The organism is Neobacillus canaveralius (assembly GCF_047237705.1).
Classification (GTDB): Bacteria; Bacillota; Bacilli; order Bacillales; family Cytobacillaceae; genus Neobacillus; species Neobacillus niacini_K.
In genome coordinates this window covers 3,598,979-3,656,649 of record NZ_JBDFLL010000001.1, presented here as the reverse complement: position 1 = coordinate 3,656,649, position 57,671 = coordinate 3,598,979, and the positions used below count along the sequence as shown (strand labels likewise).

58 protein-coding genes, 2 pseudogenes and 3 riboswitches (2 of these 63 running past the window's edge) are annotated in these 57,671 nt (G+C 39.0%); of the genes and pseudogenes, 48 read left to right on the top strand and 12 right to left on the bottom strand.

Features of this window, described 5'->3' with window-relative positions; all coding sequences use genetic code 11:
* The 9 genes and pseudogenes from ABC255_RS18370 to ABC255_RS18330 form a co-directional block, all read left to right on the top strand.
* On the top strand, positions 1-734 hold the 3' portion of the coding sequence (locus ABC255_RS18370; RefSeq protein WP_412995731.1) for a hypothetical protein. The gene continues 73 nt to the left of window position 1, outside the view; 734 of the gene's 807 nt are visible here — the last part of the coding sequence; its start codon lies beyond the left edge, outside the window; the stop codon is at positions 732-734.
* A 491-nt stretch (positions 735-1,225) separates the two neighbouring features.
* Positions 1,226-1,459, top strand: coding sequence for a gas vesicle protein GvpJ (gene gvpJ, locus ABC255_RS18365; protein ID WP_335531220.1), 234 nt, complete (start codon positions 1,226-1,228; stop codon positions 1,457-1,459).
* 90 nt (positions 1,460-1,549) lie between these two features.
* Positions 1,550-2,449 (top strand): gas vesicle protein GvpN, encoded by a 900-nt coding sequence (gene gvpN / locus ABC255_RS18360; protein WP_412995729.1) that lies wholly within the window; start codon positions 1,550-1,552, stop codon positions 2,447-2,449.
* Positions 2,450-3,208, top strand: a complete 759-nt coding sequence (locus ABC255_RS18355; protein WP_412995727.1) for a GvpL/GvpF family gas vesicle protein — start codon at positions 2,450-2,452, stop codon at positions 3,206-3,208.
* Positions 3,205-3,438: a gas vesicle protein GvpG gene (locus tag ABC255_RS18350; protein ID WP_412995725.1), complete on the top strand. Its 234-nt coding sequence runs from the start codon at positions 3,205-3,207 to the stop codon at positions 3,436-3,438. Before ABC255_RS18355 ends, ABC255_RS18350 begins: the two co-directional genes overlap by 4 nt.
* A 27-nt stretch (positions 3,439-3,465) precedes the next feature.
* Entirely contained in the window at positions 3,466-4,284 is an 819-nt protein-coding gene (locus tag ABC255_RS18345) for a GvpL/GvpF family gas vesicle protein (protein ID WP_412995724.1), read from the top strand.
* Position 4,285: 1 nt separating this feature from the next.
* On the top strand, positions 4,286-4,516 hold the full coding sequence (locus ABC255_RS18340) for a gas vesicle protein (protein ID WP_412995722.1): 231 nt from the start codon (positions 4,286-4,288) through the stop codon (positions 4,514-4,516).
* Positions 4,497-4,760, top strand: coding sequence for a gas vesicle protein K (locus tag ABC255_RS18335; RefSeq protein ID WP_335531205.1), 264 nt, complete (start codon positions 4,497-4,499; stop codon positions 4,758-4,760). Before ABC255_RS18340 ends, ABC255_RS18335 begins: the two co-directional genes overlap by 20 nt.
* A gap of 19 nt (positions 4,761-4,779) precedes the next feature.
* Positions 4,780-5,061, top strand: a pseudogene (locus ABC255_RS18330) (gas vesicle protein); the annotation flags it as partial.
* A 169-nt stretch (positions 5,062-5,230) separates the two neighbouring features.
* On the opposite strand, the gene ABC255_RS18325 reads toward ABC255_RS18330, so the two are convergent.
* Positions 5,231-5,641 carry a VWA-like domain-containing protein gene (locus tag ABC255_RS18325; protein ID WP_412995720.1) on the bottom strand — a complete coding sequence of 137 codons (411 nt, stop codon included), beginning with the start codon at positions 5,639-5,641 and terminating at the stop codon, positions 5,231-5,233.
* 173 nt (positions 5,642-5,814) lie between these two features.
* Here ABC255_RS18325 and ABC255_RS18320 point away from each other — a divergent pair, with 173 nt between their 5' ends.
* From ABC255_RS18320 to ABC255_RS18290, 7 genes and pseudogenes are all read left to right on the top strand, one after another.
* A complete protein-coding gene (locus ABC255_RS18320) occupies positions 5,815-7,290 on the top strand; it encodes a helix-turn-helix domain-containing protein (protein ID WP_412995718.1) in 1,476 nt (491 codons plus the stop codon).
* Between the two features lie 199 nt (positions 7,291-7,489).
* On the top strand, positions 7,490-9,163 hold the full coding sequence (hutU, locus tag ABC255_RS18315; RefSeq protein ID WP_412995716.1) for a urocanate hydratase: 1,674 nt from the start codon (positions 7,490-7,492) through the stop codon (positions 9,161-9,163).
* 12 nt (positions 9,164-9,175) lie between these two features.
* A pseudogene (gene hutI / locus ABC255_RS18310) lies at positions 9,176-10,473 on the top strand (imidazolonepropionase).
* Positions 10,445-11,452, top strand: a complete 1,008-nt coding sequence (locus ABC255_RS18305; RefSeq protein WP_412995714.1) for an agmatinase family protein — start codon at positions 10,445-10,447, stop codon at positions 11,450-11,452. Before hutI ends, ABC255_RS18305 begins: the two are co-directional and overlap by 29 nt.
* 151 nt (positions 11,453-11,603) lie before the next feature.
* On the top strand, positions 11,604-12,386 hold the full coding sequence (locus ABC255_RS18300; protein ID WP_412995713.1) for an alpha/beta fold hydrolase: 783 nt from the start codon (positions 11,604-11,606) through the stop codon (positions 12,384-12,386).
* A gap of 151 nt (positions 12,387-12,537) precedes the next feature.
* Entirely contained in the window at positions 12,538-13,032 is a 495-nt protein-coding gene (locus ABC255_RS18295; RefSeq protein WP_412995711.1) for a metallophosphoesterase family protein, read from the top strand.
* Between the two features lie 24 nt (positions 13,033-13,056).
* On the top strand, positions 13,057-13,299 hold the full coding sequence (locus ABC255_RS18290) for a glutaredoxin family protein (RefSeq protein WP_412995709.1): 243 nt from the start codon (positions 13,057-13,059) through the stop codon (positions 13,297-13,299).
* Positions 13,300-13,325: 26 nt separating this feature from the next.
* Here the strand turns inward: ABC255_RS18290 and ABC255_RS18285 are convergent, their stop codons facing one another.
* Both ABC255_RS18285 and ABC255_RS18280 read right to left on the bottom strand, forming a co-directional pair.
* The gene (locus ABC255_RS18285; protein WP_412995707.1) at positions 13,326-14,645 is read right to left on the bottom strand and encodes a YheC/YheD family protein; all 1,320 of its coding nucleotides are present in this window, start codon (positions 14,643-14,645) and stop codon (positions 13,326-13,328) included.
* A gap of 130 nt (positions 14,646-14,775) precedes the next feature.
* The gene (locus ABC255_RS18280; protein ID WP_412995705.1) at positions 14,776-14,904 is read right to left on the bottom strand and encodes a bacitracin ABC transporter ATP-binding protein; all 129 of its coding nucleotides are present in this window, start codon (positions 14,902-14,904) and stop codon (positions 14,776-14,778) included.
* Between the two features lie 82 nt (positions 14,905-14,986).
* A riboswitch (cyclic di-AMP (ydaO/yuaA leader) is annotated at positions 14,987-15,128 on the top strand.
* 134 nt (positions 15,129-15,262) lie between these two features.
* Here ABC255_RS18280 and ABC255_RS18275 point away from each other — a divergent pair.
* Positions 15,263-17,089, top strand: coding sequence for an APC family permease (locus ABC255_RS18275; protein ID WP_412995703.1), 1,827 nt, complete (start codon positions 15,263-15,265; stop codon positions 17,087-17,089).
* Positions 17,090-17,119: 30 nt separating this feature from the next.
* Here ABC255_RS18275 and ABC255_RS18270 read toward each other — a convergent pair whose 3' ends face one another.
* Positions 17,120-17,557, bottom strand: a complete 438-nt coding sequence (locus ABC255_RS18270) for a hypothetical protein (protein WP_412995701.1) — start codon at positions 17,555-17,557, stop codon at positions 17,120-17,122.
* Between the two features lie 185 nt (positions 17,558-17,742).
* Between ABC255_RS18270 and ABC255_RS18265 the strand changes: the two genes are divergently transcribed.
* Positions 17,743-18,549 carry a histidinol-phosphatase gene (locus ABC255_RS18265; RefSeq protein ID WP_412998584.1) on the top strand — a complete coding sequence of 269 codons (807 nt, stop codon included), beginning with the start codon at positions 17,743-17,745 and terminating at the stop codon, positions 18,547-18,549.
* A gap of 138 nt (positions 18,550-18,687) precedes the next feature.
* On the opposite strand, the gene ABC255_RS18260 is transcribed toward ABC255_RS18265, so the two are convergent.
* Positions 18,688-19,902 carry an MFS transporter gene (locus tag ABC255_RS18260; RefSeq protein WP_412995699.1) on the bottom strand — a complete coding sequence of 405 codons (1,215 nt, stop codon included), beginning with the start codon at positions 19,900-19,902 and terminating at the stop codon, positions 18,688-18,690.
* Between the two features lie 196 nt (positions 19,903-20,098).
* Here ABC255_RS18260 and ABC255_RS18255 point away from each other — a divergent pair, with 196 nt between their 5' ends.
* From ABC255_RS18255 to ABC255_RS18160, 20 genes are all read left to right on the top strand, one after another.
* Positions 20,099-21,469: an MATE family efflux transporter gene (locus tag ABC255_RS18255; protein WP_412995697.1), complete on the top strand. Its 1,371-nt coding sequence runs from the start codon at positions 20,099-20,101 to the stop codon at positions 21,467-21,469.
* Positions 21,470-22,030: 561 nt separating this feature from the next.
* A complete protein-coding gene (locus ABC255_RS18250; protein ID WP_412995695.1) occupies positions 22,031-22,585 on the top strand; it encodes a competence protein ComK in 555 nt (184 codons plus the stop codon).
* Positions 22,586-22,783: 198 nt separating this feature from the next.
* Positions 22,784-24,322: a spore germination protein gene (locus ABC255_RS18245; protein WP_412995693.1), complete on the top strand. Its 1,539-nt coding sequence runs from the start codon at positions 22,784-22,786 to the stop codon at positions 24,320-24,322.
* On the top strand, positions 24,319-25,431 hold the full coding sequence (locus tag ABC255_RS18240; RefSeq protein ID WP_412995691.1) for a GerAB/ArcD/ProY family transporter: 1,113 nt from the start codon (positions 24,319-24,321) through the stop codon (positions 25,429-25,431). The genes ABC255_RS18245 and ABC255_RS18240 overlap by 4 nt, the downstream gene beginning before the upstream one ends.
* Complete coding sequence (locus ABC255_RS18235) at positions 25,428-26,690, top strand: Ger(x)C family spore germination protein (RefSeq protein ID WP_412995689.1); 1,263 nt, start codon at positions 25,428-25,430, stop codon at positions 26,688-26,690. The genes ABC255_RS18240 and ABC255_RS18235 overlap by 4 nt, the downstream gene beginning before the upstream one ends.
* Before the next feature lie 400 nt (positions 26,691-27,090).
* The gene (gene nirB, locus ABC255_RS18230) at positions 27,091-29,499 is read left to right on the top strand and encodes a nitrite reductase large subunit NirB (protein ID WP_412995687.1); all 2,409 of its coding nucleotides are present in this window, start codon (positions 27,091-27,093) and stop codon (positions 29,497-29,499) included.
* A 20-nt stretch (positions 29,500-29,519) separates the two neighbouring features.
* A complete protein-coding gene (nirD, locus tag ABC255_RS18225; RefSeq protein WP_412998583.1) occupies positions 29,520-29,843 on the top strand; it encodes a nitrite reductase small subunit NirD in 324 nt (107 codons plus the stop codon).
* A gap of 600 nt (positions 29,844-30,443) precedes the next feature.
* Positions 30,444-31,289, top strand: a complete 846-nt coding sequence (locus ABC255_RS18220; protein ID WP_412995685.1) for a formate/nitrite transporter family protein — start codon at positions 30,444-30,446, stop codon at positions 31,287-31,289.
* Between the two features lie 15 nt (positions 31,290-31,304).
* Complete coding sequence (gene cobA / locus ABC255_RS18215) at positions 31,305-32,078, top strand: uroporphyrinogen-III C-methyltransferase (RefSeq protein WP_412995683.1); 774 nt, start codon at positions 31,305-31,307, stop codon at positions 32,076-32,078.
* On the top strand, positions 32,062-32,853 hold the full coding sequence (locus ABC255_RS18210) for an anthranilate phosphoribosyltransferase (RefSeq protein WP_412995681.1): 792 nt from the start codon (positions 32,062-32,064) through the stop codon (positions 32,851-32,853). Before cobA (ABC255_RS18215) ends, ABC255_RS18210 begins: the two co-directional genes overlap by 17 nt.
* Entirely contained in the window at positions 32,838-33,107 is a 270-nt protein-coding gene (locus ABC255_RS18205) for a transferase (protein WP_412995679.1), read from the top strand. The genes ABC255_RS18210 and ABC255_RS18205 overlap by 16 nt, the downstream gene beginning before the upstream one ends.
* Before the next feature lie 146 nt (positions 33,108-33,253).
* Positions 33,254-33,355: riboswitch (SAM riboswitch) on the top strand.
* Positions 33,356-33,424: 69 nt separating this feature from the next.
* Positions 33,425-34,141, top strand: coding sequence for a phosphoadenylyl-sulfate reductase (locus tag ABC255_RS18200; protein ID WP_412995677.1), 717 nt, complete (start codon positions 33,425-33,427; stop codon positions 34,139-34,141).
* Positions 34,142-34,156: 15 nt separating this feature from the next.
* Positions 34,157-35,215, top strand: coding sequence for a sulfate permease (gene cysP, locus ABC255_RS18195; protein ID WP_412995675.1), 1,059 nt, complete (start codon positions 34,157-34,159; stop codon positions 35,213-35,215).
* Between the two features lie 100 nt (positions 35,216-35,315).
* On the top strand, positions 35,316-36,488 hold the full coding sequence (gene sat, locus ABC255_RS18190; protein ID WP_412995673.1) for a sulfate adenylyltransferase: 1,173 nt from the start codon (positions 35,316-35,318) through the stop codon (positions 36,486-36,488).
* Positions 36,489-36,500: 12 nt separating this feature from the next.
* Entirely contained in the window at positions 36,501-37,100 is a 600-nt protein-coding gene (gene cysC, locus ABC255_RS18185; protein WP_307195855.1) for an adenylyl-sulfate kinase, read from the top strand.
* A gap of 30 nt (positions 37,101-37,130) precedes the next feature.
* Positions 37,131-37,907 carry a uroporphyrinogen-III C-methyltransferase gene (gene cobA / locus ABC255_RS18180; RefSeq protein WP_412995671.1) on the top strand — a complete coding sequence of 259 codons (777 nt, stop codon included), beginning with the start codon at positions 37,131-37,133 and terminating at the stop codon, positions 37,905-37,907.
* 21 nt (positions 37,908-37,928) lie between these two features.
* Entirely contained in the window at positions 37,929-38,654 is a 726-nt protein-coding gene (locus tag ABC255_RS18175; protein WP_412995669.1) for a sirohydrochlorin chelatase, read from the top strand.
* Between the two features lie 142 nt (positions 38,655-38,796).
* Positions 38,797-40,602 (top strand): assimilatory sulfite reductase (NADPH) flavoprotein subunit, encoded by a 1,806-nt coding sequence (locus ABC255_RS18170; protein WP_412995667.1) that lies wholly within the window; start codon positions 38,797-38,799, stop codon positions 40,600-40,602.
* A 29-nt stretch (positions 40,603-40,631) separates the two neighbouring features.
* On the top strand, positions 40,632-42,350 hold the full coding sequence (gene cysI, locus ABC255_RS18165; protein ID WP_412995665.1) for an assimilatory sulfite reductase (NADPH) hemoprotein subunit: 1,719 nt from the start codon (positions 40,632-40,634) through the stop codon (positions 42,348-42,350).
* Positions 42,351-42,548: 198 nt separating this feature from the next.
* A complete protein-coding gene (locus ABC255_RS18160) occupies positions 42,549-42,824 on the top strand; it encodes a Spo0E family sporulation regulatory protein-aspartic acid phosphatase (protein ID WP_412995663.1) in 276 nt (91 codons plus the stop codon).
* A gap of 74 nt (positions 42,825-42,898) precedes the next feature.
* Here the strand turns inward: ABC255_RS18160 and ABC255_RS18155 are convergent, their stop codons facing one another.
* A complete protein-coding gene (locus ABC255_RS18155) occupies positions 42,899-43,084 on the bottom strand; it encodes a hypothetical protein (RefSeq protein ID WP_335534282.1) in 186 nt (61 codons plus the stop codon).
* Between the two features lie 344 nt (positions 43,085-43,428).
* On the opposite strand from ABC255_RS18155, the gene ABC255_RS18150 reads away from it, so the two are divergent.
* From ABC255_RS18150 to ABC255_RS18135, 4 genes are all read left to right on the top strand, one after another.
* Entirely contained in the window at positions 43,429-44,271 is an 843-nt protein-coding gene (locus ABC255_RS18150; RefSeq protein ID WP_412995661.1) for an ABC transporter ATP-binding protein, read from the top strand.
* The gene (locus ABC255_RS18145; RefSeq protein WP_412995659.1) at positions 44,204-44,965 is read left to right on the top strand and encodes an ABC transporter permease; all 762 of its coding nucleotides are present in this window, start codon (positions 44,204-44,206) and stop codon (positions 44,963-44,965) included. Before ABC255_RS18150 ends, ABC255_RS18145 begins: the two co-directional genes overlap by 68 nt.
* 25 nt (positions 44,966-44,990) lie before the next feature.
* Positions 44,991-46,004, top strand: a complete 1,014-nt coding sequence (locus ABC255_RS18140; RefSeq protein ID WP_412995657.1) for an aliphatic sulfonate ABC transporter substrate-binding protein — start codon at positions 44,991-44,993, stop codon at positions 46,002-46,004.
* A gap of 89 nt (positions 46,005-46,093) precedes the next feature.
* Complete coding sequence (locus tag ABC255_RS18135) at positions 46,094-46,519, top strand: OsmC family protein (protein ID WP_412995655.1); 426 nt, start codon at positions 46,094-46,096, stop codon at positions 46,517-46,519.
* A 10-nt stretch (positions 46,520-46,529) separates the two neighbouring features.
* Here ABC255_RS18135 and ABC255_RS18130 read toward each other — a convergent pair whose 3' ends face one another.
* Positions 46,530-47,060 (bottom strand): DnaJ domain-containing protein, encoded by a 531-nt coding sequence (locus ABC255_RS18130; RefSeq protein WP_412995653.1) that lies wholly within the window; start codon positions 47,058-47,060, stop codon positions 46,530-46,532.
* 107 nt (positions 47,061-47,167) lie between these two features.
* Positions 47,168-47,668, bottom strand: coding sequence for a preQ(1) synthase (gene queF, locus ABC255_RS18125; protein ID WP_412995651.1), 501 nt, complete (start codon positions 47,666-47,668; stop codon positions 47,168-47,170).
* Positions 47,669-47,780: 112 nt separating this feature from the next.
* Positions 47,781-47,827, bottom strand: a riboswitch (PreQ1 riboswitch).
* Positions 47,828-48,065: 238 nt separating this feature from the next.
* Here queF and queC point away from each other — a divergent pair.
* The 3 genes from queC to queE are packed head-to-tail and all read left to right on the top strand — an operon-like array spanning position 48,066 to position 49,930.
* The gene (gene queC / locus ABC255_RS18120; RefSeq protein ID WP_412995649.1) at positions 48,066-48,722 is read left to right on the top strand and encodes a 7-cyano-7-deazaguanine synthase QueC; all 657 of its coding nucleotides are present in this window, start codon (positions 48,066-48,068) and stop codon (positions 48,720-48,722) included.
* A gap of 3 nt (positions 48,723-48,725) precedes the next feature.
* On the top strand, positions 48,726-49,205 hold the full coding sequence (gene queD, locus ABC255_RS18115) for a 6-carboxytetrahydropterin synthase QueD (RefSeq protein ID WP_412995647.1): 480 nt from the start codon (positions 48,726-48,728) through the stop codon (positions 49,203-49,205).
* Positions 49,202-49,930: a 7-carboxy-7-deazaguanine synthase QueE gene (gene queE / locus ABC255_RS18110; RefSeq protein ID WP_412995645.1), complete on the top strand. Its 729-nt coding sequence runs from the start codon at positions 49,202-49,204 to the stop codon at positions 49,928-49,930. Before queD ends, queE begins: the two co-directional genes overlap by 4 nt.
* Before the next feature lie 21 nt (positions 49,931-49,951).
* Here the strand turns inward: queE and ABC255_RS18105 are convergent, their stop codons facing one another.
* Entirely contained in the window at positions 49,952-51,037 is a 1,086-nt protein-coding gene (locus ABC255_RS18105; protein WP_412995643.1) for an AbrB family transcriptional regulator, read from the bottom strand.
* A gap of 216 nt (positions 51,038-51,253) precedes the next feature.
* On the opposite strand from ABC255_RS18105, the gene ABC255_RS18100 reads away from it, so the two are divergent.
* Positions 51,254-51,454, top strand: a complete 201-nt coding sequence (locus tag ABC255_RS18100) for a Fur-regulated basic protein FbpA (RefSeq protein WP_412995641.1) — start codon at positions 51,254-51,256, stop codon at positions 51,452-51,454.
* A gap of 64 nt (positions 51,455-51,518) precedes the next feature.
* Here ABC255_RS18100 and ABC255_RS18095 read toward each other — a convergent pair whose 3' ends face one another.
* A complete protein-coding gene (locus ABC255_RS18095) occupies positions 51,519-52,529 on the bottom strand; it encodes a DUF3231 family protein (protein ID WP_412995639.1) in 1,011 nt (336 codons plus the stop codon).
* Between the two features lie 198 nt (positions 52,530-52,727).
* Between ABC255_RS18095 and ABC255_RS18090 the strand changes: the two genes are divergently transcribed.
* A complete protein-coding gene (locus ABC255_RS18090; protein ID WP_412995637.1) occupies positions 52,728-54,710 on the top strand; it encodes a carbohydrate-binding domain-containing protein in 1,983 nt (660 codons plus the stop codon).
* A 190-nt stretch (positions 54,711-54,900) separates the two neighbouring features.
* A complete protein-coding gene (locus ABC255_RS18085; RefSeq protein ID WP_412998582.1) occupies positions 54,901-56,985 on the top strand; it encodes a transglycosylase domain-containing protein in 2,085 nt (694 codons plus the stop codon).
* 218 nt (positions 56,986-57,203) lie between these two features.
* On the opposite strand, the gene ABC255_RS18080 is transcribed toward ABC255_RS18085, so the two are convergent.
* Both ABC255_RS18080 and ABC255_RS18075 read right to left on the bottom strand, forming a co-directional pair.
* Positions 57,204-57,479: a hypothetical protein gene (locus ABC255_RS18080; RefSeq protein ID WP_412995635.1), complete on the bottom strand. Its 276-nt coding sequence runs from the start codon at positions 57,477-57,479 to the stop codon at positions 57,204-57,206.
* Positions 57,480-57,658: 179 nt separating this feature from the next.
* Positions 57,659-57,671: the final stretch of a DUF4956 domain-containing protein gene (locus ABC255_RS18075; RefSeq protein ID WP_412995633.1), read on the bottom strand. It continues 671 nt past the right edge of the window; 13 of the gene's 684 nt are visible here — the last part of the coding sequence; its start codon lies off the right edge, out of view; it ends in the stop codon at positions 57,659-57,661.

The following is a 57,671-nucleotide window of genomic DNA, read 5'->3' as shown; positions in this document are numbered from 1 at the left end:
GGTTTCGTGATGATGATCATTATAAGGAGAAATTGAAGGAGTGGGGGCTTTCTTCTGCGAAGGAGGCAAAGCGGGATTTTTTGTTTAAGGAACGGAACTACCAGCGTGTCGTGACGATTAAGGGGTATGAAACATATGGAAAGTCTGACGAGTTTAACACACTTGTGATTGAGTTCCAAGATGGAAATTTGTCGTGCATTCACCCTGCTTTTCTAAAGGAAATGCAGGCTTCAAGTTTTGGCAAGGAGAGTATGCTGCAGGTAGAGGAGAAGGATTACAGTACAGCAGAACAGGGTACAGAGACTCAGGGGCAGGAAGAAAAACCAGAGCCAAAACTCGAAGAAAAACCTGAACCGAAAAAGCCTAAAGCTGCCAAACCCAAAAAAGAAAAAGAACCTAAAATTGAGCTCCCAGCAGATAAAGTTCACTTTACGGCAAGTGTTAAACAGTTCGCTCTTACATACAATCCGTTTAACGAAGAAAATGATGAAGTGGTGGTCCTGGAAAATGTGGTGATCGTCGAAGAGCCACCAATTGAACTTGGACTAGCATGGTGCAGTCACAGTAAAACACTAAAGAAGTTCGAACTGCAACCTGGGGATCTACTTGAATTCGACGGAAAAGTGGCAAAGAAAAAGCTAGCTAAGGGTAAAGATGTTGAAGAAGAATTTATTGTTGACGCTGCAGTCCAATACAAAGTCAACAATCCATCAAAAATCGTGAAAAATGGATAATTCAAAACAGAATACTTTTACTAGGAAGAGATCTTCATTATCGAAGACTCTTTTTTTTAGGCTGTGTTTAAGATAAAATGGATTATTGCACTGTTGATTTGCGCGGAAGGCACGTAGACTCCTGCAGGAGTACGGAACAGGTGAGACCCCGCAGGCGCAAGCACCGAGGAGGCTCACCGCAACGCCTGCGGAAAGCGAAGTGCCTCGGGACAGGCAGAGACGGCCTGTCCCTGCGATGATTATTCCAAGAAGCATTCCTTAGTGGAGCGCAAATCAACAAACAAATTTAACACAGCCTTAACTTAACTAAAAAAAGTGTCTGGATAAGAGCACTTGTCCATTCAAAACAGCCAGACGTACATATCTTATAGTAATCGTTATTAAACGAAGATGACTGTTGGTAAAAAGAGTAAGTAACACCTAATTTAGAAATAAAGAATAATTTATAACACTCCCTCTTTAGCTGCAGTCAAATGGAAGGAGGGGATAGAATGGCTGCTATTCAAAAAAGTGTAGACTCTTCAAGCTTAGCGGAAGTAATTGACCGTATTTTGGATAAGGGCGTGGTTATTGATTTATGGGCTCGTGTTTCTTTAGTAGGAATCGAGCTTTTGACAATTGACGCCCGTATCGTCATTGCCAGTGTAGATACATGGTTACGATATGCAAAAGCGGTTGGTCTGCTTAAAGATCATGATCATCATCCTTTTGCGGAAGAGTCATAATAATGGTTTGAATAAGAATGGAAGGAGCGGAGGCTTGACTGTGCCTTGGCTCCTTTTTTTACAAAATTTTAATCGTAAGGAGGAAAAATGTTGAATTCATCTGATAAAGGAAGTGGAACAGGGGAATTTGTTAAAACTCCTTTCTTCGAAGACATCATTTCAAGAAGCCATCAGTACTTGCAAGCTGGATTTCCTGTCCATTTTGTTGGACCTACAGGTGTAGGAAAAACAAGCTTAGCGATATATATTGCGAAGCAACTAAAAAGAAAGGTAACAATTTTACGTGGTCACCATGAATTGTCGAACAAAGACCTTTTGGGTCAATATTATGGTGCTCGCAAAAAAGAAATAATCGATAACTATATTCACTCTGTATTTAAAAAAGAGCAAGAAGTCAAACCCATTTGGGTCCAAGGACAACTAATTGAAGCAGTAAAAAATGGACATGTGGTAATTTACGATGAATTTTCACGTTCCCGCCCGGAAACGAATAATATATTTTTATCTTTATTAGAGGAAAAAATCCTGCCTGTATACGGCAACGGAAAGGAAACTTTTATTAAATGTCATCCTGATTTTTCTATTATCTTTACAAGCAATCCAGATGAGTATGTCGGAACCTTTCATACTCAGGATGCCCTCTTGGACCGACTCATTACCATTCATTTAGATTCTTGTGACAGGGAAACAGAAATTGAAATTCTTAAACAAAAAACAGGATTAAACGATCGCGAAGCACAAGAGGTTACCAGATTAGTTTCAAATTTAAGGTCTTATGGGAAGGGATTTTGCCCTAGTCTGCGAGCGACATTAATGATTGCGGCGATTTCAAAAAAAACAAACATCCCCATTATTCCTGGGAATATAAGCTATCAAGCACTATGTATCGATGTGTTAAGCAGACCCATGAAACAAATACTTCCTGAGCTCTCCTTTGTAGAAGTGAGGGAATTGATTCAAAAGGAAATCCTGAGAAAGGATGAAAAATAAATGAGTACACATGATGGCGTGTACCTTTTTTGTGCGATACAGGAAAAGGAGCCCAAGAAATTTGGCAGTGTCCAATTAAATGGCAAGAAGAACGGGGTATATACCATCCACTTCGGAAATGTCGCTATGGTCGTATCAAAGGTAACAGGTGATGTTTTGCCAACTCGTCAAAACTTGATGGCACATCAACAAAAAATCACAGAGGTGATGAAACAATATAGCGTTATTCCTATGAGCTTTGGAAATGTTTTTAATTCCAAAAATGATGTTCTCTTAGTAATGGAGCATTTAAATGAGGAATTTGAGAAACTGTTCTTACAATTAGATAACAAAATGGAAGTTGGCTTGAAGGTAATTCCAAAGAAAGAATGGATAAACGAAGAAATGAACAAGAATCCACTCCTAAATCAGTGGAAAGATGCAAAAAAAGACTTGGCAAACCCTGCTTCTTTTTATGACCAGATTCAGGTGGGTGAACAAGCCCAAAATTTTATTTTACGTCTCGAAGAACAGGCAGCAGAGGAAATTTATGAACCTTTGCTGGCAATAGCAGAAGCGGGAAAGTTGAATAAAACAATCCCCGGAAAAACACTTCTGAACGCTGCCTTTCTAATTGATACCAATCATGAAGAATTATTTGATAAGAAGGTTAATGAACTTTTTGAAATATGGAAGGATAAATTGGAGTTTAAGTATTCCGGACCATGGCCAGCCTACAATTTTGTGAATATCGTGTTAAGGATTGAAGGGAACTTATGATATTTAAATTATTTTCACTGCCGATTCGTTCGCTCATTAAACTGGGTGAGAAAATACAGGAAGAAGTAGATCAAGAACTGTACGATCTCACATTAATACAGCAACAATTGATTGAGCTGCATATGATGTACGATATGGAGGAAATTGATGAAGAAGCCTATATAGAACGCGAGGAAGAATTACTTAACAGATACAAAATCGCCAAAGAAAGAGAAAAGAACGGGATGTAAAATTAGCGTTAAAAGGAGGAGGTATGCATGACTCATACTACGGTGGAAACCGATTTTATTTATTTGTATGGTGTCATTCTTTCGGAGGAACTAAACAGAACAGAGGTTCCGTCAATCATCGGGATGGACAAAAAAAATGCAACAGTGTTAAAGTTTAAGGAACTAGCTGCCATTATTACCCCAGTTAATCCTCAACAATTTTCCCAGCAGCAAATCGAGCTTCAATTAAAAGATCCTGATTGGTTAAAGGAAAAAGCATTTCATCATCATGAATGCATTTCGGCTATTCATACCCAGTTTACAATCCTCCCAATGTCATTTTGTACTATATTTCAAAACGAAGAGAATTTGTGCAGCTTACTTCAGGAGCAATACGATGTGATTTTGCAGCAGCTAATTAGATTCAAAGATAAACAAGAATGGAATCTAAAAATTTATTGCAATTCTGAGCAGGCGTTTTCTTATGTCGTTCAACATAATCCGAGTGTTCTTGAGTTAAGAGAAAACATTGCAAGTATGCCAAAAGGAAAACAATTTATTATGAAAAAGAAGCTCGACCAGCTGATAACAAATGAATTAGAAAAAGAACAATCTCAATGGTGGCACCAAATTGAACAAAAATTACAGCCATTCTTCTCAGTTTCAAGGCTGCGAAAAAATTGGGGAAGAGAAATCACAGAGCGAAATGATGACATGATTGTAAATTGCGATTTCCTTATTGATAAACTGAAAACGGAGCAGTTCTTAACTGAAGTCCAGGAACTCGAACATACCTTTTCGAGATTAGGCTGCTCATTTCAAATAAGTGGACCATGGCCGCCTTACCATTTTTCGAAGGAGACTTAACATGGAACAGTATCATCTTTTTCAAAATAAAGAAATGACGCTGTTAGATCTACTAGACGGAATCATTGATACAGGAGTCGTGGTGAGCGGCGAGATCTTAATTTCGATTGCCAACATCGATTTAATTGTAGTGGATTTAAAACTGTTGATTTCGTCGATAGAAAGTGCCTATGGACCATATGAGCGAAAAATAATTGGGGAGGCATTAGGCGATGGAAAGGTTACCACTTGATTCTAATCAGGTAGAACAGGGTTTAGCAAAACTAGTGCTAACCATTATTGAGCTTCTCCGCCAGCTGATGGAAAGACAGGCGATGCGGAGAGTCGAAAGCGATTCCTTAACAGATGAGCAAATAGAAGAATTAGGCTTAACATTAATGAGGCTTGAAGAAAAAATGGAAGAATTAAAGCAGATTTTTGGTTTAGAACATGAAGATCTCAATATCGAATTGGGTCCTCTAGGAAAACTGCTTTAAGCATATTAGGAGGGATCATATGCCCATTCATCACCCGCCGCAATCATCGAATTTACTCGACGTACTTGAAAAGATTTTGGATAAAGGAGTTGTCATCGCTGGTGATATTAAAATATCATTAGCCGATGTTGATTTATTAACGATAAAAATAAGACTGCTCGTGGCCTCAGTAGATAAGGCTAGAGAAATAGGAATGGACTGGTGGGAAAAGGATCCATACTATTCCTCAAAAGGAATAATTGCCGAAAAAGAGCATTCCAATTTAATTGAAAGAATTAATCGATTAGAGCAGGTTATTGAAAAAAATGCACTGCCTCTTCCGATGGAAAGTGAGGCTTTTCCCATCCTAAGTGATGAAAGTTCATCTTCCTCTTTTCAAACGGAGGAAAGCTCATCAAATCACCACCTCCCTGATAAGCCAAAAAAGAAGGAAAAGTGAAAGAGGAGATTGGCTCCTCTTTTGCTATTTTCTATACCACTTTCATTACCTTTCCAAATGGTGCTTTAGGAACAAATTCAGTCGGAACAAGCCAATATACCTCATAAGGGACCTGCATGTCCTCCGGTAAAAAGCCAGTTAAGTCGGTGATGTAGAATACAGTTTCTATCTTTTCTTCTTCCGCCCATTCCAATGCAAGGGTATAGGAAGCTTTACCATGTGTGTAATATTTGATTTCCGTTCCCCCCGTAATTGGATCCGCACTACGGATTTTAAAATCGGCTTGAACAAGTGTTGTTTCCGGAGTTAATTCTTTAAAAAAAGTTACAATATTTGCAATGAGGTCAATTTTCGTTTCATTTGTTGAGGTATCCACGACTAAAGCTAGTTTTTTACCTTGGCGGTCCTGTATGATTTTAAGTAAATTTTTGTGCCATTTCATTTCTTGATTTTCCCCTCTCTTCAATAGTCACAAAAATTATTATGCTCATAATGAACCTATGAATTCGATTTAAATTATTGCAATTCATGTATAAGAATATTACTTGTAGATTGCTACTTAGGATGTATACTTTTATTATATTAGTAGCACTATTTTTAGATGGGGTGAGTATCATGGAAGGAAAATGGCTGATTGCCGATCGTGATTTAAATGAACGAGAAGGATTAAAATGGCTGTTAAAATCATCTTCTATCCCTGTAACAAGCATTCTATTATCCTCAAATTTTCAGGAATTTATCGTTACTTTTGAAAAAGAAACCCCGGATATCATCCTTTTAGAACTGGATATGATTAGCAGAGAGAATTGGCCAAGCTTCCGAGAGTTAATGCAGATTTATGAACCGATCGTGATAGTAACCAGTGCAGAGGCCACCTTTGAAAAAGCTCGTTTAGCGATTGAACTTCAGGCATTAGAATTGATGATTAAACCTTTTTCTGCTACCAAGGTAAAATCCACGTTTCAAAAAGCAGCAAAAGCACTTGATAAAAGACATGTTACGAAGGATGCACCTCATGTTTATAATGATTTATCATATGAGGCACTATTTATTTCCGAGCCAGCTGTTTTAGAGGATCATAAAATTGCAGTATTTAAAATTGAAAATAACGATAATGTTGGAATGTTATATTCCTTTTTGTCAGACTATCCATTTAGGGAACTTCATGGTATTTTCCCTTTAAGCGATCGGGTTGTTCTTTTGTTTAAAGAAACATGCCAAAATAGTAAACAGCAATGCCAAAAAGCGATGAGAAGGTGGGAAGATGAATTCTCCGACCCGCTTGCAGTTGTAGTCAGGAATGAAAAATCACCACACATCAGTCTCAATGAAAAATTTCTAGAAACACAAAAAATGCTGGAGCTTACCTATTATCATGGATATCGGCAAATTATTGAGTTTGAGAATACAGCAGACTTGGTACATATCGATCCCTTTTTGACTCCTCCGGAACAGAGGGCTTGGGTGGACATGCTCGTAAATAATGACATAGAAGGTATAAAAACATGGTTATATGATGAATTTGTCCAATTAGGGGATCACTATCCAGATCCGGGATTGGTAAGAATTAGGCTTACGAGTATTCTCGCACAAATAAGACGATTCATGAAAACCTACGATTTAGATGAACAGCATAGCTATGAAAAAGAGTACCGATATATTTTCCATTCAATTTTGTATGATAGTGTTCTCTATCAGTCTGTACAAAATCTAATTCTGTTTATTCAAAAGATATTTTTGGGTGCCGATTCCAGCCGACAAATGGTTAAACAGAATCCGATTGAGCGTGGTATTTCCTTTATTGAGTCCAATTTTTCAAACCATGAATTAAAGCTTGAGGATGTGGCTAAATACGTCGATAGGAATCCATCCTATTTCAGTCATTTGCTACTTTCAAAAACAGGCCGAAGCTTTACGCAAATTCTATCAGGTATCAGAATAAAAGAAGCAAAAAGGTACCTGCTTGAGACCAGTAAGCCTGTAAAGGAAATTTCCTACTTAACCGGATATCATAATCCGAACTACTTTAGCAGAACTTTTAAGGAAATGGTCGGAGTTTCCCCGAGAGAATTTCGATTGAATAAGGGATAAGTAGATGAGATTCAGAGACAACTGAATCTTATTTTTTTCTAAAAAATTTCCTATTTCCTAAAAATAGTGAAGTTTTAGGCTAAAAATAAACGAGTTATATCTATAGATAGTGCTGTTTTTCTAGTGAATGCTTTGTATTTTTCTGAAGATTTTATTTTTATAATGAAGGAGTGAAAAAGTATTTAAGGGAGTGAGAATAATGGAAGCAAACAGTGCAAAAACAAGAGTGATTAAAAATTATAAAGGGACAGAATTACATGCAAAAGGCTGGATCCAAGAGGCTGCACTTCGGATGCTGATGAACAATCTTGACCAGGATGTAGCTGAGCGACCTGAGGACTTAGTGGTGTACGGTGGAATCGGAAAGGCTGCACGTAACTGGGAAGCATATGAAGCAATTGTTCAATCTTTGCTTGAATTAGAAAGTGATGAAACACTGTTAATTCAGTCTGGTAAGCCAGTTGCGGTTTTTAAATCACATAAGGACGCTCCCCGTGTATTATTAGCAAACTCCAATTTAGTGCCGGCTTGGGCGAATTGGGAGCATTTCCACGAATTAGATAAAAAAGGCTTAATGATGTACGGACAAATGACAGCAGGCAGCTGGATCTATATTGGAACGCAGGGAATTGTCCAAGGAACGTATGAAACGTTTGCGGAGTTGGCTCGCCAGGAATTCAGCTGTTCATTAAAACATACGATTACATTAACAGCGGGACTTGGCGGCATGGGCGGCGCACAACCATTAGCAGTAACGATGAATGATGGTGTATGCCTAGCGATTGATGTTGATGAAACTAGAGTGGATCGCAGAATTGAAACCGCTTACCTTGATGTGAAAACGTGCGATTTAGAAGAGGCTATTAAACTTGCTATGGAGGCAAAGAAAGCTGGAAAGGCATTATCAATCGGTCTGATTGGAAACGCAGCTGAGTTGTTGCCGATTATGATTCAAAAAGGGTTTAGCCCGGATGTGCTAACAGACCAAACGTCTGCTCATGATCCGTTAAACGGCTATGTTCCTGTTGGTTACAGTTTAGAAGAAGCAAAGACTCTAAGAAAAGAAGATCCTGTAAAATACGTAAAGCTCTCGAAGCAAAGTATGGCAATCCACGTTAAGGCAATGCTGACAATGCAAGAAAGAGGTGCAGTAACTTTTGATTACGGGAATAACATCCGTCAGGTGGCTAAGGATGGAGGAGTGGAAAATGCGTTTGATTTCCCTGGCTTCGTGCCGGCTTATATTCGTCCATTATTTTGCGAAGGAAAAGGACCTTTCCGCTGGGCTGCGTTGTCTGGGGACCCTGAGGATATTCGAAAAATTGATGAAGTCCTGCTTCGTGAATTCAAGGATGATGAGCACCTTTGTAAATGGGTGAGACTGGCTCAGGAAAAAATCAGCTTCCAAGGACTTCCCGCTCGAATTTGCTGGCTTGGATATGGAGATCGTGCACGTTTAGGAAAAATCATTAATGACCTGGTGGCATCTGGTGAAGTATCGGCGCCGATTGTTATAGGGCGTGATCACTTAGATGCAGGCTCTGTGGCCTCACCTAACCGGGAAACAGAAGGAATGAAGGATGGAAGTGACGCAGTTTCTGACTGGCCAATACTAAATGCGATGATCAATGCAGTTGGCGGTGCCAGTTGGGTTTCGCTCCACCATGGCGGCGGTGTAGGAATGGGATATTCTCAGCATTCTGGAATGGTTATTGTAGCAGATGGTACAAAGGAAGCAGAAGTTCGTTTACAACGAGTATTAACCACGGATCCTGGGATGGGCGTTGTTCGTCATGCCGACGCAGGTTATGAACTTGCGATTAAGACAGCAAAGGAAAAAGGCATTAAAATGCCAATGTTAAATCAAGATTAAAGAGGTGATTAGGTGAATAAGCCAATTTTTATTAGAAATGCTTCTCAGATCGTGACCTTAAAGGGAAGTTCAGATGCTCCCCTTGTAAAGGAAGCCATGTCGGAGTTAGGAATCATTGAGAATGGCAGCATATGGATGGAGAACGGGGTCATTTGTGATATAGGAAGTGATGAGGAGCTTTTTGAAAAATATGAAGACCGTCTGGGTGAAGCGGAGATAGTAGACGCAAGTGGAAAGCTTGTCACACCAGGTTTAGTTGACCCTCACACTCATCTTGTATTTGCTGGAAGCAGAGAAAATGAGTTTAATATGAGGCTTCAAGGTGCCACCTACATGGAAATTATGAATAGCGGCGGCGGAATTCATGCCACTACGAGAAGAACAAAGTCAGCCTCTTATGAAGAGCTTTTTGAAGAGAGCTTTGAGCGCTTAAATCAATTCCTGCGCCACGGGGTGACAACGGTTGAAGCGAAAAGCGGTTATGGGATGGAGTGGGAAACGGAGCTTAAGCAGCTTGAAGTCGCGAAAATGCTTAACGAAAAACATGTTATCGATGTAGTTCCCACCTTTATGGGCGCACACGCCGTACCAAAAGAGTATAAAGACAATCCTGATGCATTTGTTAATATACTGATTGATGAAATGATTCCCAAGGTAGCTGAGAAGGGATTGGCTGAATTTAATGATGTTTTTTGTGAATATGGTGTTTTTACCCCTGATCAATCAAAGCGGATCCTTGAAGCAGGAAAGAGAAACGGATTAATACCGAAGATACATGCGGATGAAATTGAACCTTATGAAGGGGCAGAACTTGCCGCCGAGGTTGGAGCGATATCTGCAGATCATTTATTAAGTGCGTCTGAAAAAGGCATGAAAGCGATGGCGGAAAAAGGTGTGGTCGGGGTGCTGCTGCGGGGACAGCTTACTTTTTAATGGCGGAATCAGCAAACGGGAGAAAAATGATTGATTTGGGTGTGCCGGTTGCATTGTCCACAGACTGTAACCCTGGTTCATCTCCAACTGTATCCTTGCCATTTATTATGAATCTAGGCTGCTTAAAAATGGGGATGACTCCTGCGGAGGTAATTTCCGCAGCAACCATTAATGCAGCACATGCGATTAATCGTGGTCGTGAAATTGGCAGTTTAGAAGTTGGGAAAAAAGCCGACATAACGATGTTTAATGTTGATAATTATATGAAGCTACAATACTCCTATGGAGTCAATCATACGGACACTGTTGTCAAAAACGGAAGGGTAGTTCTCAAGGGAGGTCGTTTAATTGAAGAGCTTTCTTTATCCGAAAATTAATCCTCCTAGCTTTACATGGGTACGACCTGAAAACGGGGCAGGGGAGAAGGTTCATGAATGGATTCAGCCAATCATGACTTTGAATGATTTTGAAAAGAGTAGGGAGGCCGAGGTTGTGATCCTCGGTGTTCCTTTGTCTCGTTCTTCGATAAGTGCTTCTGGCGCATCAGAATTCCCCGATGCCTTTAGACGTTCTTGGCGGAGCTTTGCCACCTACAATCTTGATGATGATGTCGATTTGGCCGAATTGACAGCACTTGACGTCGGGGACGTTCCGATGCATGTCACGGATATTGGTAAGTGTCATGAAAATATTGTTGAAGCCTCTGCCGCTTTACATCAACAATTCCATAATTCGAAGGTTTGTGCAATTGGCGGAGACCACTCCATCACAGCGATGATGGTGAAGGGAATGAAGCAGGCAAAGCCTTTAGATAAAATTGGGATACTGCAATTTGACACCCATTTTGATTTGCGTGACATGTCAGATAATGGACCATCTAACGGAACACCAATGCGAAATTTAATTGAGAGCGGTGTTGTGGAAGGCAGCAATATGTACAACATTGGTCTTCATGGATTTTTTAATACAAAGGATTTAAAACAGTATGCGGATGAAAAAGGAGTCAACTATGTTACACTCCGTACAGCACGGAAAAAGGGGATTGAGGAAACGGTTCAGCATTGCTTAGAAGAATTATCTTCGAAGGTGGATACCATTTATTTAACCGTTGATATGGATGTCTTAGATATTGCCTATGCCCCAGGGGTGCCGGCATCAACGCCAGGGGGCATGACAACTGTAGAACTGCTAGAAGGGGTACTAGCAGTAGGCCGCCATCCAAAAGTAAACGCAATGGACATCGTCTGCCTCGACCCATTAAAAGACACACTCGTCCAGCCAACCGTTAAACTAGGAACACACATATTCCTTACTTTCCTAACGGGAGTCATACTTCGACAAAGTGATAGCAACTAGATAGCACATAATAGCTAGTTGCTATCTTGGGTGACAGGCACCACTAAAACACAAATGTCCGCCTCGAGTGGACATTTTGTGTTGAAGAATGAATTTTGGGTGTTATGAGAATACTACCATTTTATAGGATTTTTTGTTTGGGGTGATTCTCATGGCGATGTTGGAGTTGGATGGTGTTAGCTTATATTTTTCTGTTAAGGGTGAAGGCACACCGATTGTTTTTATCCATCCACCGTTATTAACAAATGAAAATTTTAGATATCAACGTGCTGTATTATCACATGCTTATAAAGTAATAACGTTTGATATTAGAGGACATGGAAGAAGCCAGTATTCTCCCAGACCAATAACTTATCACTTAATTACCGAAGATATAACTCGGTTATTAGATCATTTAGGAATAAATAAAGCCTTCCTTTGCGGCTATTCAACAGGTTCCTCTCTGGCATTAGAGTTTTTGTTAAATTATCCGGACAGAGCCTTAGGTGCTATACTAGTCAGTGGAATGTCTGAATCTAGTGATTTTTATTTGCGCCAAAGAATTTCTTTAGCTGTGAAACTCGCAATGCCAACTGCTTTTCCGATTCTTGCTAAAGCGATTACTTACGGTAATGCTGATTCTAACGAGACATTTAAAACATTGTACGATGCAGCAGTAAAAGGTGACATCAGAAATATTAAAGAATATTTTCAATATAGCTTAAATTATAATTGTACAGATCAGCTAAAACATATTAATTATCCAATATTATTGGTTTATGGGAAGAAAGACAAATCTTTTTATCGGTATGCGAGTCTCCTAAAAGAAAAATTGCCATGCAGTGATTTAAACTTCATTGATAACGAAAAACATCAAATTCCTACAAAAGCTTCTGCTGAATTAAATCGATTGATTGCACATTTTGTAGAGGGACATAATAATAATTTTTTTTAAAAATTCAGGAAATTAAGAATATATTTCTTGGGAAAGCGCAAGAATAGACATTTCTGGCAGTTATTTGTCAAAAAATGTTGTTGTTTTCACATTGGAAGGAACTATCATAACTTTAAATTTTAATGCTTTTCAGAAAATAAGAGGGATAAGAATGAAAATTGTTGTACTTTCAGATACACATCTACCAAAACGGAAAAATGGATTGCCTGATAGGTTATTAGAAGAATTAAAGGATGCCGAATTGATCATCCATGCGGGTGACTGGCTGACGATAGATGTTTATCACCAGCTGCGGGCGTATGGAAGAGTTGAGGGTGTTTATGGGAACGTGGATCATGAAGATATAATCGGATTACTATCTTCAAAAAAGATAGTAGAAGCAGGCGGTTTTAGATTTGGCATTACACATGGACACGGGAAGGGAAAAACAACAGAAAAACGTGCCATTGTAGAATTTGAGGGAGAGAACGTAGACTGTATTATCTATGGACATTCTCATATTCCTGTAAAGAGGTATGAAGGAAATCTATTAATTTTTAACCCAGGTTCGCCAACCGACAAAAGAAGACAAAAGTTGTTTTCCTTTGGGGTACTCACCTTAAGTGATAAAATAACAGCAGAACATATTTTTTTTAATGAAGAGTAGCAACGGTTGGAAGGAGAGGAACCAATGGAAAAAGGAGTTATCGTTTATACGACAAACGACTGTATTGAGTGCACAATGGTCAAAAAAGTACTTACTGAGGAAGGCATTCCTTATGAGGTTAGAGATATATCAATAAACGCCGAATACCAACAAGAAGTAGAGAAATACGGCTTTCTAGGCGTTCCGGTAACGGTGTTAGGAAATAAAGCAGTAAAGGGTTTTACGAATGAATTAAAGGAAATTATCGAAACAGCAAAAAAGAGCTAATGTCCTAGTTAGCTCTTTTCGCTATATTAAAATCCTGCTAGTTTTCTACCATAAAGCATATTGGTTTTAAGAATCCCATAGTATAGATCCGGATCTCCAGCTACTAACGCAATATCGTGTGAGGGGTTGCAGTGATCAATCTCTGAAATCCAGATATCACCTAATTCTCCAACCGTAATATCAACAGCTGCATTTGCCAAATGCACGCCGGTACCTTCTAATTCATTTACAATATCAATCGCTATTTGGTTCAATTCTTCATAAGTTAAGGAAGCGTGTAAATCGCTTTGCTGTAAGAAATCTTTTACGATCTCTTTTTCAAATTTGACTAAAGGCATTAATTTACCATCGTTCTTTACTGATTGGTCGCCTCTCGTAAATGAGCCCATTACCTGCCATTGCCCTGAGTGGTTTTTGACCGTAATAAACCTTACAGTAATCGTTCGATAACCGGTTACATCTATGGATTCTTGGATGATATATTCTCCATCTTTAAAATATTTACTAAAGATAGAATAAGCCTGATCTCGATTATTAAATCGATAATTCTTTGATTCCATATTTGTTAAATTTGTTATCAAGAGAGAGTTTGAATCTTTTAATAATACTCTATAGGCATGCCGATTGGCGCTGTTTAGAGGCTTCACCGTTAAATTAGGAAATTTCTTTAAAAAGTAGTATAAATCTTGAGGTGAACCATAAAGATTGGTATCGGGAAGATAACATTTTACCCCGATTGAGCTTGCCAATTTCTTGTGGATACTCCATCGATTTAGAAAGAAATCATTAAAAACCACATTGCCAATGATGGATTTAAAATGCTGTATCCATGCGGTGCTGACAGAAGAAGTCATCACAAAAATAGAGGATGGATATGGGTAGGTTCCTTCTTCCCATTGTTTTGTTCGAGGATTATAAAGATAGCCTTTGACGAGATGGTTGACTTTATCAACTTGGTCAAGAGAAAAGACAAGTATGGCACCCTTAATTTCATGATAAAGTAAAACATAATCACGTAGATGATCGAGATATTTCTTAATCGAGCTTTGATAATATCCTGCAAGTAAACCAATAAAGGGTCCAATTTGTATTTCATTGCCATTCTGCATGATTTCAAGACTGCAATGCTGTGGTATATTCAGCATGTCCAAAATATCTTCAGATAGGCTTGCCCCATTTAGAGGCAGTTCATCAGAAATGTCTACAATAGATTGATAGGTCTTTGCACCAAATCTGATTTTTCTAGCCGTAATTTGAGTTATTCCCATAGATTCTGCTAACTTGGGATGCAACGTTAAAATCCCACTGTTAGTGGTGTTTCTTGATAGCAGAATAACATTTTCCATTCTTATTCCCCCCAACCATAATACTGGATAAGTTATTATATGTACCAATAACAAAGATTGTCTTAAAAATGGGGGGGATTCTAACAATTTGGACATGTGTACCATTGTTATTGTGAAATATGTTTGATGGCTAATCGTCTTCCTTATAATTTTTTTTATCTTCGTTTTGATCAACAGGGCGGCCGTATTGCTCATTGATTTCATTAGCCAATTCATCTAAAAATTCATCTGTCAAAAGCGGCTTTTTCTTTTTAGACATATATATTTCTCCAATCTATATTTTTTTAAAAAATTTTGATTTACATTTGAGAAACACAGGAGTATGATAATCACAGTTTCATATTTCTAAATCGCTGAGACCAAATTGGTGCGGGGGACCCATTCATATGGATAGTATATCCAAGGGGTGAATCCTTTAAAAGGTAGGGCTACTCAATGGCCCGAATCCGACAGCTAACCTCGTAAGCGTTAATGAGAAGGAAGGTGGAGCTTGTTAGGCAGTTAATTCATGTCTGCAGGTCTATTTAACTTTGACTTGCAGGCATTTTTTTGTGCTTTTTAAGCAAGATAAGAACAGAGAAAAAATATCTTTATAGAAATCACGGTGGTGCAGATACATGGTATCTTCAATTAAAAGATTATTAATTGGCAGACCTTTAAAGTCAACAGAATTAGGGGAACAAAAGCTCAATAAAACAAAAGCGCTGGCAATCCTATCATCTGACGCATTATCATCGGTTGCGTATGGGCCAGAACAAATCCTAATTGTCCTCGTAACAATAGGTGCAGCTGCATTTTGGTATTCACTTCCGATTGCAATCGGTGTATTAGTTTTATTAGCAGCATTAATTTTATCTTATCGACAAATTATTTTTGCCTACCCGCATGGTGGAGGAGCGTATGTAGTATCAAAAGAAAATTTAGGTATCAATTATGGGTTAATATCGGGTGGGTCATTACTTGTTGACTATATTTTAACAGTAGCTGTTAGTGTATCTGCTGGAACCGATGCCTTAACATCCGCCTTTCCAGCACTGCATGACCATAATGTGGGTATTGCGATTATTTTTGTCATATTTATTACTACTTTAAACTTAAGAGGTGTAACGGAGTCTGCTTCTATTTTAGCATATCCTGTCTATTTATTCGTGCTCGCTTTATTTATTTTAATTGGTGTGGGACTCTTTAATATTTTTACAGGTCAGGTTCCAGCAGAATTGCATACACCAGTTGGAACTCCTATTGCAGGGATATCATTATTTCTTCTTTTAAGGGCATTTGCATCAGGTAGTTCTGCTCTTACAGGAGTTGAGGCGATATCAAATGCGATTCCAAACTTTAAAGATCCAGCTCCAAATAATGCTGCTAAAACTTTGGCGGCAATGGGAGGATTACTGGCGGTTTTATTTTCGGGAATTGTATTGTTAGCCTATTACTATGGTATTACTCCGAATGAAAAGGTTACCGTGGTTTCTCAAATTGCGGAGCAGACATTTGGACGAAACTTTATGTATTTCTTTATTCAAGGCACAACTGCTTTAATCTTAATTCTTGCTGCAAATACAGGTTATACAGCTTTTCCATTGCTGGCAGTCAATCTTGCAAATGATAAATTTATACCTAGAATGTTTAAAATCAGAGGTGACCGATTAGGGTACTCAAATGGTATTATTACATTAGGTTTAGCTTCAATCTTATTAATTATCTTTTTCAAAGGACAAACGGAGCACTTAATACCACTTTATGCGGTTGGGGTCTTCATTCCGTTTACCTTGTCCCAAACGGGGATGATGTTAAAATGGCTTCGTGAGAAGCCTCAGGGCTGGGTATCTAAGCTTATCATTAATACGATGGGTGCTATTATCTGCTTTGTTGTTACGATCATGTTCTTTTTAACAAAGTTTGCGCAGGTGTGGCCAGTTTTGGTGTTCTTACCTGTAATAGTTTATATTTTTTACCGAATTAGAAAGCATTATGAAGCAGTGGGAGAGCAGCTAAGATTAAATTGTGAGGACCCTGCAGTTCCAATTGAAGGGAACGTAATTATTGTTCCAGTGGCAGGGATTACCCAAGTGGTAGAAAACTCATTGAATTATGCAAAATCACTTGGTGCGGATCAAGTACTTGCGGTCTATGTTTCCTTTGAAAGAGACGATGAAAAGAAATTCGAAGAAAAATGGAATAAATGGCAGCCGGATGTAAGGCTCGTCACCCTGCACTCCCATTACAGGAGTATCATTCAGCCACTGACAAAGTTTGTGGATACGGTTCAGCATAAGGCCGGTGAAGCCAATTACAGGGTCACAGTGATCATTCCACAATTTATACCGAAAAAAGGCTGGCACAATATTCTGCACAACCAATCAAGCTTACTTATCAAAGCATACCTGTTATATAGAAGAAATGTTATTATTACAACCGTCCCATATCATCTAAAAAAATAATCAAAGAGCAGCTTCCATTTTGGGAGCTGCTCATTTTTTACTTTCAGAATTAGTGAAGATACATCCTGGAACCTCAAATGTTCGACCATTCGCAGCAGTTAAAGAGATGGAACAGATGGCATTACCAATGATGGTCTCATGTAGAAAATGTATGTTTGAAAGAATGGCATTGTCATGAAAGTTGACTCCGGAGGCTTGTCCTTCCACTGTTAAGATTATACCGATACCGCCGCCTGATACGGGTTCACAAGTTGGGATACCAGGTGCAGCGGATTTAAAAACAAAGCTGTTATTTTGATTTAAATCGTCACCATAGAGAATGGAAATAAAACTGTTCTTGGCTGTACAATCAACTTCACAAATTCGTGCAGATATAGTAATTTTGCCTCTAGATGAAAATCGATCGATTAAGGTTTCGACTGGTACCGCAGATGCGGTTACTTTTGCACGACAATTACAAATATCCATAAAACACCTCTCATTCACAATATTACTTATATATATGAATCAGCTTGTCTTTTGGTTTGGACAAGGAGTAGGGTAAAATGGAAATGTACAACCTAAATTCATTATTAGGGTAGAATTTTTAGTAATATGGATTTGATTGAAATTACCATAGTATGGGAAAATATGGAGAGGTGATAAATAAAATGTTGAAATTTGATTTACATACCCATCATGATCGTTGTGGCCATGCAAGGGGAGGAATTCGAGATTATATCGAAGCAGGTATAAAAAAGGGGTTAAATATCATCGGAATCTCCGACCATACCCCGTATTTTTCAAGTAAAGAAGATCATCCCTTTCCTCACATAACCATGGCAACAAGTCAATTTCCTGAATATGTAGAGGAAATCCTAAAGTTACAACAAGAGTATACTGGAAAAATTGATGTCCTATTAGGAATTGAGGCAGATTTCTTTCCTGATTCTGTAGACAAATACCGTCCTCACTTTGATCGATATCCATTTGATTATATTATTGGATCTGTTCATCATGTAGATGGAGTGAGCATTTTTAAGCAGGACCGCTGGGAAGGGCTGAGTTCTAAAGAACAAATACGTACGAAGGAGGCCTATTATTCATTAATTGAGCAATCTGCGCGCAGCGGCATGTATCAAATTCTTGGTCATATTGATGCAATGAAAGGTTTCTATCCTGAATTTTCAAATATTCAAACTGCTGCAGTCGAACACACCTTAAAGGTCATAGCGGAATGCGATGTAGCTATTGAAATCAACACCTCAGGAAAAACCAAATACGTGGGAGGCTGGTATCCAGCAGATGACATATTAGTAATGGCACTTCATCACGGAGTAAAAGTCACTTTTGGCTCTGATGCCCATGACCCAGAGCGAGTCGGAGACGAATTCGAAATCGTCCAAGCCCGCCTCAAAGAAATAGGCTTCAAAGAATGGGTCTACTTTAAAGGACGAAAGAGATATACAGTAAATATATGAATAAATACGAATAAATGCATAAATGGTGAAAACTCTGTTTTCACATCGGTGACAGGCACCAAAAAGGCACCAAAAAAGTAATGGAAAATTATTCCATTACTTTTTTGTTTTTTATTTTCAATTTACTAGAAAAAATTGCTAATTTTTTACTAACAATGCTTTTGTGAATTTCCTAGTACGTAAATACATAAGAAGAAATACAAAGGCACTTCCGATCCTCATAAAGGAATTCAGCTCCATTGATTTTTGTATGCCCAGTCCTTCTAGCAGCATAATACCAATCTGAGGGGCTATGAAGGCGACAAAGGAAAGGAGCACATTATAAGAGGTGATACAATATGTTCTGGTTTCTTCTGGTGATTGTTCCAGCAAAAGGTTAAACAATAAGAGTACAACTCCAGAAATGAAAAATCCGGATAATGCTTGTACACAAGTTAAATAGAATAGATTGGTAGACAGCACTGTAAGAAATGGAACAAGCGCCATACCTAGCGCAGCCCATACCAGTGTTAGGGTATTAGATCTTGCCTCTGCCCATTTTTTCCACAAAGGGAAGGTAAAGATTTGCACTAACTGACATGCTACCGAAAAGATACTTATCCAAAGAATGGTGGCTTCTGCGATTCTAACATGATAAATATTGAATATCCCCCAGGACATCTGCCAGGTGAAATTAAAGCAGAGTGCCGCAATCAGGAACCATTTGTATCCATGATCTTTAAAAATCGACCAATCCATCGAAGATTTTTTTGTAGTCGTTACGGCTTGGACTGACTCTTTATGTTTCATTAAGAAAAACACTTCAAGTAATCCACAAAGTAAGGCTGTGAAAAATAACCACTGATAGGCGGTTGCATTATTTGTTTGGTTCTTCATGAAAATCCCAATAATAAGTGTGGAAATCATACCAGCAATCGTCAATAACCGGTTCCGATCACTAAAAAAAGAACCTCTTCGTTCGTCTTTGATCATACCGCTAATTAAAGTTTGCCAGCCAATGTTAGCAATGGTGGCGGGGACATTCATGAATGCGATAATAATTAAGAATACCCATGCCTGGTAAGAAGAAGTGATATAAACAACCCCGATGAGCAGCAAAAATAATAGTCGAGCACCTAATACTGCCATGGCAACCGTTTTTTTCTGCGACTGCAGCCGATTTAACAGAATTGCCGCAGGAATGGTCATCAAAAGCGCAATCAGAGGTGGAAGTGAACTAATTAATCCAACTTGATAGTTGGTAGCTCCAAGAATCGAGATAGCAAAGATGGGATAGAAGTTACTTGCAAGATTGATTGCAATGGTAGAAACCATTCCATGATAGATACTAATCTTTTCATTATAGGTACGCACTTTTTCTTCACCAGTTTCTCTATTAATCGATAACGATATTATTATACTACGGTATCCGAAATTTCTATATAATACTTTTGAAAATTATTTGGCAAATAAAAATACCGCTTCTTGCAACAAATAATACTCAAGTTAGCCCAAATCAAGTATAATAAAACTTTGGCTTTGATATATCAATATTTCTAGGAGTTTTTATATGAATCAGACTTTTACATTAAAGGAAAAGACAAAACAAATTTTTGTCATGCTTATACCGATTTTAATCACTCAGCTCGGGATGTTTTCGATGGTGTTTTTCAACAATATTATGTCAGGAAAATATAGCTCCTCTGACCTAGCCGCTGTGGCAATTGGCTCGTCAATCTGGAGCCCGATATTTACTGGTATAAGTGGAATTCTGCTAGCAGTTTCTCCAATAGCAGCTCAACGCTTCGGGGAAAAAAGGAGCAGGGAAGTGGCTTCGGTTGTAAGACATGGACTCTATATTTCCGTTATAATTACCATTATCGTCATCATGCTGGGTGTATTCTTTTTAAATCCACTTTTAGATAAGATGAATCTTCCAAGTGACGTACAGGAAACCGCTTTTGACTACTTGGTTGGTCTTAGCTATGGAATTCTTCCGCTATTTATCTTTAACGTGCTTAGGTCATTTATCTATTCATTAGGAAAAACAAGGGTAGTAATGTATATCTTGCTCTTGTCATTACCCATTAATTTCTTTTTGAATTTTGTATTGATTTTTGGCTATTGGGGTTTCCCGGAACTTGGCGGAGCAGGTGCCGGCTATGCCACCTCCATCACGGAATGGATAATAACTGGAATGACTGTGTTCATTGTAAAAACACAGCAACCATATTCAGACTTTGCTGTGTTTGAGAATTTGAAGAAATTTTCATTAGCAGAGTGTAAGGAAATACTGAAAATTGGTGTACCAATGGGATTATCAACATTCTTTGAAACAAGCATGTTTGCAGTCGTAACCATTCTATTAAGTAAATTTAATGTTACAACGATCGCAGCCTATCAATCAGCATTAAACATCGTTTCTTTCCTTTATATGATTCCAATTAGCATATCGATGGCACAAACGGTACTTGTAAGTTATGAAGTAGGGGCACGAAGATACAAGGACGCAAAAAGCTACAGCTGGTTAGGTATTTATCTTGCTATCATAATAGCACTCATTACCGGGGTGCTGGTGGTTCTATTCCGTTACCAAGTGGCTGGATTTTACTCGAATGAAACAGAAGTCATTAATTTAACGGCGCATTTCTTAATCTTTGCGTTGTTCTTCCAAATCAGTGATGCCATTCAAGTAACAGCACAAGCGGCATTACGGGGATATAAAGATGTCAATCTTGCCTTTGTCATGACTTTAATAGCGTACTGGTTAATTTGCCTTCCAGTTGGCTACGTACTTGCAAACTTTACAGGATTAGGAGCAACAGGCTATTGGCTGGGACTAACCGCGGGCTTGTTAGCAGCTGGAATCGCCTTATCGTGGAGACTGATCTACATCCAAAAACGAAAATTCATAGAGACACATAAACTAGAAGCAGTATAATAAATCACATAAAAATATTATGTAAACAAAGAGATAACAAAAAATCTTACTCTATAACAGGGTAAGATTTTTTCTATTTCTCAGAGAAATAGGTAAATATGTATTTTATGTGCATTTATGAATTTTCAGTTAACAGCTAGAAAGGTTAATTTAAATGAGCTAATATTCTGCTTAAATAGATGGAATTCGTAGGTTAAGTTATTGTCGAACCATGTTTTTTTATAGAAAAACATTTGTCGAAAATAAATAAAGATTCATTATACTTTCAAAGTAAATGTTCGTCAATATAGTTTAGTAACATTAATAATTTGATCGGGGCAACCAATAAATTATTTTTATATAACAGATTTACTTTCTATCTTCTAGTAAAATATACTATTTTTGAGGAGGTATTTTGTGGAAATAAATGAGGGAAACATGGAAAATAATAACGCCCTTGGGTAAAGGTCTTGCCGGAACGAAACCCAAGGGCAAAGTAAGTTGAGTATACAACTTTATCGTTAGTATACTCTTATTCTTAAAATAATCAACACTATTACTAGAAAAGAGGATTATTAATTTATGGACATAAGGGATACGCACCTAATTAATGAAATGACGGTCTTACTAACTGGTGAATACAATGATCGAGGAGAATTATGGTCAAGAGTAATTGAGGGGGAAGAAACTTTCCTCGTTAGAAAGAGTCCAATTACTGTAATCGAGGAAACCTTATTGCATTTGGGGTCAAATTTCCTTGGAGCCCGCCGCAGTGCAAAATACTTGCTTACTCCAACAAGGATGCATCCTATAAGCGTGAATCCGCAGATGGGCATTTTATTGTTTCCTACAAAAAATATGAAATGCCATTGCAATATCTGGTTTTCACTTATTCATGTAAAAACAACAAATCCTGTTGGAATCAATCAAATTGAAGTTTTAACGAGTTTTGGTCATACGATACTAATCGATATGTCGCTAAGAGCCTTTAACAACAAGCGGCAAAAGGCAGTTCAACTTCAAGAAGCCATTACCAATAATTTGAATTGTCCCTTAAATTTCTATGTCGAACCTAAGAAGGGCTTTTATATTAGTAAGAACCCAAAAGAAAATAATTACTCGCTTGAGAAAAAATAATGACAGAGAGCAGCTTCCTTATTGGAGGCTGCTCTCTTTAGGTAGAGGTGAAACCTCCCCTATGTACCAAAAAGTGGAATAGATTAGATAAGAATAAACAATGCTAATAAGGAGGTTTAAAGTTTTTTTAAGCGTAAATTGCGACATTATGACATTACCGTAAAAAACATGTGAAGCCAGTAGGAGTGGTAACGTACATTGAGACGTCCATTTTTTAAAAAAATAAAAACAAAACATTTAGAAATAAGTGAAGAGTTGTTTCAAACTGATGAAAGTATTAAAAAAAACTACATTTCAGGTGACCTATTCCTTGATGTTTCTCAAATAAAGGAGCTTTACTCTTATCCAAAAAATATAGACTTTACAGTGAGAGAATTCACGATTCATATGATGGGTAGAAAGGCAGTTATTTTCTTTATTCCATCTTTAACTGATACGAGGTTAATTGATGAGGAGATCATAAAACCATTAATCTTAGCAACCAAAGAAATTATTGATATTCCTTCAGCTATAAGCATCAGTGCATTCAAAGAGGAGAAGATAATATCCGATGCAGTAAGTGAGTTAAACACAGGAGCCACTTTGTTACTAGTTGAAGGCGTGAATGTAATCTATGTGTTAAAAACATCATCTTCAGCAGGTAGAAGTGTTGAAAAGCCACAAAATGAAACGACGTTATTAGGTCCTAAAGAATCATTCGTAGAAAGAGCAGACGTAAATATTTCGCTGATTCGGAAAAAAATTCGCTCTGAAGATTTCACTGTAGAAAAAATGATCATCGGCAGTCGTTCCCAAAATGAAGTCTATATCATTTACAACAAAGAATTAGCTGGTGAGAAAGTATTAGATGAAGTTAAATCAAGGATTGGGGCTGTTCAAAAAGACGCAGTCCAAAATCTCGGTCTCCTTATTCAATATATAGAAGATCGATCAGCCAGCTTATTTCCGACCATTTTACAGACGGAAAGACCAGACAGAGCGGCCTCTTTTATCGAAGATGGTCATGTTATTGTTGTGATGAACAACTCCCCGTTTGCCATTGTAGCACCAGCGACATTTTGGTCCTTTTATCATTCTGCCGACGATCATTATTTACGATTTATATACGGTAATTTCACAAGATTACTACGGATGACAGCGATGTTTATTACATTGTTTACTCCTTCTATTTATATCGCAATTACAAATTATCACATCGAAATGCTTCCTGCTGATTTACTCTTAGCGATTGCTGGTGCACGGGAGATGGTTCCGTTCCCTGCTATTTTAGAATTACTCTTAATGGAAATGGCGTTTGAATTGATTCGGGAGGCGGGGATTCGAGTGCCGACTCCGATTGGTCCCACTATTGGCATTGTTGGTGCATTAATTTTAGGGCAGGCTGCAGTTGAGGCAAATGTGGTTAGTCCCATCGTGGTAATCGTGGTGGCATTAACGGGTCTCTCGTCCTTTGCGATCAGTGATGTGAATTTGAATTACGCTATAAGGATAGCTCGATTTGGTTTTCTTTTATCCGCTAGTTTATTTGGTATTTTTGGCATGGTGGGTATCTTTATGATTGGATTATTTTATTTATCGGTTGTTAAAACGTTTGGTGTCCCTTATTTGGCGCCGTTTACTCCGAAATACAAGTCTTCAAAAGACACATTATTTCGAGGATTATTAAAGAATGAAATATTAAGACCAGCCTATGTAAAAACGAAGGATTTAACAAAAGAGCCTGTTCAAAATGAGTGAAAATAGGTGGTAGTTTGGTTAAGGTTGAGAAGGATTTAATAGGTATTAGGGAGTTTTTTTCAATTATTGTCTTTATGATAAGTACTAAGGCCACAGATATGACGACAACAAGACTTTTTGGAGATACCTTTAATGCAGCCTGGATGGTCATTATTGGTTCCTTTGTCATCATTCTCCCTTCTATCATTGTATTAAATCTGGTCTTAAAAAAATATCAAACGAAAAATTTAATAGAACTCCTGCAAATGGCGATGGGCAGGCATATCGCTTTTGGGATTGGGTTCATTCTGTTTATTTTCTTGTTAGTTAATACATCAGTAGAAAGCAGGAGCTACGCGGACCAACTTATTACGATGAATTTTCCAAAGACTCCATTATTTATCCTTTACACTGCATTGTTATTAATTTGTTTATGGGGTGCTAATAAAGGCTGGGAAGCACTTGGTTCTGTGGCATGGATGGTCTTTCCTTACGTTACAGTTGCATTAGGGATATTGGTTTTCTTACTGGCAAAAGATTCTGTAATAAATAGGCTATTTCCTTTGTTTGGACCTGGTAAATGGGAGGTAGCAAAGTCTAGCTTTGAGAATGTAACTATGTATGCAGAAGCCTTTTTCGTTTCTATGTTGTATCCCTTTGTCAAAGACCATAAAACCTATACTAGAGGACTTTTTGGTTCGTTAGTCTATACCGTTTTGATGATGATGATACTTTATATTTGCTACACATTAGTATTTGATTATCGGAGTGTAGGGAAAATTACCTACCCATTTAACGAAGCAACTAGACTAGTGTCGATTGGAAGAGTGATTACTAATATCGAAACCTTTTTTTTAACTTTTTGGTTATTGGTGATTATAGTAAAGTTTGCTGTTTATTTATATTTGGTAAGTATGTTGTTTGGATATGTTTTTAATATAAAAGAATTTGAACATACTCTTATTCCAATTACTATATTAGTTCTATTGCTAGGAATGATTCCGACAAATCAAATAGAAAATATCTTTATCTATAAGCGAAATATAATCATCTATTCGAAGTATATGTTCCTGCTCCTTCCTCCGTTGCTTTGGTTATTACTCAAAGTAAAGGAGGTAAGAAATAGATGAGTTACATAAAAACCATCATTTTAGGATTGGTGATTCTCTTTTTTCTTACCGGATGCTGGGATCGAAAAGAGTTAGAGCAAATGTCATACACGATTGCAATTGGATTAGATTTACCTGACAAGAACGATGTCGATGAAAAACAAGCGGTGGATGTTACCTTTCAATTTGCTAATCCAAAACTTAATATTAAGGGAGCGCCAGGGCAGGAAGAAGACCCCGAGAGAAATATCGTTACCTTGACAGCACCGGATTTTGTAACGGCAAAGAATATGGCGAATTCTTTTGTTACAAGGCAAATCTCATTCAGTCACGCTAAAGTAATCGTGGTATCAGAGGAACTGGCAAGAACAGACAGTTTTTACCGTTTCATTGGAGCTGCGCTCAAGGAGAGAGAAGTTCGTCGTGAAACAAATATTATCGTAACAAAAGAGAAAGCATCTGAATTTATTAGAAAAAATAAACCAGAGTCTCAAATACGTGCACATAAATATTACCAGTTTATTATCGATCGATCAGTTGAAACCGGTTTAGTACCAGAATCCTCAATTAATCGTCTATTAGCAATTACAGATGGAGATGCAGACCTCTTTTTAGCCATGAACGGCTCAATTGGTAAAAAAGACAATGGCGTTAAATTTAAAGAGGAGGACCAATATTTAGCTGGCAGTGTTCCGAAAAAAGGTGGGAATATGGTGCAGTTAATAGGTTCTGCGGTGTTTAAAGAAGGGAAAATGATTGGTAAATTAACAGGAGAAGAGACCCGAAGTGCTCTTCTCCTGGATAATACATCGAGGATTGAAGATATGTATGTGAATTATCAAGATCCGTTGTACGAAAAATATATGGTAGCATGCAGAGTTAAGAAAAAAACGGCTACGAAGGTAAAAGTCAAATTAAGAAAGGGACCGCCTGTAATTAATGTCATGGTGCCTATTGAAGTTGAAGTATTATCTGCACCAAGTATGGAAAATTACGCTGAAAACTTAGAAAAACAGTTGATCTTGAAAAAGAAGATTGAAAGTGAATTAAAAGAAAATTTAAGTGCACTAGTTAAAAGAACCCAAGATGAATTCAAATCAGAACCATTTTATTGGTCTTTGTATGCACGTCCGTTATTCAGTTCAGTGAAGGAGTACGAAAAGTGGGACTGGACCAATAAAAATTACCCTTTTGCAAATGTGAATATTAAGGTAGATGTAGAAATTGTCGGATTCGGTAAGCAGATGAAGGAATCTGAAATGGAAAAGGTGAGGGATTAGTCGTGAAGGTCATTTTATGGTTTGTAGTTCTTTTTGGTGCATTTTATAGTTTCGCGCATGCTTATTTCCTGATTAAAGATAAAAATAAACTAGGTGCTTTCGGCATTACAATAATTGGCTTAGTGATATGCGTGTGTCCCTTTTTCATTAGATTAAAATAATACTCTCATACCATGTGGTAAATTGTTTTATGGACTTCAATTCAGAGGTCCAATTTTTTTTGAATTTTGGGGTGAAATGTATCCGTTATCAACTTGGTGAAATAAGGTTTTTTTTGACACTTTAGTAGGTTAAAGTAGTAAAATAATGTGTTAGATAACCTTCCAAACTCATGTAAATAAAGTTGTCATGATGTTATAAATAATTCAGACAATTCAAAACGAATAAGGAAGGTGCTCACATGATAAAACAAAAGCTAGTACTTATAGGAAATGGAATGGCAGGAGTCAGAGCGATAGAAGAAGTGTTGAAAATCAACCCAGAGGGATTTGAAGTTACTATTTTTGGCACTGAGCCCTATCCAAATTATAATCGAATTCAGTTATCAAAGGTCCTGCAGGGTGGTACTTCAGTAAGTGACATTACCTTAAATGACTGGGAATGGTACGAAGATAACAAGATCCGTTTTTATCCTGGAGAGACGGTAACATCCGTTAATACAACAAACCAAACTGTGAGTACCGATAAAGGGCGAATTGAGTCCTATGATCAGTTGATCATTGCCACAGGCTCTAACCCATTCATGCTTCCATTACCAGGGGCAGATAAGGAAGGGGTAAAGGCGTTTCGTAATATTAAAGACTGCGAAGAGATGATTGAATATTCAAAAACATACAAAAAAGCAGCGGTCATCGGCGGAGGCTTACTTGGATTGGAAGCAGCAAGGGGCCTTCTTAACCTCGGAATGGAGGTAGATGTCATTCATATTTTCGATTATTTAATGGAGCGTCAGTTAGATAAAACGGCAGGTAAATTGCTACAAACAGAACTAGAAAAACAGGGAATGAATTTTATTTTACAAAAAAATACTGCAGAAATTACCGGCAGAAAACATGTCACAGGATTAAAGTTTTCGGATGGCAGCAGAATTAAAGCAGATTTGGTCGTGATGGCGGTTGGGATTAAACCGAATGTCGCGTTGGCACAAGAAGCGGGTATACCTGTTAACCGAGGTATCCTTGTGAATGATTATTTAGAGACAGATATTCCAAATGTGTTTGCGGTAGGGGAATGTGCCGAGCACCGCGGAATTGCCTACGGATTAGTTGCGCCGCTATATCAGCAAGGACAAGTATTAGCGAAAAGACTCTGCGGGATACAAGATAAAGGCTACCAAGGTTCGGTATTATCAACCCAATTAAAAGTGTCTGGTGTCGATGTTTTCTCTGCAGGAAAAATCAATGAAGATGAGAGTACCAAAGTATATAAAATGTACGACGATTGGAATGGTACTTATAAGAAAGTACTCATTGAAAACGGAAAAATTGCAGGTGCTGTCCTGTTTGGTGATACAAAGGATGGAAATAAGTTATTCGATTTTATCAAAAAAGGGGCACTGATTGAGGAGTATTTAGAGTCATCTCAAAGTGCTAATTCTGAGGTTGATTTAGTAGCAAACATGTCTAATGAAGAGATTATTTGCGGCTGTAATGGTGTCACCAAAGGAAGTATTGTAGAGGCAATAAAAGCAAATGGATTAACGACGGTTGATCAGGTGAAAGGGTGTACGAACGCTTCCCGTTCATGTGGGGGTTGCAGGTCACTTGTCTCAGATTTACTCTCTTGTACACTTGGTGACCAATACCAGACGGACCAAAAGGAAGCAATCTGCGGCTGTACCACATTATCAAGAGATGAAGTAATTGCCGAAATTCGTGAAAAGGGTCTCACTCATATTCGCGAGGTAATGAACGTGCTGGAGTGGGAGTCAGATGGATGTTCAAAATGTAAACCGGCTCTAAATTATTACTTAGGAATGATTAATCCACTAAAATATCAAGACGAGCACGAAGCCAGATATGTCAATGAAAGAATGCATGCGAATATCCAAAAGGACGGTACCTACTCCGTTGTTCCTAGAATGTATGGCGGCGTTACAACCTCTGATGACTTACGAAAAATTGCCGATGTTGCCGATAAATATAAAGTTGGCATGATAAAGGTTACGGGCGGACAACGAATCGATTTACTAGGTGTCTATAAAGAAGACCTGCCAAAGATTTGGGCAGAGCTTGATATGCCATCTGGGTCTGCTTATTCTAAAGGACTTCGCACAGTAAAAACCTGTGTAGGTGAAAGTTTCTGCCGATTTGGAACACAGGATTCTATTGGAATGGGAATTCGACTAGAAAGGAAGTTCGAAGGCTTAAACACTCCTCATAAATTGAAAATGGCAGTGTCAGCTTGTCCGCGTAACTGTGCAGAAAGCGGAATTAAAGATGTCGGAGTTGTCGGTGTGGAAGGTGCTTGGGAAATGTATGTCGGCGGCAATGGCGGGACTCATCTGCGTGAAGCGGATTTGTTGTTTAAGTTCAAATCAGGTGATGAGTTGGTCGAGATGATTGGTGCATTCCTTCAATATTATCGTGAAAGTGCTAAATACCTGGAAAGGACTTCAGCATGGGTGGAGCGCTTAGGAATAGACCATATTAGAGAGGTACTCTCTGATGAATTAATGGTGAAGGAATACAATAATCGAATTGATGAGGCACTGTCTGTGGTTAAAGATCCATGGAAAGAAGCGATTAATAATAAGAACCTTTTAAGAGACTTATATCAAAATGTAAAGGTACCAGTAGAAACGAAATAATGGGGAGTGGAGTGGATCTTATGGAAAAAACATTACGCAGCGTCTTCATCGGGGAAGTAGCGGAATTACCACAAAAGTTGGGAAAAACAGTCATCGTCGGCAATAAGGAAATCGCCGTTTTTAAAACAGAAAATGGCGATATACGAGCCATTGAGAACCGTTGTCCCCATAAAGGCGGCGTTCTCGCGGAAGGAATACTCAGTGGTGAATATGTATTTTGCCCTATGCACGATTGGAAAATAAGCGTTAAAGACGGCAAGGTTCAGTCACCGGATGTAGGGTGCGTTCAGACATATCCAGTGGAGGTTAAGGATGGTCAAGTATTTGTCTTAATCAGAGAATAGAAGGGGATGTAGGTTCCTCTTTCGATAGGTTCATAGTGACCGGGTAAGCGTGGAGATTGTGGTTTCGGTCACTATAAGAGGTTTATAGTGACCGTGTAAGCGTGGAAGTTGTGGATTCGGTCACTATAAGAGGTTTATAGTGACCGTGTAAGCGTGGAAATTGTGGTTTCGGTCACTATAAGAGGTTTATAGTGACCGTGTAAGCGTGGAAATTGTGGATTCGGTCACTATAAGAGGTTTATAGTGACTGTGTAAGCGTGGAAATTGTGGTTTCGGTCACTATAAGAGGTTTATAGTGACCGAAATCGAGGAGAGATAGTGGTTTGGGTAACTATAGGAGGTTTATAGTGACCGAATTCGAGGAGAGGTAGTGGTTTGGTTAACTATAGGAGGTTTATAGTGACCGAATTCGAGGAGAGGTAGTGGTTTGGGTAACTATAGGAGGTTTATAGTGACCGAAATCGAAGAGAGCTTGCGGTTTGGGTAACTATAAGAGGTTCATAGCGACTGAACCAAAAGAGAGAGAAGGGTTAGGGTCACCAAGAAAAGTCCAAAGTGAACGATGAGGAAACAGACCCATTAAAATGAGGAGGTGAAAAGATGTCGATAATAAGTCCAAATCAAGTAGTGGAAAGTATGATTCAAGCAGGAAAAGTAAAGGCGAAATTACCTGTTAAAGATCTGCTCATCAGGGGTGCACTAAGTGGAGCGTTGCTCGGATTTGGCACAACATTGGCTTTTACAGCTGAGATCCAAACAGGACTAGGGATTGTCGGGGCATTACTTTTTCCTGCTGCATTTGTCATTATTATTCTCCTTGGATTGGAATTAGTTACCGGAAGTTTTGCTCTCATTCCCGTTGCAGTAATGGCGAAAAAAGCAACAGGAACCGAGATGTTAAAGAATTGGTTTTGGGTCATTGTTGGTCATGTAATTGGAGCTGTTTTTTACGCCATTTTATATATAGTAGCAGTTACACAGCTCGGTCAGGTCACCAATCATGCAGTTGCAGCAAAAATCCTTGCAGTGGCAGAAACGAAAACGCTGGGGTACAAAAGTCTCGGTTCAGAAGGGTTGCTCGTCGTATTTGTAAAAGCGATGCTCTGTAATTGGATGGTGACACTTGGTGTTGTAATGGCAATGACGACAAAGTCCGTAATTGGAAAAATTGCGGCAATGTGGCTGCCAATAGTAATTTTCTTTGCCCAAGGCTTTGAGCACGGAGTGGTCAATATGTTTGTCATCCCAGCAGGCATGATTCTTGGCGCAGATATTAGCATAGCTGATTGGTGGCTGTGGAATCAAATACCTGTGCTAATTGGGAATTTAGTCAGTGGGGCTCTTTTTACCGGATTCGCACTTTATTATACACACGGGAAACAAGAATCGAGAATGGTTTTGGAAATGCCCAGAACAAAAGCAGCAGTATCGAGTACACAGCGATAAGAAGGAGCGATGGTTATGGGAAAAGCGTATATTGTTGGAGCAGGTCCGGGTGACCCGGAATTAATAACGGTAAAGGCATTAAGATGTATCCAGAATGCAGAAGTTATTCTATATGACCGTTTGGTTAATCCGGAACTGTTAAAGGAAGCAAAAACGAATTGCCAGCTTATTTATTGTGGGAAACAACCAAATTATCATACATTACAGCAAGAAACAATCAACCATCTGTTAGTGAAGTACACCAAACAAGGGAAAAACGTTGTGCGATTAAAAGGCGGTGATCCTTTCGTATTTGGACGCGGAGCGGAGGAGGTGGAAGCCTTGGTGGCAAAGGGGCTTCAAGTGGAAGTAGTTCCAGGTATAACAGCAGGTATAGCCGCCCCTGTCTATGCTGGAATTCCAATTACACACCGAGAATTAAGCAGTTCTTTTGCTATCGTCACGGGGCATAAGTCGACGGGGAAACCAACCGATATTAATTGGAAAAGTCTCGCAACTGCAGTTGATACGCTGGCGATTTATATGGGGATCACAAATCTACCTTATATTTGCGAGGAATTACTGAAGCATGGAAAAAAGGAAAATACCCCTGTTGCGGTCATTCAGCAAGGAACAACGTTAGCGCAGCGAACGGTTACAGGGACACTTAGCTCAATTGTCGGTGTGGTTGAAAAAGAAGGTATTCAAAATCCTGCTATGATCGTTGTTGGAGAAGTTGTCACCTTCCGTGATAAAATAAGTTTACTAGAGGAAGAGGGGAAGGCGGAAAGCTATGCAACAATGGCTTAAAGAGGTCGCAAGAGGAAAAAGAGGGTCCAAAGACTTAGATTATCAACAAACAAAAGAAGTCGCTCAAACGATTATTAGCGGCAAGGCAACAGATGCGCAAATTGCAGCATATCTGATTGCGCTCCGCTTGAAAACGGAATCGCCGGAGGAATTGCTCGCATTTGTGCATGCCTATCAGGATGTTAGTAATAAACTAGAGCCGTCAAACCAGTCAATTATTGATCTGGCCAGTCCGTATAATGGAAGGAATTCTTTTACAGGAAGTATACCAACAGCCATTTTGATGGCTGAATACGGGTTTCCAGTGTTTTTACATGGCAGCGATTCACTGCCGCCGAAATATGGAATAGCGCTTAAGGATATACTTATACATTTAGGTCTAAATGTTTCTCAACCGCCACAAAGATTGGTGAAAACAATTCAAGAAGCAGGAATTGCATTTGCAAACACAGAGGAATATTGCCCTAGTTTAGGAAAGCTGAGGGGGATTCGCAAAGAGCTGGGGGTAAGAACTCTTTTTAATACAGTAGAGAAGTTATTAAATTTAGCGAATGCAGAATCACTTATGATGGGTGCTTATCATCGGACAGCGATTAACAAAATTGCCCCTATTTTTAAAGAGCTTTCCTTTAAAAATGTTTATGTGGTTCAAGGAATGGAAGGTTCTGAGGATTTGCCTGTTCACCGCAACAGCTTTATTTATAAAATTACAGACAATAAAATCGAATCATCGATTGTCAAACCAGAGGAAATGGGCTGTTGGTGCAAGAGTTAGATAAGGATACCAAGCTGTCTGCACAAGAACAGTCTGACATTACGCTGGCGATTCTCAGTGGGGAACAATCCAAATCATTACAGCTATTTTACAATCAAGTGCTTTTTAACACCGGCATCCGCTATTACCTGTTCGGTGTCGTCAATGATATAGGAGAAGGTATAGAGATAGCTAAAAAACAACTAAACGAACAACGAGGTTTAACTCAATTAGAAAAATGGAAAGTAAGTCAGCCTGAAAATATTACTACGTAACGTGAGCGTTCTGGACGAAATATCCGTCTAGGACGCTTAATTTTTTATTGGGCTAAAATAGAGACAAATTAATTTTTCTAAATTTTATATTTTTTCATTTACATAAAACCTATTGGTATGGTAGGATTAATTTCATCAATTACAAATACTTATCAAGAGAGGCTGAGGGACTGGTCCTATGAAGCCCGGCAACCTGCTGTGCAAGGTGCTAATTCCAGCAAAATGGTCTTCATTTTGGGAGATAAGGCGTTAAACAATCGTGAGATGCCTTTCCTTTTTGGGAAGGCTTTTTTGATAAACAGAGGAGGTTTATAGGAATGGCTACAACGGTAACATATGAAAACTGGAGTGAAATATCCGATCAATTCTCTATTGAGGATAAAACAAAAGGAGCAAAATCGGTATTGGAGTGGGCATACAACTCTTATGCAGAAGACCAAATTGTCTATGCATCCAGTTTTGGTGCAGAGGCAATCGTATTAATCGATCTCATCCAGCAGGTTAAGCCAGACGCGCATATCGTTTTCCTAGATACAGGCTTACACTTTCCGGAAACATATGAGGTTATTAACAAAATCGAAGAGCGTTTCCCTTCATTAAATATAGAGCGAAAACTGCCAAAGCTGACATTAGATGAGCAACGCGAGCAATATGGGTCAGCACTATGGAAGAGGGAGCCTAACCAATGCTGTAATATCCGTAAAGTCATTCCATTAAGGGAGACGCTGACGGCGAAACAAGCTTGGATCTCAGGGCTTCGAAGGGAACAATCACCAACAAGAGCAAACACTCAATTTTTAAATAAAGATGATAAGTTTCAGAACATTAAAATCTGTCCGCTCATTCACTGGACATGGGACGAAGTTTGGGCCTATATCAAGGAAAAAGACCTCCCTTACAATACCTTGCATGATCAAAATTACCCTAGTATCGGCTGTTTTCCTTGTACACAGCCTGTTAGTGCAGATGGTGATTCACGTGCAGGACGCTGGTCGGGAAGCGGCAAGACGGAGTGTGGCTTACACACATCCTAAAAGGGGGCTTTTAGATTGCTCACAGTTATAGCAGTAATAATTGGTTTGTTTTTTGCAGTCAATATTGGAGCTAGCGGTGCAGCTGCTTCAATGGGGATATCTTATGGAGCAGGGGTAGTAAAGAAGAGATTGGCATTGTTAATGTGCGGTGTTACCGTATTCTTTGGGGCATGGCTAGGCGGTGGCGAAGTGGTAAAAACCATTGGCAGCGGAATTGTTCCAAACAGCACTTTTACCGTACCTATCGCTCTTATCGTATTAGCTTCAGCAGCACTATCGTTGTTTTTGGCTAATATATTCGGAATCCCACTGTCGACGAGTGAAGTAGCAGTTGGATCGGTGGTAGGTGCCGGAATCGTTTATCAATCCGTATTTGTTAGTAACTTAGCAATGATTATGGTCTTCTGGCTGCTTACTCCTTTTGCAGCATTCGTGATTGCCATCCTAGCTGCGAATCTATTAAAAATCAAAACATTGAAACGCTGGATGGAGGCGCCGAAAGCCATTCCTATCCTATCCGTACTTGTCGTATGTATGGGGTTATTTGAAGCTTTCTCAGCGGGGATGAACAATGTCGCCAACGCTGTGGGACCGCTAGTCGGGGCTGACATTATGTCGACAAGTTCTGGGATTTTCTGGGGCGGGCTTTTTGTCGCAGCTGGTGCCATTCTGTTAGGACAGCGTGTTCTTGAAACGAATGGTAAAAAAATTACCACGCTTCGGCTGGAAGAAGGCTGTGTTATTTCTGGAACAGGAGCAGCAATTGTTACTGTAGCCTCGGTTTTTGGGATTCCTGTTCCACTGACACAAATCACGACATCGTCAATTATCGGCATCGGCTTTGCCAAGCATGGCAAATCTGTCCTAAAAAAGGGTATAGTGGTGCAGCTTCTTACGGTTTGGATTGTGTCACCTGTACTGTCCATGGTGCTTTCCTACACACTGATCCAGTTGCTAATCGAGCATAACTTTTATCCAATAGTTGCGATGGCAGGCGTTTTAATCTCTGTATTCGGAGTGTCGTTTTTGATGAAAAAGTCAAATCAGCCAGTTACTGAAGCAGTAGAAAAGTAGTTTGATAGAGTTTCGCTAAAACATTTTGATTTCACCGATAAATTCTTTATCGCTGATATAAATCTCTAATTTAGAGGATTTTAAAAAAAACGTAAATTAAATGAAGAAAGGTTTGATTCTGTTGTCATTTTTACCAGCACCTCATGGAGGTAAACTTATCCAAGCATTTGATCCAAACTATGATGTAACATCCATTGTAAAAGAACTAGAAATCGACGCCATTGCCTTAAGTGACCTTGAGTTAATCGGTGTTGGGTTATTTAGTCCCTTAACCGGTTTCCTTGGGAAAGCCGATTATGAAAATGTCGTGGAGAACATGCGCCTTGCAGACAATACGATTTGGTCAATTCCTGTTACACTTCCTGTTTCCTATGAAACAGCAGCAACACTTGAGGTAGGGGAGAAAATCAAGCTTGTATACAATAAAGAAGTATATGGAGTTATTACCGTTTCAGAATGGTATGAACCGAATCTAGACAAAGAAGCGGTTGAGGTATATAGAACGCTTGAAACAGCTCATCCTGGTGTAAAGCGTCTGTATGAAAGAGGCCCTGTCTATGTGGCTGGGGATATCACACTTGTTAAAAAACCAGAAAAAGGTGTTTTCAGTGATGTCTGGTTTGAGCCAAAGGAAACACGTGCATTGTTTGAAGCAAAAGGCTGGAAAACAGTTGTAGGCTTCCAAACAAGAAATCCAATTCACCGCGCACATGAGTACATTCAAAAAGCAGCACTCGAAACAGTTGATGGACTTTTCGTAAACCCGCTTGTCGGGGAAACAAAGTCTGACGATATCCCAGCTGATGTTCGTCTAAAAAGCTATCGTGTCCTTCTTGAAAATTACTACCCGGCAGAACGTGTACAGCTTGGTGTATATCCAGCAGCGATGAGATATGCTGGCCCAAGAGAAGCGATCTTCCATGCAATTGCTCGTAAAAACTTTGGCTGCACTCATTTTATTGTTGGCCGTGACCATGCAGGTGTAGGTAATTATTATGGTACGTACGATGCTCAATTAATTTTTAGTGAATTCCCTGAAGGGGAGCTTGGCATTAAACCATTATTCTTTGAACATAGCTTCTATTGCACAAAGTGTGAAGGAATGGCTTCTGATAAAACTTGCCCGCATAGCAATGAAGACAGAGTGATTCTTTCTGGAACAAAAGTCAGAGAATTGCTTCGTGCAGGACAGCTTCCTCCATCCACATTCAGCCGTAAAGAGGTTGTTGAAGTGTTGATTGAAGGAATGAAAGAAGAAAAGGCGACGGTCTAAGGAGGAGAAATCATGACAAAAGCAACAAATATCACTTGGCATGCTAGTACCGTTTCAAAATCCGACCGTCATGCTCAAAATGGTCATGGAAGCTGTGTACTATGGTTTACTGGCCTTTCTGGTTCTGGTAAATCGACGATTGCAAACGCCGTATCAAGCGCTTTGTACCGTCAGGGTATTAATGAATATGTTCTCGATGGTGATAATATCCGCCACGGTTTAAACAAGGATCTCGGTTTTTCTGACCATGACCGGACAGAGAATATCAGAAGAATTGGCGAAGTCGCAAAATTGTTTGTAGATAGCGGTGCTGTTGTTACGACGGCATTTATCTCGCCATTCCGTTCCGATCGCGACCAGGTACGAGCTATTTTTGAAGAAGGCGAGTTTATTGAGGTTTTTGTAGACTGTCCTATTGATGAGTGTGAAAAGCGTGATCCTAAGCAGTTATATGCAAAGGCTCGACGCGGGGAAATAAAAGATTTCACTGGGATTGATTCGCCTTATGAAGCACCAGAGTTTCCAGAAATTACAGTCCGTTCTGACCTTTTAACAGTGGAAGAGGCAGTGAATCAAATATTAAGTTACCTCCAAGAAAAGAACATTCTCTAACATGAGTTAATAAGAAAGGATGGTTGATCAATGGTTGGCAAGGTTTATTTAGTAGGTGCGGGTCCTGGAGATCCAGATTTAATTACAGTAAAGGGATTGCGCTGCCTCAAGCAAGCTGATGTCATCCTCTATGATCGGCTGGTAAATCCTGAACTTTTGGAGAATGCGAAAGAGGGAGCACAACTTGTCTATTGCGGCAAGCTTCCACATTATCATACAATGAAACAGGAAACCATTAATCATTTCTTGGTGAAATACGCCAAAAAGGGGTACCAGGTTGTTCGCTTAAAAGGAGGAGACCCTTTTGTTTTCGGACGTGGCGGTGAAGAAGCGGAGGAATGTCAGAAGCATAATGTTCCATTTGAAATTGTTCCAGGTATTACAGCTGGAATCGCTGCTTCTGCATATGCAGGAATTCCTGTTACCCATCGTTCCTTAAGTAAAAGCTTCGCATTTATTACCGGTCATCAGGCTGGTGATGTCTGTGCCGAACACCAGTGGGCCCATTTGGCAAAGGGTGTCGATACAATCTGTGTGTATATGGGCGTATCACATCTTCCGATGATAACCAAACACTTAATCGTAAACGGTAAATCACCACAGACTCCGATTGCTCTGATTCATTGGGGTACATTAAGTGATCAGAGGATCGTGGTAGGAACACTTGAGAATATTGAAGAAGTGGTGGAAAGAGAGCAAATTACCAATCCAAGTATGATTGTGATTGGTGAGGTTGTGACATTGCACAAAAAATTGAATTGGTTTCAAGAAGAAATTGTACCTAATATTCCAGTAGCAAACCGGTAACAACAGAAGGGAGCACATTGTATGAAAGCAATTCTTTATATCGGCCACGGTACTCGCTCAAAAAAAGGTGCGGTCGAAATTAGAGCCTTTATTAACAAGGTTAAGGGGCGAATGGATGTACCGATTCAGGAACTTAGTTTCCTGGAGTTGACAGAGCCGCTGATTGAAGAAGGCTTTGAAAAATGTGTTGAACAAGGTGCAACGGAAATCGATGTCGTTCCTCTGTTTCTTTTGGCAGCGGGACACATAAAACGGGATATTCCATCGGCCTTGTCACCCTTGATGGCAAAATATCCTACTATTCCGGTAAAAATAAAGAATCCGTTTGGCGTCCAGGAGGTTATTTTGGATGGTGTCGCTGAGCTAATAAAAGATTCCGCAGGAGAAGTGGGTCCCGCAGATAGGTTATTGATTGTTGGTGTGGGCAGCAGTGACCCGGATGTTCACGTAAACTTTGCTAAGATTGCCGATGGTATCGGGGAGAGGCTTGGCCCTGAAAGGGTGTCCGTTTGCTATTTAGCAGCGACTGAACCAAAGTTAAGTGAGGGGTTGGAAACCATATCGGAAGGAGCTAAGGGCCGAGTAATCGTCGTTCCTTATATGCTATTTACCGGTCTCCTGTTTGCAGAAATAAACAAAATCGTTCGATCACGCCAAAAAGAAGGTCAAAGAATCCTTTGTACACAAGCTTTAAGCAACCATACCGTAATCGAAGATATCGTAATTCAACGTGCATTTGGTGAGTAGTGAATACGTAAAATTGTGCGGAATCAATCAGTACAAAATATTACAATAGAAATCTGTGTCATTAAATTAACAAATTTATAATCTTACAGCCTCTAAAAATACTGTATGATAAAGTTTATATTCCATAGTGAGGTGGATAACGTTGCAACTTCAGGTAATGAACAGTCCGTTTAATCAGGAGCAGGCGGAACTCCTTAATCGTCTTTTACCTACTTTTACTGAATCTCAAAAAGTGTGGTTGAGTGGGTATCTTGCAGGAGCAGCCTCTGCGCCATTGGCTTCTATCCTAGGAGTACCTGGCCAGCAAGGAAGCACTGAGGGGACAGCTTCAAAAGAAGTGACCATACTTTACGGTTCACAAACAGGTAATGCGCGAGGCTTAGCAAAAAAGGCTAGCACAACACTTGAGGGGAAAGGGTTCCAAGTAACTGTTTCAGCCATGAGTGATTTTAAGCCAAACAATATTAAGAAAGTAAAAAATCTACTTATTATCGTAAGTACGCACGGAGAAGGCGATCCACCGGATAATGCCCTAACATTCCATGAGTTTTTACATGGCAAGCGGGCTCCGAAGCTTGAGGACTTAAACTTTTCAGTCTTATCGCTTGGAGATAGCTCATATGAATTCTTCTGTCAAACAGGCAAACAATTTGATGCTCGTTTGGAGGAGCTAGGTGGTACCCGACTTTACCCACGTTTCGACTGTGATCTGGATTATGATGAACCAGCAGCAGAATGGCTTGAAGGAATCATCGGCAGCCTAGGTGAAGCAAAGGGTGGAATTCCTGCACTAACTCAGGCAGCAGCAACGCAAACTGTAGAATCAACCTATTCTAGAACCAATCCGTTTAGAGCAGAAGTTCTGGATAATCTCAATTTAAACGGTCGCGGATCGAATAAAGAAACACGACATCTGGAATTATCGCTTGAAGGGTCTGGGCTTAACTTCCAACCAGGGGATAGTCTTGGAATCTATCCAGAAAATGATCCTGAACTGGTTGAACTGCTACTTGAAGAATTGAAATGGAACCCAGAAGAAAGTGTAACCATTAATAAACAAGGCGAAGTTCTTTCTTTAAAAGATGCGCTAAAAACCTATTATGAGATTACAACATTAACAAAACCGCTTCTTCAAAAAGCAGCAGAACTTACTGCAAACAGCGAATTACTGGAGCTTCTAAATGATAGTGATAAAGTAAAATCCTATCTTGAAGGACATGATTTGCTTGATGTGGTTCGCAACTTTGGGCCGGTTAATAGCTCTCCTCAAGAGTTTGTTTCGATTCTTAGAAAAATGCCTGCACGACTTTACTCGATTGCAAGCAGCTTAAATGCAAATCCAGATGAAGTTCATTTAACAATAGGTGCTGTCCGTTACAACGCGCACGGTCGTGACCGTAAAGGTGTTTGCTCTATTTTTACAGCAGAACGATTACAGCCAGGAGACACGGTACCAATCTACATTCAACAAAACGAAAACTTTAAGCTCCCAGCGAATCCTGAGACGCCAATTATTATGGTAGGTCCAGGTACAGGTGTAGCACCATTCCGCTCCTTTATGCAAGAGCGCGAGGAAACAGGGGCCGCAGGTAAGTCTTGGATGTTCTTTGGAGACCAGCATTTCGTAACGGATTTCCTTTATCAGACAGAATGGCAAAAATGGTTGAAAGACGGTGTACTAACTAGAATGGATGTTGCTTTTTCAAGGGACACAGCTGAAAAAGTTTATGTTCAACACCGCATGCTTGAGCAAAGCAAAGAATTGTTCCAGTGGCTTCAAGAAGGTGCTCACATTTACATTTGCGGTGACGAAAAACATATGGCACATGACGTCCATCAAACACTTATTGAAATAATTGAAAAAGAAGGAAGCTTGGGCCGAGAAGAGGCAGAAGCCTACTTAGCAGATATGCAGCAACAAAAACGATACCAGCGCGATGTATATTGATACAGTAGTGGAAGGAGACTTTTCTTAAAATGGTGAAGCAAAATTTAACGGCACCTGAAGGCGCGCCAAGTGATGTAGAGCGAATAAAAAGAGAAAGTAACTATTTACGCGGAACACTGAAAGAAGTAATGCAGGACCGAATCAGTTCAGGAATTCCAGACGATGATAACCGCCTAATGAAGCACCATGGCAGCTACCTGCAGGACGACCGTGATCTACGTAACGAGCGACAAAAGCAAAAACTTGAGCCAGCATACCAATTCATGCTCCGTGTCCGCTTGCCTGGGGGCGTGACAACACCTTCGCAATGGCTTGTTATGGATGAGTTAGCTGACAAAAATGGCAATGGAACGTTAAAACTGACCACTCGTCAAACGTTTCAAATGCATGGTATTTTGAAATGGAATATGAAAAATACAATCCAGGAAATTCATGCTACGCTATTGGATACAATAGCTGCGTGCGGCGATGTAAATCGTAACGTCTTGTGCAGTTCAAACCCATATCAATCAGAGATTCATATGGAAGTATATGAATGGGCGAAACATTTGAGCAATTACTTATTGCCGCGTACTAGAGCGTATCATGAAGTTTGGCTTGATGAAGAGAAAGTTGCTGGGTCGCCGGAAGTAGAAGATGTTGAACCGATGTATGGACCGCTATATTTACCACGTAAATTTAAAATTGGTATTGCAGTTCCGCCTTCAAATGATATTGATGTCTTTTCACAGGACCTAGGATTGATTGCAATTGTCGAAAATGATAAGCTTGTCGGTTTTAATGTGGCAATTGGAGGAGGTATGGGCAGTTCTCATGGTGATAAGGAGACCTACCCGCAACTTGCCAAAGTAATCGGTTTCTGTACTCCAGATCAAATTCAGGATGTCGCAGAAAAGATTATTACGATCCAACGCGACTATGGTAACCGTTCAGAGCGTAAAAATGCCCGATTTAAGTACACCGTTGACCGGTTAGGGTTAGAAACCGTCAAGGAAGAATTAGAAGATCGCCTAGGCTGGAGCCTTGGGGAAGCAAGACAGTACCATTTTGAAGATAATGGGGACCGTTATGGCTGGGTAAAAGGCGTCCAAGGTAAATGGCATTATACTCTTTATATCCAAAACGGGCGTGTAGCGGATTTTGATGGTTATAAGTTGAAGACCGCCTTGAGAGAAATTGCAAAAGTCCATAAAGGTGAATTCCGTATAACAGCAAATCAAAACGTAATCATTTCGAATGTTTCAAGCCAGAAAAAGAAGAAGATTAGTGAATTAATAGAAGAATATGGCTTGACCGATGGCAGCCATTATTCTGCACTGCGCCGTAGTTCCATGGCGTGTGTGGCACTGCCAACCTGTGGTTTAGCTATGGCCGAGGCAGAACGCTATTTACCAAAACTAATTGATAAAATTGAAGAGATTTTAGATGAAAATGGTCTTAGGGATAAAGAAATAACCATTCGGATGACCGGATGTCCAAACGGCTGTGCACGCCCTGGGCTGGGTGAAATAGCATTTATGGGTAAGGCAGTTGGTAAGTATAATATGTATCTTGGAGCAGCATACGATGGCAGCCGACTCAATAAAATGTACCGGGAAAATATCGGTGAGGAAGAGATTTTGAGCGAACTTCGTGTCATTCTTTCCCGTTATGCGAAAGAACGCGAACAAGACGAACACTTTGGTGATTTCGTTATTCGTGCAGGAATCGTCCAAGCTACAACAGATGGCACAAATTTTCATGCTTAATATCTGAAAAGAGACAGAAATCCTGTCTCTTTTTTTGAATTAAATATTCAGAAATTTTAAACATCGTCTAGTTTTGTCATAATTTAACTTGTTTTAGCGAAACGATTTAATAGATTCAAATACATGCTATAATACTTTTCATGACTAACATATAAAAGCAACTAGATAATTAATATTGTTTAGAGGTGTGTTTTTGTTATGAGGATAGTAGATTTAGAAGAAGCAATCAATGATAAAAGGGCTGAAATGATAGAAATAGGAATGGAAAAAGGACTTTCTTGTGAAGAAACCATAGTATGCAGTCAGGAACTTGATAGACTGCTTAATGACTATAGAAGGTTAACTGCAAGTCAGGGCCGGTTTACATCTACCTTATTTCAAGAAGATCTTTTAACCTTTATTCATCACTTACAAAAATTGATAGTGAGACCTTACAGACTGTTCCTTCCTTACAAAAGTAATAGATTCTATTAAGTTCATATGTATTCCTGAAAAGGTAATTTTAGACCCACCCATTTGAAAAGATGGGTCTTTTTTTTATATAATTTTTACGTTCGCTGAATCGTGGAAGTTGAAAAGCTTTTTACCATTTTTTGCAGGTTTCTATGCGCTTCTCTTAGTTTGATGGTTTCTTCGATAATTCTTTGGAAGCCCTCAATGTCTCTATCGGTTGCATTTAAAAGTGTCTTTGGTACTCCTTCAGCAATTTGTTGTAGGGTAATATCTTGGCTCATAGCTATGACCACCTTTCAACTTAATTCTTAGACTAGCTTTTTCGTCTACTTTAATAGTTTGAGGTAGAGGGGTGTTTCTCCTGCCAAGACTATAATAAACTTGTCTACATGAATCACCAGATTCTATTAGAAATAGCAACGTTCTAGCAAATAACGACGGGAATCCATTAGGGTTGTGGGACCTTTGTAGAAAAATATTTAAAGAAAATTCAGTTAATATAAAAAATAGTAAAAAATGAATAGAAAAGATTACAGAATGAGAGAATAATAGTTGACTTAACTATTGTATGTAATATAATAAAACCAATAGATTTACTGGGGATTTAAAAAGAGGTGAAATATAGATGTATTTAACGATAGAAAAGATTCAAAAGAGTTTTGTAAATGATAGAAAAGAAAACGTAAAAGTACTTGATGGAATAAATTTGAATGTTAAAAAAGGAAGCTTTGTTTCAATCGTTGGTCCATCAGGATGTGGGAAGTCTACTTTGCTTTACCTGGTCGCAGGGCTTGATAAAGCCGATAGCGGCGAAATCCGTGTTGATGGAGAGTTAGTATCGAAACCAGGTCCAGAAAGAGTCGTAGTTTTCCAGGAAGCAGGGTTGTTTCCTTGGCTGACTGTCTTAGAAAATGTAACCTATGGCCTAAACCTTAAAAAGATGCCAAAAGAAGAGGCAAAAGCGAAGGCTCTTGATGTATTAAAAATGGTTCACCTAAGTAAGTATGTGAATTCCTATCCTCACGAATTATCGGGCGGCATGAAGCAAAGGGTTTCCATCGCTAGAGCGTTAGTCATGGAGCCTGACATCCTGTTAATGGATGAGCCTTTTTCAGCACTAGATGAACAAACGAGAATGGTACTGCATAAAGAGCTACTAGATATCTGGAGGAAGACAAAAGTTACCATCTTCTTTATCACTCACAATATTAGGGAAGCAGTTCTTCTTTCAGAAGAAGTGGTGGTTTTTGCAACACGTCCCGGAAGGATCAAAGAGATTATTCCTGTTCCTACAATGAAGGATGGAGTTACACCAGACAGTGTAACATTAAATACGGAACAAAAAATTCTGACTATTTTACAGGAAGAAATCGAGAAAGTATTGAAGGAGGAAATGGGTGATGACTACAGCTTTAAGACGGATCATCTTCATCGCGGTGATAGCGGTGATATGGGAAGTCACATCTAGATTTTCCAGCCTTCCAGATTTTATGTTTCCCAGCCTGAGTCAGGTATTGGAAACACTTTTCAACGGCTTAATGAGTGGACAAATTACGCTGGCAATAGGTAAAAGTATGGGGCGTATCCTACTTGGGTTTACGATTGCAATCATTGTGGGATTAATATTAGGGTACTTCATTTGGCGATATAAACTGGTTGAAGACACACTTGGTTTTGTCGTAACTGCTCTTCAATCAATTCCAAGTATTGTTTGGTTCCCATTAGCAATCATTTGGTTTGGTTTAAATGACTTTTCTATTCTTTTTATTGTTACAATTGGTGCAACGTGGACCATGACGGTTAACGCAACAAGCGGATTTAAGAATGTACCTCAGCTTTATCAGCGTGTTGCAAAGGTTTATGGTTCAAGTGGTATTCATTTCTTAAGGACTGTTATCCTGCCAGCATCTGTTCCGCAAATTATTTCAGGTCTGCGGATTGCTTGGGCATTCTCATGGCGCGCCTTAATGGCGGGTGAACTACTCGGTGGGGGCGGCGGACTTGGGCAATTGCTTGAAATGGGCCGTTCACTCGGTCAAATGGATTTAGTTATTTCTGTCATGATTATCATTGCGATTATCGGGACAATTGTCGATAATGTTGTTTTTTCAAGACTTGAATGCAATGTAGAAATAAAATGGGGTATTCGAAAGAGAGCTTAATAAAAAAATAGCTAGGAGAGAAAAAATGTTGAAAAAATCTATGCTTTATCTATTTATCACGATCTTATTTATTGGACTTTTAAGCGGTTGTGCCCAATCATCCAACGAAGGTGAAGGCGAAGGCGATGGCAATGGTGGAGAGGCGAAAACAGTTAAGATTGGATATTTTCCAAATCTAACTCATATCGCAACAATCGTCGCACTTGAAAAAGGTTATTTTGAAGAAGCTTTCGGTAAAGATGTGAAAATTGAAACAAAAACAGTTGCTAATGGCGGACTATTTATGGAAGCGATGGCCACTAAAGCAATTGATGTTGGTACTGTAGGTCCTGGTCCATTACTTAACTTCTATGTGAAAAACAAAGAGTACCACCTAATCTCAGGTGCGGTAAATGGCGGAGCAGTTCTAGTAGCATCAGAAGGCAGCGGAGTTGAAAAATTAGAAGATTTAGATGGAAAAAAAGTAGCGATTCCGGTTATTGGAAGCACCCAGGATGTAATGTTACGTAAAGCATTAAAAGACGCAGATTTAAAAGCGAAAACAAGCGGCGGTACAGTTGATTTATTTGCTGCAGCTCCTGCTGACACAGCATCTCTATTCATCCAAAAACAAGTGGATGCAGCTGCAACACAAGAGCCTTGGGGATATGTACTTGAAAACCAAGCAAATGGTAAACTCCTTTTAGACTGGGATGAATTTGCATGGGGTAAGGAATCTACCAATACTGTCGTTGCTGCTAGAGCAGACTTTTTGAAAAACAAAGAATTAGCAAAGCAGTATATAGATGCTCATAAAAAAGCGGTAAAATTTATCCAGGACAATCCTGAAGAGAGTAAAGAAGTTGTCATGAAGCATTTAAAAGATCTTACTGGTAAAGAATTAAATAAAGAGGAAGTAGACGCAGCATTCTCTCGTTTAGCTGTCACAACAGCTGTTAATGAAGACGTAATTCAGGAAATGGCAGATATCAGCAAAGAAGCTGGATATATTCCAAGCAGTGATATTAAAGGTTTAATTGACTTGTCATTAGTGAAGTAATAATAGAAGGTTTTGGACTCAATTGTGAGTTCAAAACCTTTTTTTAAGGTAAAATATAGAAAGAATACATATAGGAAGGAATGGTAGAAATGAAATCAACGATTAAATGGGCAGGGGATATGGCGTTTACCGGTATGACACCATCAGGGCACGAATTAAGAATGGACGCAGCACAAGAAATTGGCGGACAAAATAGCGGTCCACGACCAACAGAACTACTGCTCTATTCTCTTGCAGGCTGTACAGGAATCGATATCGTGATGATTTTGAAAAAAATGCGCGTAGAGCTAACTGGTTTTTCCATGGAAGTAGAGGGCACACGTGCCGATACAGAACCGAAGAAATTTACTGATTTTCATATTCACTATTCAGTCGAAGGGGACCTGCCAGAAGATAAGGTAGTCCGTGCAATCCAATTGTCAAAAGACAAATACTGCTCCGTATCCCATTCATTAAGTGCAAACATCGTTGCTAGTTATTCTATTAATGGAGTAAAAGGAAATCAAGTATTATAAAAATGGGGATTCAGCTTTTGGCTGAATCCCTAACTTTGTCGTAGTGATCATAGAATACTTTAAAGAGTCGTTCGTCTCCGCCTCGATCGGGATGAAGGGCTTTTAATAGTTTCTTGTATTCTTTTTTGATAGTGTCACTATTTGCCCCAGAATTTAATCCTAATATCGAGGTTAGGGTTAATGGAGGAGTATCGGATAGCGCATACTCCGCTTGCAGCATTCTTTTTAGGGACCGATTTTTTGCTTGTTCAATGCGAATAGTCGTTTTTAACTGTTCAAGTTCTTCTTTTAATTTTTGATTGTCACGAAACGTTTTTTCCCATTGGTGAAAATCGACTCCAAACTGCTTCGTTTTGTTCTCTATCTTTTTTTCCAAAATAAAGGACGCTAAATCGACGGGAGTTACAGAGTATTCAAGATTAAGGTGCTTCGTTCTTCTGGCCTTTAATTTTCCATCGAGAATCCAACGAATGACAACCTGTTCACTATCGGTAATCCCCTCAGCTCGAAGCTGTTCCGTAACCTCTTTAACATTTAACATAAAATCAACTCATTCTACATTCGTCTAGTATCTACTAAACTACTGTATCACATGGTAAATGTTACAGGTTTACAGGACTATTTAATTTTTGTTGCAAAAAGTTTTCATTAACGATTATCCACTTTTTCTGGGTAAAGGTCATGATTCATCAAACGGAAAGTTGCCATTTCTTCGAATTTGGTTCCTTGCTTGCCATAGTTGCACCATGGGTCAATGGAAATTCCACCGCGTGGCGTGAATTTACCCCAAACCTCAATATAGCGAGGATCCAAAAGCTTAATTAAATCGTTCATGATGATGTTAACGCAATCCTCGTGAAAATCACCATGATTTCTGAAGCTGAATAAATAGAGTTTTAAAGACTTACTCTCTACTATTTTTTTATCTGGAATGTATGAGATATACATCGTTGCGAAATCCGGCTGATGTGTAAGCGGGCACAGACTGGTGAATTCCGGGCAATTAAATTTTACGAAATAATCACGTTCTGGGTGAAGATTATCGACTGCCTCCAAAACCTCTGGAGCATATTCAAATGAGTATTGTGTATTTTGATTTCCTAATAGTGTTAAATCTTTTAATCCTTCTTCGTGGCTGCGGCCTGACATAAAAAAACCTCCAAGTCAAAAATGTTTATTCCAGAGAGCTCAAGCAATCTATAACTACTAATTGAATAGAAAACAAAAAGCCATGTCCGGTATGGACATGGCATAAAGTCATGTATCCATAGTTTTTTATAGAGGGTATCAGCTATGAACCTCTCCCGTGTAAGTACGGGTATTATCTTCTCCATATGATAAAGGACTCTCGGCAAAACGTCAATTGAAAAATAATGAACAAAAAATAATCCCAATATTTAAAAGATTAATCTTTTACTTTTATTATGGTATCATACAAGCAGAAAACAAAAGAGGTTCTAGCACCCCTCGTTAAAAAAACTAAGATGAAGCAGTACTTCTATCTTGGGGTACTGCTTTTTCTATTTTGGAAGGAGTTTCCTTAAATATGTTAAAAGAAGAAAAAGCCATTGTCGTATTTAGCGGCGGGCAGGACAGCACTACTTGTTTATTTTGGGCGTTACAACAATTTAAAGAGGTTGAAGCGGTCACTTTCGACTACAATCAACGGCATAGTTTAGAAATTGAATGTGCCAAAAATATAGCCAATGAACTAGGTGTAAGACACCATATTTTAGATATGTCTTTATTGAATCAGCTAGCACCGAACGCATTAACACGGTCTGAAATTGAAGTTAAAGACGGAGAAGAGGGTGAACTTCCTTCAACGTTTGTTCCTGGAAGAAACCTTTTATTCCTGTCCTTTGCCGGAGTGTTAGCTCGTCAAGTTGGTGCGAAGCATTTAGTGACAGGAGTTTGTGAAACAGATTTCAGCGGTTATCCAGATTGCCGTGATATTTTTATTAAATCACTAAATGTTACTTTAAATCTTTCGATGGATGATAATTTTGTAATCCATACCCCGTTAATGTGGCTAAATAAAGCGGAAACGTGGGGATTAGCGGATGAATTAGATGCACTTGACTTTGTTCGCGAAAAAACACTAACCTGCTACAATGGTGTCATTTCTGACGGCTGCGGCGAATGTCCAGCATGTGTGTTAAGAAAACGCGGACTCGATGACTTTCTAAGTGGGAGGAGCTAAACCATGTACGGATTTAGAATCGTCGATAAATTACAGAAAATAGATGAAGATATTCAACGCAAGGAGCTCAAATATCATAATAAGCGCGTATTAGTCAGTAAAGAATTTACTTTTGACGCGTCCCATCACCTACACTGTTATGAAGGTAAATGTAAGAACCTTCATGGGCACACGTATAAAGTCATATTCGGCATTTCCGGTTTTGTGGATGAAAGAGGATTAATGATGGATTTTGGCGATATCAAGGACATATGGAAAAATGAAATAGAAATTCACCTTGACCATCGTTATTTAAATGAAACCCTTCCGCCGATGAATACAACAGCGGAAAATATTGTGGTCTGGATTTATGAAAAAATGAAAGAAGCATTAGAGAAAGAAGTGAACAAGGATAGATTCATTGGAGCAAGAGTAGAATTTGTCCGCCTTTTTGAGACGCCTACGAGCTATGCAGAAGCAAGAAGGGAGTGGATGGAGGAATGAAGAGAATTCCCGTTTTAGAGATTTTTGGCCCCACGATCCAGGGTGAAGGAATGGTGGTTGGCCAAGTTACGATGTTTGTTCGAACAGCCGGCTGCGATTACTCTTGCAGCTGGTGTGATTCTGCCTTCACTTGGGACGGCAGCGCCAAAGATGATATCAGGCAGATGACGGCAGAAGAAATTTGGACAGAATTAAAATCGATCGGTGGCTCTAATTTCTCCTTTGTTACCATCTCAGGGGGGAATCCTGCACTTTTAAAAAATCTAGATTCACTGATTGAGTTGTTAAAAGAAAAGCAGATTAATATTGGTATTGAAACGCAGGGAAGCAGATGGCAGGATTGGTTCTTAAAGATTGATGAACTCACCATCTCGCCAAAACCTCCAAGTTCGAAAATGGAAACAGATTTTGAAATATTAGATTCAATTTTTATAAATTTAGATGAAAACCAGTTTGAAAATAATGTTAGTTTAAAAGTCGTTATTTTCGATGAAGCCGACCTGGAATATGCGAAACTGGTTCATAAAAGATACGAAGGCATTCCATTTTATTTGCAGGTAGGAAATGACGACATCACGAATGGTAATAACCAAGAACTTATACAAAAGCTACTGAATAAATATGAGTGGCTCGTCAATCGGGTAGTCAAAGACAGTCAGCTAAACAATGTCAAAGTACTGCCTCAATTACATGCCCTGCTATGGGGAAATAAGCGCGGAGTTTAATTGGAAAAGCCCACCTGCTAACTAGGTGGGCTTTTCTGTATTTTTTAATAATTTCTTTATAAAAATCCATTTAAGGAATGGTGGTACAGCAAAGAAGATAAATAGGAGCCGGAATAATTGAAATCCAGCCACCATGGATAAGTCCGCCTGGACTTCATGTGCCAGTATCGCCATTTGATCGGCACCTCCTGGAGTTAAACTTAAAAAGCTTGTGGAAGGTGTGATATCGTAAAAATGGACAAGAAACATACTCATTCCTAATGTTCCTAAAACCATTACTATCCCGCTAACAATCGCTAGTGAGAGGATTTTTGTTTTATTCTCAAGCTTGTCTGGTTTTAACATTAAGCCAATGTAGCTCCCAATCATGAATTGAGATAGATCTAATAGGAAGGTTGGCAGTTCCGGTCCGTTGAAACCTGAAATGGTCAAGACAGCAGTTCCAACAATTGGTCCTAATAAAAATGGTGTAGGGATATTCAGCTTTTTTCCTAAGAAAGCAAAAATCACACATACTGCCAAAAATATAAGGATGTCAGGAAAAAACAATCCTGTGTTTTCAGCAATATTGGGAATAGATTTACCTGTAAGATGATCAAATATAGGACTGCTAATTAAAAAAGGAACCGAGAAAATAATGATTATTACACGTGTTACTTGTAGAAAAGTTACAACAGTAAGATCTATCCCCTTTGCCTCTTCTGCAAAAGTAATTATCTGAGAAAGCCCTCCAGGAATACTGCCAGTGAGGACGGTAGGGTAATCAATACCGGAAAGCTTAGAAACAAAAAAAGCAATCCCAGCACAAAAGGCAATAAGAACGATGGTTAATAGAAGCATTATGGGCAGTTTTCCAAAGATCTGAACCACAGCCGCTTTCGTTAGGGATAATCCTATCGAATACCCCAATAGTACCAAGCCTGTATCCCGAATCGGTCTTGGCCACAATGCTTGAAATTCTCTGGATTTGGAAGAAATCAAAACAGCAGTCATCGGTCCAAGCAGCCAAGGAATCGGGATTCCTAAAAGTGAAAAGAGAATACCTCCAAGAGAGGCAATAAACAGTGTTATGTAAAAGCGATTTATATTCTTTTTAAGATTTATCAAAAACATCCCCGCTAACTTCTTTTTATTTATCATATCAAATATTAGCTAAACCGTAGACCATTAATAAAAATACAGTTTATTTTCTTTTATTAAGTTAAGATGAAGTTTGCTTTAAAAGTAGGTAAATATGCTAAAAAACGACACACTCACAATCACGAAGAGGTTAAAATCGGATAGGTAGTTAAGGAGCAATACAAAACCTGGAGGTGACAAGGTATGAAGAACATTCTTCGAACCGCTGTCCAACAAAGAAGGCAATTTCTTATAGATAAACTGCTTAAAGTGGGTGTGTTTAAAAAGGAAGATCGACATCTGTATGAATGGACATTAAGCGACTTAGAGAAAGAATACAAATATATTGAAGCTAGCAGTCTCGCAAAGGGAAAGATGGACCAAGGTAATCAACTACAACAATAATGAGGTATATACTTAGAAGAAAACACGAAAGACCGGTCAGCTGACCGGCCTTTTCCAAAATCATTTACGTCTTTTCGGTACCTAACTCACCACGATCGACAGCCATTGGAGGTTGTTCCATCCATTTATTATTGATCATGATATTGGCGCCATCCTCTGAATACAATTGAATTTCTAAAGATAGTCTGTTGTACATAACCCCCAAGTCCATCCGGGGGCTTTGAGCCACACCCGTACCGTAATAACCGATACTAAGACCAATTAACCCAGCCGTAAAGAACATGATCAATTTATCGGAAAATGTATACGATGTACTTGTTGTTACTTCAGCTGATATGGTTGCCGGTACCGAAAGATTGCATTCCTCTAATTTTTTTCCAAATAATTTAATATGTTTCTTACCAATGTCAATTCCTCTTAACAAAAATTGAATAACTTCCTTGTCCTGCGCTACCTGACTAAATCCAATAAGAGTAGCTACACCTAAAATGTTCCGCTGGACGTTTGCATATAGATTGCCTGCTTCTGCGACGATTAATGGTCTTTTATCACCGATAATATCGAAAAGAAAGGCTTGTTTATTGACAAATTCCACCTTCTCCATGGGTAAATGAGGAGACCTTACATACAGACCTTTTTCCAATAACAGGTCCTTTGAAACTTTGTATAATTGCATAGTTTCAGAAACACATTCTATATAATAATCAGTAATGTCCGATCGTACCGCTGACGTGACACTGGCTGAATAGTTGGTAAGACCAATCTTTGCCATTTGGTGGATAAATTGAAGAACATAACTGTCCGAATATAACTTCGGAGCCGATAAATCAACATCCTCTTCTAACTTAAAACCATAAGGGACCGGATAATCCTCCTCATTAAAAAAGAACGTTAATTTTTCAATGTGTTTTTTTGATAATTGCAATGCAAATTCAATAATAGGTTTTATTTCTGGGTCTTCCACCTTTTCTAAAAAAAAGGTAAGAACACAAACACTTCCGCTGTCATTCATGTATTGAGCCCAAAGTTGAGCTAGTTCAGCGGATGTAATCATTACTTTCTTGTCTATTTCCATTGTACGACCTCCAATTACCGGATACCTATTTCCATCATTTCCTTTAAAAATAAATTTATGTATGTAAATTTATATGACTCTCCCTTAAAGGTCTTTCTTTTGTTAAGGTTTGTTTAAGGTTTCCTTTATAAAATGAATCCATGGTCGTGAGATACCAAATCCTCGGATTTGTAATAAAGGTAAAAAGGAGACAATATGATGAAGAAAAAATCAATGTTATTAAAAGCAGGTTCAATCATTTTATGCTCAACACTTTTGTTTTCCTGCAGTCAGAATACTGATTCGACGAACGAATCTAGTACGATTGCAGCTGTAAATACGGAGACGTTAAGTACAATTGGAGATAAAGAGGTTAGCGCAGTTATAGGCGAAACTGTTTCCTATAGCGATGACGATTTTTACACGGATTGGGAAAATGAAAATCCAACTTATATTGAGTTAAATGGGACAAGTGCCAGCTTTGATGGTGCGGGTGCAGTGTTCGTATCGAATAATGTTGTTACCATAAGAGCGGCAGGAGTATATGTTATTAGCGGTAATCTAGATGACGGTCAAATCATTGTCGATGCCGAAGATAAGGGAACTGTTAAGCTCGTATTAAATGGTGCATCAATAAACAATAGAAATCAAGCTCCAATTTATGTGAAAAATGCGGGAAAAGCCATTGTATCTCTTCCGGAAGGTACTGATAATACTCTGTCGGATGGGACGGAATATGTGCTAGAAGATTCATCTGATGAGCCGAATGCAGCCCTTTTTAGTAAGGACAACCTAACGATTAACGGTACTGGGAAACTAACGGTTCATGGAAATTATAATAATGGAATTACGAGCAAAGACGAACTAAGAATTACAGGCGGAACCATTGAAATTGATTCAGTGGATGATGGTTTAATGGGACGAGATGTTGTTGCAGTTAAGGAAGGAAGTATTACCATTAAAGCAGGTGGAGATGGAATCAAGGCATCAAATGATAAAGATACTTCCAAAGGAAATATAGCCCTTGAGGGTGGAACGTATGACATCACAGCAAGTAGTGATGGAATGCAAGCTGAAGCGTCTTTATTAATCGCTGATGGTGACTATACTATTACTTCTGGTGGCGGAAGCCCAGAAACGATTGCTAGTAAAGGAAATGATATGAGACCAACTGGCAATGAATCCACAACAACAACCACAACAGAAACAGAAACTGAAAGTGCCAAAGGATTAAAAGCAACGGTAGATATTGCAATCGGCGGGGGAAGCTTTAAGATTGATTCTTCTGATGACGCCGTTCACAGCAACAACAGCGTTACCATTGCAGGCGGTGAAATAACGATTGCCTCAGGAGATGATGGCATCCATGGAGATACTGCGGTTCTTACAAAGGGTGGAAAAATAAACATTACCAAAAGCTATGAAGGAATTGAGAGTAAAGTCATAAGTATAGCCAATGGAGAAATTGATGTTACCGCAAGTGACGATGGTATCAATGTTGGCGGCGGAAATGATAGTTCAGGGATGGATTTCCAATCTACTGAAACCGAAGACAATTTATTATCGATTTCAGGTGGAACGGTTACCGTTAATGCAGCTGGTGATGGACTGGATTCAAATGGTTCGATCCAAATGACTGATGGTACTGTTTTAGTTAGTGGTCCCACAGACAATGGCAATGGTTCACTTGATTACGATCAAAGTTTTGAAATGACGGGTGGATTCTTGATTGCAGCAGGCAGTGCAGGAATGGTACAGGCTACTTCAGAACAATCAACACAAAATGCCATCGTTATGACCTATCCTGATACACAAGCAGCAGGTACACTCCTGCATGTTGAAGACAGCGATGGAAACACAGTAGCTACCTTTGCACCAGAAAAGGATTATCAAGCAGTATTTATTAGTTCACCAAACCTAGAAAAGGATAAAGATTATACGCTTTATTCAGGAGGAACGTCAACAGGTGAAGAGGCAGATGGTCTTTACAGTGATGGAACCTACAATGGTGGTACAAAAGTAGTGGAATTTACGATTTCAGACTCGGTAACCTGGCTCAATGAATCCGGTGTGACAACCGCAAACACCAGCGGACCTGGAGGCGGAGGTATGAGAGGCGGAGGTCAAAGACCTGATCGTGGACAAAGACCTCCTACAGGAGAAGCGCCAGATGGCAGTCAGACACCTACCACTGATCAATAACATAAGGTAACGAATAAAGAGCATGCCAATAATAATTGGTGTGCTCTTACTTTTTTATATTGATAGTTTAGTCCTATAGAATGTAAGGCTTATTTCTCATTAACTTTCATACAATTCGTTTTAAAATAGAGCAATATGTAAAAAGATAAATGAAGTTAGTAGAGATAAAGGTGGTCAAGACGTGGGACGAATGGAACAAAGACAGCAAAGAAAGGCGTCTAAACAATGGGATTGGAGTCAAGTCTTAAAAAAGAGTTTAGTAAAGAAATTGATTATAGCAGGAATTATCATGGCATTATGTGGTTTACTTGTCGTCAATATCTTCATCTGGAGTAGTGATGTTAGTAAATTAAATAAGCCAGCACCACAGCCAACGATTATTTACGATCAAAATGGGGAGATTGCGAGTAAGATTTCCAATTCTAGCATAGAAGGAGTTGGCATTAAGCAGATTTCACAAGATATGGTTCATGCTGTGGTTGCAACTGAAGATCAAAGATTTTACAAGCATAATGGCATAAATTATTTCGGGATTATGAAGGCTTTCTTCAAAAATATGTTAAGTGGAGATATAGTTGCAGGCGGGAGTACCGTTACACAGCAGCTGGCCAAAAATGCATTTTTAACACATGAACGGACCTATACTCGAAAGGTTAAGGAACTAATCATTACGAAAAAGATTGAACGAACCTACTCCAAAGACGAAATTATGGAGCGTTACTTAAATCAGATTTATTTCGGTGAAGGTGCATGGGGAATTCAAAGGGCTGCTAAAACGTATTTTGGAAAAGAAGCAAGTGAACTAACCTTAAGTGAGTCTGCCATGCTCGCTGGATTAATTAAAGCGCCCTCGATACTCTCACCATTTAAGAATATGGAAAAATCAATGGAGCGGCGAGATCTTGTTTTGTCTTTGATGGAGCAGGAAGGATATATTAGTGCAGCTGATGTTAAAAGTGCTAAAGAACAGCCGGTGGTGTTAAATGAGGAAGAAGTAGAAGACGAGTATGATGGAAAATATCCTTATTATGTGGACCACATTATTGAAGAAGCAATGACGAAATATAAACTGACAAAAAACGAAGTTCTTTCAGGTGGACTTCATATTTTTACAGAATTAAATCCAACTTTCCAGCAGGCGACAGAAGAAGTATATCAGAATGATAATCTTTTTCCAGCTAGTCAAAACGATCAGCTTCTCCAAAGCGGTGCGGTTTTTATTGATCCTGAAAGTGGAGGAATTCAAGCTCTTGTTGGTGGAAGAGGTGAGCATACTTTACTTGGTTTTAACAGGGCTACACAATTAGTGAGACAGCCTGGATCAACGATGAAACCTCTGGCTGTATATACACCGGCATTAGAAGAAGGCTACGAAGTCTTTGATTTATTACAAGACAGTCCGCTTAATATTGGAGGTTACCAGCCAAAGAATTTTGATAAGCAATATCGAGGCGAGGTAACGATGTATGATGCAGTCGTGAATTCGTACAATGTTCCTCCTGTGTGGTTATTAAATGAAATAGGTTTGGAGCAGGGGACAAAATCAGTAGAGCGGTTCGGTATTTCTTTACAAGAAGAAGATCATTCTTTAGGAATTGCTCTTGGTGGCATGCATGAAGGGACATCTCCGTTAATGATGGCACAAGCATATTCTGCATTTGCAAATGATGGAACTATGGCAGAGGCACACTCCATTCAAAAAATAGAAGATGCTGATGGAAAAGTAATTGCGAATTGGAAGAACAAGTCAACGAAAGTGACAGATCCTGAAATAGCTCAAAAAATCACCTACATGCTAAAAGGTGTCGTACAAGAGGGTACTGGGAAGAAGGCTTTCATGGATGGCTTTGATATCGCTGGTAAAACAGGATCTACGCAGCTCCCATTTGCTAACGAAGCGGGTACAAAGGATCATTGGTTTGTCGGGTTTTCGCCAAACGTTGTCGGAGCAGTATGGCTGGGGTATGATCAAACAGATGAAACTCACTACTTAGGTACATCAAGCAGTGGAACCACACCCGTAATTTTTAAAGAAATATTATTGAAAGCAAAATCAGAGCTATCTGATGAAAAATTTGCACTATCAGGCATTGAGAAAAAATACAAAAATGAAATAAAAGAGATAAAAGAAGAAAAGGAAAAAGCAAAGAAAGAGCAGGAAAAGGCAAAAGAAAATCAAAAGAAAAATAAAGAGAAGGGAAAGGAAAAAAAGGAAAAAAATAAAGGGAAAAAGGAAAAAGATGAAGACGAAGATGATGAGGATGAGGATGAATAAAAGTTAATTAGCTATTTATTAGTTAGCTTTGTTAAAGAATGATGTTGATTTTCCTCACATAAATCCTTATGAAGGACGAATCTCATTGGGAACCTTCCTGATTTGTCCTTCATCGACCTTTTATACCGCTGTATTAAAAATCAACAATGAAATTTAACAAAGCTTATTAGTTAAAAGACCAAATCACTTCCGATTTGGTCTTTTTACCTTTTGAAAGGTTAGGAATTAAATCTTTGCCCTGGATAAAATACCTCGTTGATTTCCCAAGACTCAACAATCCTGTGGGCCATGTTAGGATCATATCCCATACCTATAAGGTAGGTAATCGCTGCAACCTCTCTTAATGCATGGGCAAAAGAAGTGTGTTTTGCTTCATGTAATCCATATTGCACAAAAGGCTCGACAGTTCTTAATACCGTGTGTTTATTTGGGTTTTGGTGATATTGTTGAGTTTGATTAAAGTGATAAGGATTGTATTGGTAAGGGTTATACAAATTACAGTCATCTCCCTATAAATAATTTGTAAAGTCATCCTTAGTCTATGTATGATTAAACATGTGTGAAACGGAGTTAAAAAATTAATATAGTCACTTTAAATATATAAAATTAAACGCTTAGAGCAATAATACTCGAAGCGTTTGATTTTGCTGGCATTCGATTGATTCAATAAACATTAAGCAGTAAAG

Excerpts from the sequence above, each read along its gene's own strand:
- queC (WP_412995649.1), top strand. The coding sequence starts at position 48,066 with ATGTTAAAAGAAGAAAAAGCCATTGTCGTATTTAGCGGCGGGCAGGAC.
- ABC255_RS18255 (WP_412995697.1), top strand. The coding sequence starts at position 20,099 with ATGAATCAGACTTTTACATTAAAGGAAAAGACAAAACAAATTTTTGTC.
- ABC255_RS18295 (WP_412995711.1), top strand. The coding sequence starts at position 12,538 with ATGAAAATTGTTGTACTTTCAGATACACATCTACCAAAACGGAAAAAT.
- ABC255_RS18100 (WP_412995641.1), top strand. The coding sequence starts at position 51,254 with ATGAAGAACATTCTTCGAACCGCTGTCCAACAAAGAAGGCAATTTCTT.
- ABC255_RS18200 (WP_412995677.1), top strand. The coding sequence starts at position 33,425 with ATGGCTACAACGGTAACATATGAAAACTGGAGTGAAATATCCGATCAA.
- ABC255_RS18280 (WP_412995705.1), bottom strand. The coding sequence starts at position 14,904 with ATGTCTAAAAAGAAAAAGCCGCTTTTGACAGATGAATTTTTAGATGAA.
- ABC255_RS18220 (WP_412995685.1), top strand. The coding sequence starts at position 30,444 with ATGTCGATAATAAGTCCAAATCAAGTAGTGGAAAGTATGATTCAAGCA.
- ABC255_RS18150 (WP_412995661.1), top strand. The coding sequence starts at position 43,429 with ATGTATTTAACGATAGAAAAGATTCAAAAGAGTTTTGTAAATGATAGA.
- ABC255_RS18320 (WP_412995718.1), top strand. The coding sequence starts at position 5,815 with ATGGAAGGAAAATGGCTGATTGCCGATCGTGATTTAAATGAACGAGAA.
- ABC255_RS18160 (WP_412995663.1), top strand. The coding sequence starts at position 42,549 with ATGAGGATAGTAGATTTAGAAGAAGCAATCAATGATAAAAGGGCTGAA.
- nirD (WP_412998583.1), top strand. The coding sequence starts at position 29,520 with ATGGAAAAAACATTACGCAGCGTCTTCATCGGGGAAGTAGCGGAATTA.
- ABC255_RS18290 (WP_412995709.1), top strand. The coding sequence starts at position 13,057 with ATGGAAAAAGGAGTTATCGTTTATACGACAAACGACTGTATTGAGTGC.
- ABC255_RS18340 (WP_412995722.1), top strand. The coding sequence starts at position 4,286 with ATGGAACAGTATCATCTTTTTCAAAATAAAGAAATGACGCTGTTAGAT.
- queE (WP_412995645.1), top strand. The coding sequence starts at position 49,202 with ATGAAGAGAATTCCCGTTTTAGAGATTTTTGGCCCCACGATCCAGGGT.
- ABC255_RS18285 (WP_412995707.1), bottom strand. The coding sequence starts at position 14,645 with ATGGAAAATGTTATTCTGCTATCAAGAAACACCACTAACAGTGGGATT.
- cysC (WP_307195855.1), top strand. The coding sequence starts at position 36,501 with ATGACAAAAGCAACAAATATCACTTGGCATGCTAGTACCGTTTCAAAA.
- ABC255_RS18090 (WP_412995637.1), top strand. The coding sequence starts at position 52,728 with ATGAAGAAAAAATCAATGTTATTAAAAGCAGGTTCAATCATTTTATGC.
- queD (WP_412995647.1), top strand. The coding sequence starts at position 48,726 with ATGTACGGATTTAGAATCGTCGATAAATTACAGAAAATAGATGAAGAT.
- ABC255_RS18335 (WP_335531205.1), top strand. The coding sequence starts at position 4,497 with ATGGAAAGGTTACCACTTGATTCTAATCAGGTAGAACAGGGTTTAGCA.
- ABC255_RS18275 (WP_412995703.1), top strand. The coding sequence starts at position 15,263 with ATGGTATCTTCAATTAAAAGATTATTAATTGGCAGACCTTTAAAGTCA.
- ABC255_RS18355 (WP_412995727.1), top strand. The coding sequence starts at position 2,450 with ATGAGTACACATGATGGCGTGTACCTTTTTTGTGCGATACAGGAAAAG.
- ABC255_RS18350 (WP_412995725.1), top strand. The coding sequence starts at position 3,205 with ATGATATTTAAATTATTTTCACTGCCGATTCGTTCGCTCATTAAACTG.
- sat (WP_412995673.1), top strand. The coding sequence starts at position 35,316 with ATGAAGAAAGGTTTGATTCTGTTGTCATTTTTACCAGCACCTCATGGA.
- gvpJ (WP_335531220.1), top strand. The coding sequence starts at position 1,226 with ATGGCTGCTATTCAAAAAAGTGTAGACTCTTCAAGCTTAGCGGAAGTA.
- ABC255_RS18140 (WP_412995657.1), top strand. The coding sequence starts at position 44,991 with ATGTTGAAAAAATCTATGCTTTATCTATTTATCACGATCTTATTTATT.
- nirB (WP_412995687.1), top strand. The coding sequence starts at position 27,091 with ATGATAAAACAAAAGCTAGTACTTATAGGAAATGGAATGGCAGGAGTC.
- ABC255_RS18210 (WP_412995681.1), top strand. The coding sequence starts at position 32,062 with ATGCAACAATGGCTTAAAGAGGTCGCAAGAGGAAAAAGAGGGTCCAAA.
- ABC255_RS18235 (WP_412995689.1), top strand. The coding sequence starts at position 25,428 with ATGAGTTACATAAAAACCATCATTTTAGGATTGGTGATTCTCTTTTTT.
- ABC255_RS18250 (WP_412995695.1), top strand. The coding sequence starts at position 22,031 with ATGGACATAAGGGATACGCACCTAATTAATGAAATGACGGTCTTACTA.
- cobA (WP_412995671.1), top strand. The coding sequence starts at position 37,131 with ATGGTTGGCAAGGTTTATTTAGTAGGTGCGGGTCCTGGAGATCCAGAT.
- cysI (WP_412995665.1), top strand. The coding sequence starts at position 40,632 with ATGGTGAAGCAAAATTTAACGGCACCTGAAGGCGCGCCAAGTGATGTA.
- ABC255_RS18155 (WP_335534282.1), bottom strand. The coding sequence starts at position 43,084 with ATGAGCCAAGATATTACCCTACAACAAATTGCTGAAGGAGTACCAAAG.
- cobA (WP_412995683.1), top strand. The coding sequence starts at position 31,305 with ATGGGAAAAGCGTATATTGTTGGAGCAGGTCCGGGTGACCCGGAATTA.
- ABC255_RS18175 (WP_412995669.1), top strand. The coding sequence starts at position 37,929 with ATGAAAGCAATTCTTTATATCGGCCACGGTACTCGCTCAAAAAAAGGT.
- ABC255_RS18130 (WP_412995653.1), bottom strand. The coding sequence starts at position 47,060 with ATGTTAAATGTTAAAGAGGTTACGGAACAGCTTCGAGCTGAGGGGATT.
- ABC255_RS18300 (WP_412995713.1), top strand. The coding sequence starts at position 11,604 with ATGGCGATGTTGGAGTTGGATGGTGTTAGCTTATATTTTTCTGTTAAG.
- hutU (WP_412995716.1), top strand. The coding sequence starts at position 7,490 with ATGGAAGCAAACAGTGCAAAAACAAGAGTGATTAAAAATTATAAAGGG.
- ABC255_RS18145 (WP_412995659.1), top strand. The coding sequence starts at position 44,204 with ATGACTACAGCTTTAAGACGGATCATCTTCATCGCGGTGATAGCGGTG.
- ABC255_RS18135 (WP_412995655.1), top strand. The coding sequence starts at position 46,094 with ATGAAATCAACGATTAAATGGGCAGGGGATATGGCGTTTACCGGTATG.
- ABC255_RS18325 (WP_412995720.1), bottom strand. The coding sequence starts at position 5,641 with ATGAAATGGCACAAAAATTTACTTAAAATCATACAGGACCGCCAAGGT.
- queF (WP_412995651.1), bottom strand. The coding sequence starts at position 47,668 with ATGTCAGGCCGCAGCCACGAAGAAGGATTAAAAGATTTAACACTATTA.
- ABC255_RS18085 (WP_412998582.1), top strand. The coding sequence starts at position 54,901 with ATGGAACAAAGACAGCAAAGAAAGGCGTCTAAACAATGGGATTGGAGT.
- ABC255_RS18345 (WP_412995724.1), top strand. The coding sequence starts at position 3,466 with ATGACTCATACTACGGTGGAAACCGATTTTATTTATTTGTATGGTGTC.
- ABC255_RS18095 (WP_412995639.1), bottom strand. The coding sequence starts at position 52,529 with ATGGAAATAGACAAGAAAGTAATGATTACATCCGCTGAACTAGCTCAA.
- ABC255_RS18270 (WP_412995701.1), bottom strand. The coding sequence starts at position 17,557 with ATGGATATTTGTAATTGTCGTGCAAAAGTAACCGCATCTGCGGTACCA.